Source organism: Alistipes sp. 56_sp_Nov_56_25 (assembly GCF_001915285.1).
In the GTDB taxonomy this organism is placed as follows: Bacteria; Bacteroidota; Bacteroidia; order Bacteroidales; family Rikenellaceae; genus Alistipes; species Alistipes shahii.
Window position 1 is genome coordinate 1 of sequence record NZ_MNQF01000011.1, and the last position, 57,671, is coordinate 57,671.

Sequence of the window (57,671 nt, forward strand, 5' to 3'; positions counted from 1 at the left end):
AGACTAATTTCAACGATGTCAAAGAACTCGATTATCCCCTCTTGGAGGGACTATTTGATTAATATTAACTTCGTCCCAATTTTAACGGGACACTAATGAAAATCGTGTAACACACGAATCGCATTTTGTTGCTTGCGTAATCCGTAAAGATTATGACAATCAACGTCGTATGTCGCAGAGACGCTATCAACAGAAACCGTTTAGCCCCTCTTGCTCTTGTCTTTACCCATGACCGCCGCCGTAAGTTCGTCGGTCTGGGCATTTCGGAAGCTTTGGTGCATTGGGATTTCGACAAGCAACAACCTACCGCCGACTGCCCCGATAGAGCAGAAATACAGTTTCAAATAACCTCCAAGATACGTGAATACGAGAAGAAAATCAAAAAGTTGGAGGTGCTGGAAATTCCCGTTACATTCGATACGCTGTTTGAACAGAACGGCAAACGAATCAACTGCACGGTCGGGGAGTACTTCAAACAGATTATCGAACGCTTGGAAAAAGTCGAAAAGTACAGTTCCGCCAGCAAACATAAGGTAACGTTGGTCCTTGTGTCGCAATTCCGCTCGGTCAATATGCGTTTTGATGAATTGGATTTGACGTATTTAAGGGAGTTTGAAATCTTCTTGAGTCAAAAGGGTAATGTAAACAACAGTTGCAATTATGCAGCATTCCAATACTGCCGGTTGTATCTTATTGAAATTCTACATCAAACCACAACACACTGCAAATGTATACAATTTACTTTATGTTGTATCTTATCGAAATTCTACATCAAACCACAACATGAGCCACTGGCGAGCCACATCCCAAGGTGTTGTATCTTATCGAAATTCTACATCAAACCACAACAATCCGCCGTTCTTTTTATTCGGTAGATAGTTGTATCTTATCGAAATTCTACATCAAACCACAACAACAGACGATCAAATTACAATCGAATTCTGTTGTATCTTATCGAAATTCTACATCAAACCACAACGATCTTGAAGGTCTTTCGAATCGTCCTCCGTTGTATCTTATCGAAATTCTACATCAAACCACAACAACTTTTCACCCTTGTCAAAATCAGAGGGCGTTGTATCTTATCGAAATTCTACATCAAACCACAACGACACGTTTCGCAACCAGATCGACTTCGGAGTTGTATCTTATCGAAATTCTACATCAAACCACAACTTCGTCTAGAACGCGAGCTCTCTCGTTGTAGTTGTATCTTATCGAAATTCTACATCAAACCACAACAGCATCAGAAAGCGACCGAGAGGGCTGCGTGTTGTATCTTATCGAAATTCTACATCAAACCACAACGATTCCGCCGTATCCCGTAGAGCGTCGTATGTTGTATCTTATCGAAATTCTACATCAAACCACAACGATGACTGGGAGATATTTTTTTGTTTTCAGTTGTATCTTATCGAAATTCTACATCAAACCACAACCAGTACTTCCCCATGGCTGTAGTTCCTTCAGTTGTATCTTATCGAAATTCTACATCAAACCACAACTTAGGCGAAGGTATCCAATTGAAGCTGACGGTTGTATCTTATCGAAATTCTACATCAAACCACAACAATCCTCGTTACCTGCCAAATCGGAAAAATGTTGTATCTTATCGAAATTCTACATCAAACCACAACACCCCCGCTGCTGTTTTAGGCTCTTCCGGGTTGTATCTTATCGAAATTCTACATCAAACCACAACGGCTTTGTTTGGCTATCAAAGGCTACTCACGTTGTATCTTATCGAAATTCTACATCAAACCACAACGGCTTTGTTTGGCTATCAAAGGCTACTCAGTTGTATCTTATCGAAATTCTACATCAAACCACAACTCCGAAGGCGTCTCTATGTCCGGTGTCTCGTTGTATCTTATCGAAATTCTACATCAAACCACAACGGGGTAGTTGTTGTAAGTGAATGCGTAAGAGTTGTATCTTATCGAAATTCTACATCAAACCACAACGGAGGTTCTCGCTACAGTGACTGGCTGGAAGTTGTATCTTATCGAAATTCTACATCAAACCACAACTTTCGATTTCAGACCTAGGTATTCTCCTGGTTGTATCTTATCGAAATTCTACATCAAACCACAACAGATACAACCTGCGAGTAACTATAATAGTTGTTGTATCTTATCGAAATTCTACATCAAACCACAACTACCCTCAGTACCGTGTTGGGATGTATGATGTTGTATCTTATCGAAATTCTACATCAAACCACAACTATTGCTTTTGAAAGTGTCGGCTATGTGGAGTTGTATCTTATCGAAATTCTACATCAAACCACAACAATAATAGTTACCATGATTGTAAAGTGATTGTTGTATCTTATCGAAATTCTACATCAAACCACAACTACCATATCGGTAAACGCTAATTTTCCCTGTTGTATCTTATCGAAATTCTACATCAAACCACAACCGGCCGTTAGCCAATATGGGACGGAAATAAGTTGTATCTTATCGAAATTCTACATCAAACCACAACATAAAGCCGTGCACCCTTTTCTAATGTGGGGTTGTATCTTATCGAAATTCTACATCAAACCACAACGAGTACCTGCTCGGAGTTCGTAATCGGGGTGTTGTATCTTATCGAAATTCTACATCAAACCACAACCCTGGACATGCTCATCATGCGAATGATATTGTTGTATCTTATCGAAATTCTACATCAAACCACAACGTTGCCCGAGTTATGAATCCGGGGGTCAAAGTTGTATCTTATCGAAATTCTACATCAAACCACAACGCTCAGTTCTCTTTGGTGGTTGGAGAGATGTTGTATCTTATCGAAATTCTACATCAAACCACAACTGCCCACAAAGACCTCTGGGATGACTTTACGTTGTATCTTATCGAAATTCTACATCAAACCACAACAATTTTTCATAAGTTGTATCTTATCGAAATTCTACATCAAACCACAACCCGCCACCGAGTTCGTTTATGGCTGACAGGGTTGTATCTTATCGAAATTCTACATCAAACCACAACTTGGCAGGGCTCAACCAAGACCTCTATGAGTTGTATCTTATCGAAATTCTACATCAAACCACAACGTATGTGCCATACATGAAGTTTCCTTGCCAGTTGTATCTTATCGAAATTCTACATCAAACCACAACGCGGGCATGTTCACTTTGGTAAGTGTCTGAGTTGTATCTTATCGAAATTCTACATCAAACCACAACATATGGCAAGGCTCCCCCGGGGTAATTCTCGTTGTATCTTATCGAAATTCTACATCAAACCACAACCGGTATCTGGGAGATCCTTCTGTCCCAGTGGTTGTATCTTATCGAAATTCTACATCAAACCACAACCCCGAATCGGGTGGAAGTGGTTGCGTTCAAGTTGTATCTTATCGAAATTCTACATCAAACCACAACGTCGGGCCTCATATTGATTGATAAAGTGTTACTTACGGGCTGTCTGCCACTATAAAAATACGAGGATGACTTTACGTTGTATCTTATCGAAATTCTACATCAAACCACAACATTTATGAACCTTGACCGTTTTAGTGTCCGGTTGTATCTTATCGAAATTCTACATCAAACCACAACTAGCGCGGATTCGCCCCTATTCTGCTATACGTTGTATCTTATCGAAATTCTACATCAAACCACAACACTCGCAATGTCATTTCGTAATACTTGGGGTTGTATCTTATCGAAATTCTACATCAAACCACAACTATCTCGGATTCGCTCCTATTCTGCTATAGTTGTATCTTATCGAAATTCTACATCAAACCACAACTGCACCACCGAAATACTCACTTTCGGGGCGGTTGTATCTTATCGAAATTCTACATCAAACCACAACGTCGGGCCTCATATTGATTGATAAAGTGTTACTTACGGGCTGTCTGCCACTATAAAAATACGATCGGGTGTTCCGACGAAGCCAGTTTGATGCATTTTCCGTATTTCAAAGAACGAAAATAACGATTTATCAGAAAAATTCCAATTGTTGCGGAATTTCCGGTTTTGCTCGTTCGCTTTTACCCCAAAAATTTAATATGTCTCCATACTGTTTGTCCGTTACAGCAAGAATACTTGTAAATCCTGTCGGAGGCATCGATCGTCGAACCCGCTTAATGTGAACCTGCATATTCTCCTTCGATGCACAATGGCGCACATAGACTGAATACTGCATCATTGTGAAACCATCTTTTTCCAACGCCTTGCGAAATTGCACCGCATGACGTCGTTCCGTTTTTGTATTGGTTGGCAAATCAAAAAAGACAAACAACCACATGATTCGATAAGCATTCAAGCGTACTTCTGACATTCGACTACTCCAATAAAGGATATGCAATCTTTTTTTGGGTTCCAGCAAAGCATTTAGCCAGGGAAGAGGCTGAAAACATAAGTCCTACTTCGAGAGGTCGCACAACCTTGTCGAAACGAGTATCGACAAACAGGAGCCGCAACAGTTCGCCTTTCACCTTTTTGGTCAGTTGTGTATTCCCGTTTCTGTAAAGTTGGCAGACCAATTCGTCGACATACGGTCGATAGGGTTCCATTACGTCATCGGCCAGCGGAAAGGAGTTGTAACGATTCCGATGGAAGATCCCGAATGCTGGGAACAGTCCGGAGCCCATGATCGCACGGGCCACGGCGGCTCGCAGGATCGTATAGCCGTAATTGAGCAGGTTGTTGGGCGGCGAACCTTCGCGGGAACGGTAAAATTCGGCACCGAACAGTTCTGACCAGTAGATTCTCGCTGCTATGCCCTCCCGGTTGTCGGCGTCGGCGCTCTTGACATTCATGTAGCAGGGTTTCAGTTTGTCTCCGTCATACCCCAGCTTCCGCAGCAAGGCAGCCTGGTTGCGGATTTTGGTCTCGACGATCTGTTTCCAAAGGCCCTTCTTCAGCGGTTCGGATGCAGCGATCTGCATCCGATAATGTTCACCTTGCGTTCTGTTTGAATCCAAATTCATCAACAAGGCGTTCGGCATTCGGTTCTCTCCGCACAGGATAACTGCCACGTTGTTGTCCGACAGCGCATTCAAGAGCGGCAGCGTGATGGAGGTCTGCTGGTCCTCCAGCACCACGAAGCCGATATCCTCGATCGGGATGCTTTTCCGTTGGTCGGGGGCCTCGCGCGTGTGGATGATCATCTGGCCGTTGCGCAGGCTCAAACAGTAGGGTGTCGAAAAAAACAAGGTTCGTTTCAGCATGGCCGGTCATCTTTGAATTTTATCTCGCCCGTTACGGTCAGTTCGAAATCATAACCTTCCACCAACATGTTAAAATTGGAAACGCTGAGGCGCAATTTCGGTGATGGATTGGATTGGCAGAATTGAGAGGTCCCAGCTCCATATAAGGAGGTAAGTGTTTTCTGATCTCGGGCCTCCTGATGAAAGAGGAACTGTACCCGTCCTTCTGCAGCCATTGCTGTTACCTTGTAGAGTCGTTTTACCAACTCCTTGCGGGTACATTCATAAAGTTCTGCCGGGGTATTTTCATAAAACAGGACCATGGTCCCCGTTTTTAAGATGTATTTCAAGGGGAAACCGTTCGTGTCGGTCTGCGGTACCAGATCGGGGCGGGCTTCCCGGTCAGCGCTGGCTTTGAAATATTGGGCAGCTTCGAGGTTGCTGACGAGTTCAAAGGTGCGTTTCGTTTTGCCCTTTTTGTCCTGGCCCTCATAGATGACCGTGCAATAGTTCCCCTCATTTACGACATGATAATCCCGCTTGTACTCTTTTGCAGATAGGTCGCGCTGTTTTTTTAGCGCGATCGGATGTTTGACACTCGGTGTGAAGATCCGCACCTTGCGGATGGGAATGCCCTTTTCCCGGTTCATCCAGATCGTGTATTCATCGGGATTCATCGCCGTCTTGAATCCGACCTCGTCGATTGCCTCCCGTACGCGATCCCGGACTGCATCGTCGATAATCTTGTCGATGTCCGTCGGCTGTAACTGCGCGAGCGATTTGCGGATGACATAGCGGATCTCTCCATCCTGCTTAATAGCGCCGTAGAAGGTATCCTGATGCAACCGGCAGCGAGCCGTGTCTCCTTGCTGGTAGATTGGTTCCCCGTCGGCATTCAACTTTATCCGGCCGCGAACCCGTAACTTCCTGCGCATCTGTTTGGTCATGTTGTCGGGCGTGTGGTGGGCAACGAGCAGTTCGTCGGCCGCCGCCTTGACATCTTCGGTAAAGGTCGGCCAGGGTTTCTCGAAGCGGGGTTTGCCGCTTTCGCCGTAGCCGTATCGCTCCTCGTCGGCGACATATTGCGCCCAGCGGTCGTACTCCCGGCGGCCGATACAGGCGATCGTGATGGCGTCGATGCAGTGGTGGACGTGGTTCGTGCGCTCCTTGCGGGCATACTCCTCCTGCAGTCCCCACATCTTGCGGAACGCGGCGGTCGTGGAACCTTTGACCGTATAGATTCGGTCAAAAACCGTCTTCAGATAGAGCCGTGCATATTTGCCGATGATGCCGATGTCGACTCCCTGCCGATTGCTGAATCCTTCGGGAATCTCGGCCATGGTGAAGCGTTCGTATTTCCCGCGCCAGTAGTCGAGTTGCATCTGCAAATAGTGACGGCGCTGAATGGCGTCGTCCTTTTCGGATTTAATCGCTGCGCTTTTGCTCCTGCGAACCTGGGCTTCAATCTGCTTTTGCAGACTCTCCATTTTTTCCCGCCAACCAAACGATTCGATCCGCTCCATGATCTCGACATGGTTGGACAACTCGGCCGGCAGTTTCGCCCGTTTTGTCTCCCGGTTGAACCGGTTTTCGCAGAGCGTCTTGTTCATCTGCGAGTCATCGCCGCCGCGAGCCTGCGGGAGCGTGTGCTCGATGTCGAAATCCGGAGCCGACCCGACGAAGTCCGAAATGCGGATTTGCCGCCCGGTATAGGGACAGACGTGCTGCTGTTCTTCCCACAGCCGGTATTTCAGCACTTCGTCGTCCGAGGGTTTTATCTCGCGGCCGGTTTCGGCGGCATACTGGCTGTGGATCTCTTCGGCATATTTCCGATTCTCAACCTCCCGTTCCCGCTGATACTGCTCGATGGCCTTCCGCCTGTTCGCATCATTGAGTCCGCGGGCGAATTCAATCCGGATCTTCGTGTCTCGGTCGATCCTGCCTTCGCGTAACAGCGTGTTTATCAGGTTGCGCAATCGGAACAGGGCCCGCATGGCCATCGGGTTGCGAATGGTCGCAGTACGTGGAGAGCCGAGTTGCAGAATGCCATTTGCCTTGGGTTGCGCATCCGGATAGGTCTCGATTTTCGAGGGATGATAAAGACGGATCAGACGAGAGGCATCCAATCCATGATCGCTGAAATAGTCGGCAATGCGGTGCTCCTTTGAATCGAACTTGTTATACGGATTTCGCTTGTAGTCAAGCAGCAGCGAGGCGATGTCCTGTTCGATTTCATGCCGACGGCTTTCGTCGGCATAGACCTCCTTCGGAAGTGCCGCCCGCAGGTTGGCCAGGAATACCGCCTCGTCGTACCGATAGCCACAGCGCAGATAGACCAGAATCTTGCCGATGGCATTTAGGCTCAACGCCGCGTAATCCTGCGGGAGTTTGATGGCTGCAAACGCTTTGGCTTGTTCATCCGTGAGTTGCAATTTTTCGCAGGCCCAGCTACGCAGCCGACCTTCGTCGTTGAACGAAAAGAGGGCGTGCCATACGTCATTCAACATCTGGTCCTCGTTTTTTCCTGCTCCAAGCAGGTAAAGGCTGCGAATCTCCGTAATCCAGTCGTCTCCGAAGATCGCTTGCAGCGATGCCGTGACGGGGCATCCCGATACGGTGGCCGTGCGGGCGAAATTGAAACGATAAGGAGCTTCTGTACGCTCCTCTTTGCAGGCATATTTCCCTTTGCCGGCGATTCTGCGGGCGATCTCTTCGAAATCGAAATAAGGCTTGCTTTTCCGGAAGAAGAGCGAACGAATCGTCTCGAACTCTTCCTGTGTCAAAGGTCGTGGAGCATTGTCGCCCGGTCCTGTAATCCGGATGTTGTTGACGAACGACAGCATCCGGAACTCCTCAAAACGGGGATGCGAAACGGGGCACCGACTCTTCGTCGGCTCGAAGGTGCATCGGCCGACTGACCCCTTCTGCGATTTGAGGTCGCGCTGGAAAAAGATTGCCCGATGCAGCGCCTTACGCCATTCGTCGGGCAATTGCTGCCGGTCGCAGATGGCATTGAACTCGGCCAGGTAGTGTTCGTTGCGCGAGGTGTATTTGTCGCGGATTCGTTCCTTGTGTTGGTACAGTCCGTAGAAATATTCTCCGAGGTACCGACACCCTGCCGCTGCTATTTCAGCCGACAGATTTTTGATACACTCCTTGACCGTGCCGTCTTCTTTCTCATTTCCTGCTTCCTTGCGATTGCTGAGGAATCCGCGTCGCTGTGCCAAATGATAAAGCGCCCGGCCAAGCAGCCAGCGCTGTGTGCGATTCCCGAGATCGAGCCGCTCGGACAGGGCTACATAACGATCGTGGTAAGGATTTCGATCCCCATTGTCGTCGGTTCGCTGCCAACGGAGGAATTCATTGTCCTGCGGGTAACGTTTCTCTTTTTGCCAGGCGGTCAACAGCTCCTCGGGCAACGGCGGGCAAAGGTCGTAACGGATGAGTATTTTGAGCAGTTCGATTTTTCGCAGACGCCGCCGGAAATAGTGGCGGCGCAGTGCCCGGGCGCTCGTCCGATCCTGAACGGCAGGTTTTTCATTGTTTTTGTCGCGGGCAACTCCCTCCTGGAAAATGTCTACACCTTTGTCAATCAGCGTATATTCGTTCTCCGATTCATCGACAAGGGCCCATCCCAGTGAGTTGGTGCCAAGGTCCAAACCCAATACTTTTGCCATATGAAGAAAGTGTTTTCTGTAAAATTAAATAAAAAATTGCAGAAATTCATCTTTTTTTACTATATTTGTGGTGTAAGAATTCTACATCTTATCACAATAAGGCTATATGCCGAAGGTTTTCAACCTATTGTCTCCGCGTACTCCGTGGAGACTTTTTTTATATTTCGTGAATAATTTAAAAACCGTCGGTTGCTATTGCGGAGTGTGCCGGCGCTGTGGCTTTTTGCCTTCGGGAGTTCATGGTGCCGAAAACAGAAGGTCGCATGTCGGACCGTCCGCCACTCGCCGTGCGACGCACCGACATGAAGCATCTCCAATTGCAGCGTTCATCAAGGGCATATCGTTGGAATATGCAGGAATACTTTATATCGAGACTCTGAAACCGGGAAAACACGCGAATAGAAATTCAGCGACGCCTTCTGTTTCCGGGCGCATTCGTGCACGAGGCTCTGCCGCGGGCGGACGATGACGAACCGGATAAAAAGCGCACCCCGAAATCCCTTTCCGGATTTTCGGGGTGCGCTTCATTCGGGCGGGCGGCTGTCCGGCGCGTTATCGGGCGGGATGTTCCGGGCGTTTGCTGAAAATGGCCTTGATCCGGTCCATGTCGAACTTGGCCGAGCGGTCGTAGCAATAGATGCCGTTCTGTTCCTGTTCCACGTCCGTGAGCTGGGTGTAGCAATAGCCCCACACCTGTCCGGAGAGCGAGAGCAGCGCGTCTACCTGGCCTTCGAGCCGCGTGTAGAACTCTTCGAGCGTACGGGGCGCCTGTCCGTAACCCCACGATTCGGTCTGGGAATCCGTGGCCTGCTTCTCCTGGTCCTTCACCCATTTGATGCCGCCGAATTCATCGACCAGGTAGGGGCACGAGCCATCGTACTGCGGCCAGGCGTAGTTTGCGGTCGCCTTCACCTCGTTGAATCCGATGTTGCGCGTCTGGTCGCGGGTCGTCCGCAGGCGGGGATGGAAGAACGTGCCGTCGCTGAAGATTTTCTCTTTCAGTTTGGCCGGGTTCTGCTCGTAATTGTGGACGGCCCAGATGTCGGTCCTGACGACGGCGCCGCCGCTGACGGTGTTGACGGGGCGCGTCGGGTCGAGGCGTCCCGTCAGGTCGTAGACGTCGGAGGCGAAGCGCGGGAACTGCGTGTTGTCGGGCCACCACTCCTCGTTCATCGGCGTCCACGTCAGCAGCGAGGGGTGGTTCCGGTCGCGGACCACGCATTCGGCCCATTCGGAGAGGAAGTTGCGGGCCGTCTCCACGTCGTTGGCATCCATTCCCCAGCTGGGGCTTTCGCCCCAGGTGATGTAGCCGAGTCTGTCGGCCCAGTAATAGTAGCGTTCCTCGAAAACCTTCTGATGCAGGCGTGCGCCGTTGAACCCGGCGGCCAGTCCCAGCTCGATGTCGCGGCGCAGGGCGTCGTCCGACGGGGCGGTCCAGATACCGTCGGGGTAGAAACCCTGGTCGAGCACCAGCCGCTGGTAATAGGGTTCGTTGTTGAGGTAGATTTTGTTGCCTTCGATGTGGACCTTGCGCATCCCGACATAGGATTTCACGGCGTCGAGCACCTGGCCGTCGGGGGCGACCACCTCGTAGGTCAGGTCGTAGAGGAACGGGTCTTCGGGACTCCAGAGCCGGGCCTTTTTGACCGGGATGACGACGACGCTGCTGTTCGACGCCCGGACCTGCCGCGTGCCGACGACCTTGCCGCCGTCCCGAAGGGTCACCCGGAGCGTGTTCGGGCTTTCCCGGAAGAACTGCGGGGCGACGATCAGCTGCTGCTGGTCGATGTCGGTCGTCATTTGGACGCGTGCGAGGGCCTCGGGAGCCACGGCCTCCATCCACACCGTCTGCCAGATGCCTGTCGTGCGGGTGTAGTCGCAACTGTGCGAGGCGTATTGCAGCGACTGTTTGCCGGCAGTCTGTTTGCCGCTGCGCAGGTCGCTCGTGGCGAAGACGACCAGACTGTGGCTGCCGCCCGGCTTCACGAATGCGGTGATGTCGTAGGAGAACGACGTGCTGCCTCCGAAGTGGCGGCCGACGAAGCGGCCGTCGACATACACCTCGGAGGTGTAGTACACGGCTCCGAAGTTGAGCATCACGTTGCGTCCCGACCAGTCTGCCGGAATGTCGATCGTACGCTGGTACCAGATGCGGCCGATGAAGTCCGTGTGGCCGACGCCCGAGAGCTTGCTCTCCGGGGCGAACGGCACGATGATTTTGCCGTCGAATCCCTTCGAGCCGGCGTAGCCGCGTTCCAGGCCGCTTGCGCCGAAATCGAACGTGTAGGTCCATTCGCCGTTCAGGTTGATCCAGTCCGTCCGCTCGAACTGCGGGCGGGGATATTCCGGGCGGGGGATCTGCGAAAACAGACACGCGGCCTGAAGCAGGAAAAAGAGGGTGATTGCGGTTTTCTTCATGGTTGTTTTTGGTTGGTTTGCTTGTTTTCGGGGTGGTTATTCCGGTGCGATGTCGAACCGGTCGGGCGGCTCCGTGCGCTGCGCCCCGGCGAGCGGCGGCAGCATGCCGCAAGGGAGCAGCAGCAGGATGTGCGCATGTTTCATGGCTTCGTCTATGGGTTTGCTGTGCCGAAGTTACGAAACTTTTTCGGAATACGGAGCGGGTCAGAGGTTAATTTTGCAGGGGGACAGGCTGAAGACCCGAAAAAAATAGACTATATTCGTACGATCAAAACTGCCCGACTGATAGGAAAAAGAGACTCTTGCACTGTTGGGGACCCTGCACCTTCGTCGGAGCGCAGGTCCCGTGGCCGACGCTTTTCAACGGCCGGAACCTGAAAGGCTGGAAGACGGTCGGCGGGACGGAATCGTTTTTGTGTTATATTTACGGATAAAACGAATGCGGTTATGGAACGGGAGAACGTCTTTCATATCAAAAACATGGTTTGCAACCGCTGCATTCTGGTCGTCACCCGGCTGCTCGAAAAAGCGGGGTTCACGCCCCTCGATGTCGGACTGGGAACGGTCGTCGTGCAGGAGAAGCCCGGCCGGGAGCAGCGGGAGGCGTTCCGCAAACTGCTCGAAGCCTACGGGTTCGAACTGATCGACGACAGCCGGATGCGCCTCATCGAGCAGATCCGGACGGCCGTGATCGAATTGGTGCATTACAGCGAAGATGCCTCGAAAGTCAACCTGTCGGATTACCTGCGCGAACGCTGCCACCGTGATTACAGTGCGTTGAGCAAGCTCTTTTCGGAGGTCAACGGCATCAGCATCGAGAAATACTTCCTCGCCCAGCGGATCGAGCGGGTCAAGGAACTGCTGGCCTACGGCGACCTGACCGTCAGCGAGATCGCCGACAAACTCCGTTATTCGAGCGTGGCGCACCTCAGCGCCCAGTTCCGCGCCCAGACCGGGATGTCGCCCACTGAATTCCGCCGGCTGAAAGGACGCGGCCTGAAACCGCTGGATGAAGTGTAGGTATAAATCATATCCATAATTCTGTAACACCCGGAGCGTGTCGGGACCTTACCTTTGTTCCCATGGAAAAGAGTAAGATCATCACGAATACGTTCCCGGTCGCAGGCATGAGCTGCGCTTCGTGCGCAGTCCGGGTCGATAAGGCGCTCAACGGCCTGCCGGGCGTCGAGTCTGCGCATGTGAACTACGCTTCCGCTACGGCGCGGGTGGACTACCGTCCGGGGGAGTGCTCTCCCGGGGTGCTGAAGCGGGCCGTGCAGGCGGCCGGTTACGACCTGCTGACCGACGCGGAAGGCCCGGCGGAGGACGAGGCGGCGCACGTCCGTGCGGCGCATTACCGGGCGCTCAAACGGCGGACTCTTTGGGCGGCGGGGCTTTGTCTTCCGATTGTGGCCGGAGGCATGCTGTTCATGGACGCTCCGGCCGTGAAATACGCCGTGTGGGCGCTCTCCACCCCGGTCGTTTTCGGACTGGGACGGGAGTTCTTCGTCAACGCCTGGAAACAGCTCCGCCACGGGGCGGCCAACATGGATACGCTGGTTGCCGTCAGTACCGGAATCGCCTATCTGTTCAGCCTTTTCAACCTGTTTTTCCCGGAATTCTGGCTGTCGAGGGGCATCGAGCCGCACGTCTATTTCGAGTCGGCGGCCGTCATCGTCGCCTTCATCCTGCTGGGGCGGCTGCTTGAGGAGCGGGCGAAACGCGGCACGACGACGGCCATCGCGAAACTGATGGGCCTGCAACCGAAAACCGTCACGGTGATCACCCCTTCGGGCGAACGCTCCGTGCCCGTTGCGGAGCTTCGCGCCGGGGATCTGGTCGCCGTGCATCCCGGCGAACGCATCGCCGTGGACGGCACGGTGGCCGAAGGCGCGTCGTATGTCGACGAGAGCATGCTCAGCGGGGAACCGCTCCCCGTCTGCAAACAGGAGGGTGCGGCGGTGTTCGCCGGAACGATGAATGGCAACGGTGCGTTCCGTTTCCGGGCCGACAGGGTGGGGCAGGACACGGTGCTGGCCCGGATCATCCGCATGGTGCGGGATGCGCAGGGCAGCAAGGCCCCCGTGCAGCGGACCGTCGACCGGATCGCCGGCGTTTTCGTTCCCGCCATCATCGTCCTCGCCGTGCTGACCTTCGCGGCGTGGATGCTTTTCGCGCCGGAGGAGGGCTTCACCCGCGGGCTGCTGGCGCTGGTGACCGTGCTGATCATCGCGTGCCCCTGTGCGCTGGGTCTGGCGACGCCCACGGCCCTCATGGTCGGGATCGGCAAGGGCGCCGGACAGGGCATCCTCGTCAAGGACGCTGCGAGCCTGGAGGTGGCCCGGAAGGTCGACACCGTGGTGCTGGACAAGACCGGAACGCTCACCGAAGGCCGTCCGTCGGTCGTGGACGCTGCGTGGACCGAAGGGCCGGAGACGGCGCGGCGGATTCTGTTCAGCCTCGAAAAACGCTCGGGGCATCCGCTTTCGCAGGCCGTCGTCGAATCGCTCGGCGGGGAGCGGGACGTTCCCGTGACCGGGTTCGAAAGCATTCCCGGACAGGGTGTCCGGGGCGTCGCGGAGGGGCGGACCTGGTATGCCGGGAACGACGCGCTGCTGTCCCGCCACGGCATCGTGCCCGACGCCCGTCTGCAACGGCTGGCCGAAGGGTGGATGCAGGAGGCGAAGACCGTGGTTTGGTTCGCCGATGAGGAGCGGACGCTCGCCGTGCTCGCCCTTGCCGATGCGCTGAAACCCTCGTCGGCCGGGGCCGTCGCCCGGCTGCACGCGCTGGGCATCACGGTCTGGATGCTGACGGGCGACAACGCCGGTTCGGCGCGCGAAACGGCCCGGAAAGCCGGGATCACCCGTTTCCGGGCGGGCGTCCTGCCGCACGAAAAGGCCGGATTCGTCCGGCAGTTGCAGTCCGAAGGCCGGACGGTGGCCATGGCCGGCGACGGGATCAACGACAGCGCGGCTCTCGCGCAGGCCGATTTGAGCGTCGCCATGGGGCGGGGGAGCGACATTGCGATGGATACCGCGATGGTGACGATCCTCTCGTCGGACCTCCGGAAAATCCCGGAGATGATCCGGCTGTCGCAGCTCACCGTGCGGACGATTCGCCAGAACCTCTTCTGGGCCTTCATTTACAACCTCGTCGCCATTCCCGTAGCGGCCGGGGCGCTCTATCCCCTCTGGGGGTTTCTGCTCGACCCGATGATCGGCGGGGCGGCCATGGCCTTGAGCAGCGTGAGCGTCGTGGCCAACAGCTTGCGGCTGAAACGCCGGCGGATCGGCGATGAGTGTGAACATGACGAACCGGTTGAAACCGAAGAAAAGATGAAAAAGGAATTTATCGTGGACGGCATGACGTGCAATCATTGCCGGATGCATGTGGAACATGCGCTGAACGCCCTCGACGGCGTGAAGGCGGTCGTGACGCTGGACCCTCCGGTGGCCGCCGTGGAGTTCTCCGGGCCGGAAATCGGCCTCGGGGAGTTGCAGAAGGCCGTTACGGAGCGGGCCGGGGAGTATACCCTGCGGGCGCGGTGACGACGGACGCCCCTGCGCAGGCGGGGCGTTTTTTTTCGTGCCGGGCCGCATCTTTTCGGCGAATATCCGGCGGAAAATGCGTTTTAGCATTAACTTTGCTGTCGGATTGTGTAAAGTATGCTGATGGAGACTCTTTCCCGTTGGATCGGCGGCGTGAACGACGTGCTGTGGACCTATGTGCTGGTCGCGGCGCTCTTGGGGTGTGCCGTGTGGTTCACCCTGCGCACGCGGGGCGTGCAGTTCCGCCTGCTGGGCGAGATGATGCGCGTGCTGGGCGAGTCGGCCGGAAGCGGCCCGAAGGGCGAGCGGCACGTCTCGTCGTTCCAGGCTTTCGCCGTGTCGCTGGCCAGCCGCGTCGGCACGGGGAATCTCGCGGGCGTCGCCACGGCCATCGTCGTCGGGGGACCCGGCGCGGTCTTCTGGATGTGGGTCATCGCCCTTGTGGGCGCCGCGAGCGCTTTCGTCGAGTCGACCCTCGCACAGCTTTACAAACGCCGCGGCAGGGACTCTTTCATCGGCGGTCCGGCCTACTACATGGAACGCGGCCTCGGGCGGAGGTGGATGGGCGTGCTGTTCGCCGTGCTGATCTCCGTGACCTTCGGATTCGCCTTCAACTCGGTGCAGAGCAACACGATCTGCGCCGCGTGGGAGGGAGCTTTCGGCGCCGATCATGTGTGGGTGGGCGTCGTGCTCACGGCGCTGACGCTGCTCATCATCTTCGGCGGCATACGGCGCATTGCGCGTGTCAGCGGCGTGATCGTCCCGATTATGGCGCTGGGGTACATCGTGCTGGCGCTGGGCGTCGTGCTGTTCAACCTCGGGTGGCTGCCCGAAGTGCTGGAGCTGATCGTCGCCGACGCTTTCGGCTGGGAGCAGACGCTGGGAGGCGCGGTCGGCGCGGCGTTGATGCAGGGCATCAAGCGGGGACTTTTCAGCAACGAGGCCGGTATGGGTTCGGCCCCGAACGTCGCCGCCACGGCTCACGTTTCGCATCCCGTGAAGCAGGGGCTTATCCAGACCCTCGGGGTCTTCACCGATACGCTCGTCATCTGCACCTGCACGGCCTTCATCATCCTGTTCGGGGGCGTTCCCGACGCTTCGCTCAACGGCATTCAGCTGACGCAGGCGGCTCTGGAGAGCGAGATCGGTCCTGCGGGCGGGGTGTTCGTCGCCGTGGCGATCTTCCTGTTCGCCTTTTCGTCGATCATCGGCAATTATTACTACGGCGAAGCCAACATCCGCTTCATCACTCCGCGGCCGTGGGCGCTGACGCTCTACCGGCTGCTGGTCGGCGCGATGGTGCTGTTCGGAGCCTTGGCGACGCTCGATCTGGCATGGAGCCTGGCCGATGTGACGATGGCGCTGATGACGCTGTGCAATCTGGCGGCGATCGTGCTGCTGGGCCGTCAGGCCTTCCTGCTGCTGGCCGACTACACGGCCCAGAAGCGGCAGGGCATCAAAAATCCGGTCTTCACGAAAGACCGGATTCCCGAATTGAAAGACAAGGCCGAGTGCTGGTAGCGCATTACTCCACCAGCCGGCGCGTTACGCTCCACCGCTGCATCAGCCGCACCACCGCCCAGCTCACGGCGAAGGCCCCGCAGGCGATCAGCGCGATGCGCGCCAGCGCGGGAAGTCCCGGAATCCGCTGCACGAGGTCGTAGCCGGCCTGAACGAAGATGAAGTGGCAGAGGTAGATGCCGAACGTCGCGCCCGCCAGCCGCGAGAGCCATGCGCGGGGCCGTGCGGCGGCCTTCTGCACGAGGATGAAGACCGGGGCGGTCATCATAAAGACGTTGATGCCGGCGAAATACCAGACGATTTCGAGGTAGGCGTAGTTGCCCGGGAAATGTTTCTGCATCACCACGTAGCCCAGCCCCGTGGCGAGGTATCCGGCGAGGAAGGTCGGGATGCAGATGCCCAATGTCCTGCGCCAGTTCCATGCGGGCGGGAATTTCACGAGGTAGAAGGCCAGCACGAGGTAACCGGCGAAGCCCGAGACGTAGTGGAACGTGCCGAACTCGTTCCAGTCGCAGACGCCGTAAAGCCCCGTGTTGCCGTAATTGCCCGTGTAGCCCAGCGCCGGGGCCAGCATCTTCACGTAGGGCAGCAGCAGCGTCAGGCCCCAGATCGCGAGGACGCTCTGCAACTCGCGCCGCGAGGCCCGTTCGAGCCACGGGCTGATCAGCGGCATGATCAGATAAAGTCCTATCAGCATATAGAGATACCAGAGCGGCGTGGTGTCGTAGCAGAAGTTGAAGACGAAGGTCCACATCTTGTGCAGCGTCGCTTCGCCGGTGAACAGCGCGGGGTCGATCGACGGGCTGGAGGTCCCGACGTAGCGCATATACAGGTAGTAGAGCACGGGCAGCGTCAGCGACCAGAAGACCAGCGCCAGGAGGACGCGGCCGATGCGCTTGCGGTAGAAAGCCCCCGTTCCGGTCCGCACGGGCAGCAGCAGCACGCCCGACATCATCACGAACAGCGGCACGCAGGCCCGGACGAAACTGCCTGCCAACGCTCCTTGCAGGAAGGTGGCGCGGTCGCTGTCGAACACGGCGACGAAGGCGTCGCAGCTGTGGGAGAAGACCACCAGGAAGCAGGCGATCACGCGCAGGAGGTCCACCCAGCCGATGCGTTCGCGGGCCGGGACGTTCAGGTCGGGAAGTCGGTTCTTCATTGTCGCAGAAATGGATTTCCGGCGAAGGTACGAAAAAAATCCGGGACCGCCGTGCGTTTTCGCCGCGGCGTCCCGGATTTTTGGTTGTCCGCACTCCCTCCGGCGGACGTCCCCTTCGGGTCAGTTGACCACCACCGTCGGGAAGTATTCGCGCAGCAGGGCCGCGGCGCGGTCGAGCTGTTCGGGGGTGTTCTCCCGCACGTCGCGGAGTTTGTACTCCAGCCCCATCGCCTCGTACTTATGCACTCCGAGGGTGTGGTAGGGGAGCAGTTCGACCCGCTCGACCGACTTGTAGCCGCCGAGGCGTTCGCCCAGCGCACGGATGTCGGCTTCGGCGTCGCTGATGCCCGGAACCAGCACGTAGCGTAGCCAGAAGGGTTTTCCGTGGGCTTCGAGCCAGGCGGCCGTGCGGAGCGTCTGCGCGTTTTCGCGTCCGGTGAGGGCGCGGTGGCGTTCGGGATCGGCCTGCTTCACGTCCAGCAGCACCAGGTCGACCAGCCCCAGCAGCTCCTCGACGGCCGGGTTCCACACCCCGCCGTTCGAGTCGATGCAGACGTGGATGCCGGCCTCCTTCAACGACTTTACGAGCGGAACAAGTTCCGCGGCCTGGAAGGTGGGTTCCCCGCCCGAGAAGGTCACGCCGCCGCGCCGCCCGAAGAAGGGCTTCTGGTCGACGGCCATGCGCAGGATCTCCGCAGGGTCGGTCAATGTGCCCGCTCCGGCCTCGATCGTGTCGGGGTTGGCGCAGTAGAGACAGCGGAAATTGCAGCCTTGGAGGAAAACGACGAGCCGGAGTCCCGGCCCGTCGAATGTTCCCATGGATTCGTAAGAATGTACACGAAGCATGATTGTTCCTTGTTTTTGAATAAGGGGGTTCGGGCGCAAACCGGGTTCCGGTATGCAAATCCTGCGCCCGCCCCTAAAAGCGGCTTTTCAAGCCGTTACATCCTTTCGTGGAAGCTGCGGCTGATGACTTCGAGCTGGTGTTCGCGGCTCAACTTGGTGAAGTTCACGGCGTAGCCCGAGACGCGGATCGTCAGCTGCGGATATTTCTCGGGGTGCTCCATGGCGTCTTCGAGCATCTCGCGGTTCAGCACGTTGACGTTCAGGTGGTGTGCGCCCTTGGTGAAATAGCCGTCGAGCATCGTCACGAGGTTCTCGATACGCTCTCCGGCCGTCGGGCCGAGCGATTTGGGCACGATCGAGAAGGTGTTCGAAATACCGTCCTGCGAGTCGCGGTAACGCATCTTGGCCACCGAGGCGAGCGAAGCGATGGCGCCGCTCTTGTCGCGGCCGTGCATCGGGTTGGCTCCCGGGGCGAAGGCCACGCCCTTGAGGCGTCCGTCGGGCGTTGCGCCGGTCTTCTTGCCGTACATCACGTTCGAGGTGATCGTCAGCAGCGACAGCGTCGGGCGGGCGTTCTTGTAGACGGGCAGCTTCTTCAGCTCCTCGCTGAAGTAGTAGACGAGGTCCACGCCCAGGTGGTCGACACGGTCGTCGTTGTTGCCGTAGCAGGGGAATTCACCCTCGATGTCGAAGGCTTCGGTGAGACCCTCGGCGTTGCGGCGGGGCGTCACGCGGGCGTATTTGATGGCCGAGAGCGAGTCGAGGGCGATCGAGAGACCGGCCACGCCGTAGGCGAGATTGATGCGGGGATCGGTGTCGACGAATGCCATCTGGGCCTTCTCGTAGTAGTACTTGTCGTGCATGTAGTGGATGATGTTCATGGCCTCGTTGTAGACGCGGGCGATCTCCTTGAGCACCATCTTGTAGTTGCGCATCACCTCCTCGAAGCGCAGCGGACCCTCCGACAGCGCCGGAATGCCCTTGACCATCAGCGTGCCGGTGTTCTCGCAGCGACCTTCGTTAATGGCCAGCAGCAGGGCCTTGGCCAGGTTGGTGCGGGCGCCGAAGAACTGGATCTGGCGGCCGATGTCCTGGAACGAGACGCAGCAGGCGATGCCGTAGTCGTCCGAGTGGCGCACTTCGCGCATCAGGTCGTCGTTCTCGTACTGGATCGAGCTGGTGTCGGCCGAAACCTTGGCGCAGAAGTCCTTGAATCCCTGCGGCAGCTCGGGGCTCCAGAGAATCGTGAGGTTCGGTTCGGGCGAAGGACCGAGGTTGTAGAGCGTTTGCAGGAAGCGGAACGAGGTCTTCGTCACCTTCGTGCGGCCGTCGTTGAAGCGTCCGCCGATGGCCTCGGTCACCCACGTCGGGTCGCCGGCGAAGATGTCGTTGTAGGACTGCATGCGCAGGTGGCGCACCATGCGCAGCTTGATGACGAACTGGTCGATCAGCTCCTGGGCGAACGACTCGTCGATCGTCCCGTGCGCGAGGTCGTATTCGATGAAGATGTCGAGGAACGACGATACGTTGCCCAGCGACATGGCGGCTCCGTCCTGCTCCTTGACGGCGGCCAGGTAGGCCATGTAGACCCACTGCACGGCCTCCTGCGCCGAATGCGCCGGACGGCTGAGGTCCAGTCCGTAGTATTCGCCCATCGTGCGGATGTCCTTCAGGGCCTTGATCTGCTCGGCGACCTCTTCGCGCAGGCGGATGCGGGCGTCGGTCATCGGGCCGGTGAGGTTGCGGAGGTCCTCCTGCTTGGCCTCGATCAGGCGGTCGGTTCCGTAGAGGGCCAGACGGCGGTAGTCGCCGATGATGCGGCCGCGGGCGTAGTTGTCGGGAAGACCCGTCAGGAAGCCCAGCGAGCGGAACGAGCGGATCTCCTCGGTGTAGACGTCGAACACGCCGTCGTTGTGCGTCTTGCGGTAGTGGGTGAAGATGTCCTTCACCTTCTCGTCGACCTCCACGCCGTTCTCCTTGCAGGCGCGCGATACGACATTGATGCCGCCGAAAGGTTTGATGGCGCGCTTGAGCAGTTCGTCGGTTTGAAGGCCCACGATCAGCTCGTTTTCGCGGTCGATGTAGCCGGCCTTGTGCGAGGTGACGGTCGAAACGGTCTTGTTGTCCAGCGCGCGGACGCCGTTATGCTGACGCTCCTCTTCGAGGGCCTTGAGGCAGAGGTTCCAGATGTGCTTCGTTCGCTCGGTAGGTCCTGCGAGGAACGAGGCGTCGCCCAGGTAGGGGGTGATGTTTGTCTGTACGAAGCTCGTCACGTTGATCTCTTTGCTCCAAAGCCCGTCGATAAAGGTTTTGTTCAGTTCCATAGATGATATTGTTCGTTTTGAGATGATAATTGTCCTATTTCGGTCGGCAAAGATACGTTATTTTTTTCACACCGGCCAAAGAGCGGTTACAATTTTTTATAAAAATTTAAAAAATGCCTACGATCAGGTATTGACGGCGCCTTCCGGGACATGCAATAGTTACAGGAAGGCGTTGCGGCGTTTGTGGCCCTGCTTTTGCAGGGGCGGGAGTGTATAAATACGAAAAACGATGAAAAGATTCTGGATTGCCCTGCTGGGTGCGGGGCTTTTTGCGACGGCGGCGTTCGCCGGCGGTGACGAAGTTCCGGTCAGGATGCACGAACTGCCCGATGCGGCGAAGACGTTGGTGAAAAAGTATTTTCACGACATCGAGGTGGTTTCCGCCACGATGGAGAAGGGCGTGGCCCCGAGCTATGAGGTGAAGTTGGCCGACGGTACGGAGATCGACTTCGACGCCCGCGGCGAGTGGACCGATGTCGAGCGGCCGGGGGGTGTCGTGCCGGACGGGCTGATTCCGCAGCCGATCCTGAAATTCGTGGCTGCGAACTATCCGGGGCGGCACGTCCGGGGTGTCGAACGCGACGGCCGCAACCATGAGGTCTCCCTCGACAACGGACTGGAACTGAAATTCAACCGCCGTTTCCGGCTGGTGGAGACCGATCACTGACGGCCGACGATTGGTGCGGCGGATTACGGCCCGGGGGTTTGAGTTGCGCATCCGGCCCCCGGGTCCCGCCGCTTTGTAAGGTGAAAGGTGTAAGATGAAAGGTGAATTTTTCATTTACAACCTTTCACCTTCGGCTTTGATAAAAAGCGTATCTTTGCAGCGTAAATCCCGATAACGATGGAAGAACTCTCGCTTACGACCCCCGCCCTGCTGTTTTCGGCCGTGTCGCTGATTCTGCTGGCCTACACCAACCGGTTTCTGTCCTATGCGCAATTGGTGCGCACGCTCAAGGAGCAGCATTTGCAGCACCCTTCGAAGGTGACGCGCGCGCAGATCGACAACCTCCGCCGGCGGCTCCACCTCACGCGCACGATGCAGTTGCTGGGCGTCACGAGCCTGTTCCTGTGCGTGGTGACGATGTTTCTGATCTACGTGGGGCTGATGCTGCTTTCGGCTTATGTCTTCGGTGCGGCGTTGCTGCTGCTGGTCGGTTCGCTGGGCGTTTCGATCTGGGAGATTCAGATCTCGGTCCGGGCGCTGGAGATTCACCTCAAGGATATGGAGAACCCGCTTGACAAGCGGGATTCGGAATAATTGTCCGGTCGTGTTCAAGCCGCCCTTTTTTAAGTTTAAGGGTGATTTAGCGAAGCGGCATCTTTTGACAAAAACGAAGATGCCGCGACGTCGCGTCACTGCATCTCCCACTAACCTACTTATGTAACCTAAAACCAACTTGTGAATCCGGTTCTCCGGTTTTCACAGTGCAAAGATACGGGTCCGTCGTTTCGCTGAAATGACGGACCCGTTGCATTTTCGTTACACGGCGCTTTTTGAAGCTCTCCTTTTCAAAGGAGGGTTTGGGTGGATTGTCTGCACGATGGCGTATCGGCATTATTTTTTGGCCTCCAGAAAATATTGCTGCGATTTGAGCAGGTTGCGCGACTGGAGCATCATCGTCTTCGTCTCGTTGAGGATCGTGAGGTAGAGCACCCCGGCGCGGGTGCTGCCCGACGGGACGTCGTTGATGCGCCGCAGCTGGCTCTTGATCGCCTCGACGATCGTGTCGAAGAGCTTGTCGCGCATTTCGAGCACCAGATCGAGGTCCGAGAAATCCTTCGTCGCCAGCATGTCGTTGATCTTGTCGAAAATCGCCTCCACCTGGTCGTTCACGCGCATCAGGTCGACGATCTGCTCCTTCGACATGCCCTCGTGGTTGTTGTCGATGTGTTCGAATGCCGGGCGCGTGATGTGGATCAGGGCCTTGGTCACCTCCGAAAGGTAGTCCGTGACCTGCACGTAGAAGTGCCCCGTGTCGATGTCGCACCGTTGCAGGCGGCGCAGCGTCGGCATGACGTTGTATTTGCGGATGCGGGCCTCCTCGAAAAGACGGTTCGAGTCGCGCACCATCTCCTTGAGCACCTTGCGGTTCTCCTTGAAGACGGCTACCAGCGTGCGGTTGTAGATGCGCGTGACCTCCTGCATCGTCGTGCAGACCTCGCCGATGCAGGCGCACAGCACCTCGTCGGGGGTCTCGGCCGTTTCGAGCGGCAGCAGGGCCTTTTCGGCCTCCTCTTTCAGTCCGGGCGTCTTGAGGTGGCTGCGGACGAGCAGCCAGGCGCAGAGCGCCGTGAGGGCTGCCACGGCGATCCAGCCGCCCCACAGCAGCAGGGCTGTCACGGCCAGCGCGATGAGGAATCCTCCGAGCGCCGTGATGAACCACCCCGAGATGACGGCCATCACGCCCGTGATGCGGTAGACGGCGCTTTCGCGGCCCCACGAGCGGTCGGCGAGCGACGATCCCATGGCCACCATGAAGACCACGTAGGTCGTCGACAGCGGCAGTTTGTAGGAGGTGGCGATGGCGATCAGGATCGACGCGGCGGTGAGGTTGACCACGGCGCGGACCATGTCGTAGGGGGCCGACGAACGCTCCTCGGCAGGGAGCGGCTCGAAACGCCGGTCGATGGCCTTCTGAACCCGCGCCGGAATCAGCCCGGTCCACATCGTGTTCATCACCAGCGTCGCGCGCACCAGACTGCGCGAAATGAGGGTCGAACCGAAGCGTTCGTCGCCCTCGTGCTGCGAGGCGAGCGACAGTTCGGTCTCGGTGACGTGCTGCGACTTTTTCGAGAAGAACAACGTCAGCACCATGATCAGTCCCGAGACGCCCAGCAGCAGGAAGTTGGCCCGGGCGGGAGCTTCGAGCGCCCCCATCATCATCGTTTCGCTGCCCGCCTCGCCGGCGATGCGCCAGGCGTCGTAGCCGGCCAGCGGCACGCCGATGAAGTTCACCAGGTCGTTGCCCGCGAAGGCAAGGGCCAGCGAGAAGGTTCCCGACAGGATCGTGATGCGCATGATGTTGAGCCGCATGCGCTGGAAAATGTAGAGGAGGAGCGACGCCGCGGCCCAGAAGGCGAGGAGCGTCACGAGGACGTGGTCGCCGACGTAGGCCGAAACGGAGGTCGGGATCAGTCCCGAGCTTTTCAACCCCTTGAACAGCGCGAAATAGAGGATTCCGGCCAGCGAGATGCCGCACCAGACGGCTCCCCAGCGGCGGAAGACGGCGGCGTAGCGGAACGAGAAGATGAGGCGCGAAATGTACATGAAAAGCGTTCCGGCCACGAAGGCCAGCGCCACCGACAACAGGATCGCCGCGATGATGACCATGGCTTTGCCCGTGTTGATGAACTGCGAGAGGTCCTGCAAGGAGGTCCCCGGGTCGCCGGCGATGCGGAACAGGGCGGCGGCGACGGCGGCGCCCAGCAGACCGAAGACCATCGACACGGTGGTCGAGGTGGGCAGTCCCAGCGTGTTGTAGAGGTCCAGTAGCAGCACGTTGCCCAGCATCATGCCCAGAAACAGCATCATAATCTCCTGAAAGGAGAACTGTCCGGGGTAGAAGACGCCGCTGCGGGCGACCTCCATCATGCCGCTCGAGGTGAGCGTGCCGACCAGAATGCCGGCGGCTGCGACCCAGAGGATCACGCGGCGCGGTGCGACTTTCGAGCCGAGGGCCGAGTTGAGGAAGTTGACGGCGTCGTTGGCGACGCCCACGACGATGCCCATCACGGCCAGCAGGGCCAGGATGACGACGATTGCGGTGAATAGCGGGGACATGGATTATCCGTTTTCGTAATTGTTATGGTTCTTTACCGTTGCAAAGGTCCGAAACCGATGTTACAAAGGCGTTACAGGGGCGTTGCGGGGGAGTGAAAAAATATCGGGGAGCGGTAAAAAACCGATCCGGCCGCCTGTCCGGCCGCGTGCGACAACTGCAGGCGACAGGCGAGCGCAATCGCTTGCGAATTGCCGGGCCGCCACAGCAGTCAAGGCGTGTGTTTTTGCGCCTTAACTCCCCGCCGAGGCGGGGAGTCAGGGGTGGCTCCGATTCGTAATCGCAGCCAAAGGCTGCGAATGCGGCCGGGCGGGTTGTCGTGTAGCTGGAATTTGTTAACTGTGTTTCTTCAATGTGAAGACGAACTCCAGCCCGCCGCGTTCGCGTTCGCGGGCCGTGATCGTGCCGCCGTGGATCGCAACGGCGTTTTTGACGATCGCCAGCCCCAGTCCCGTGCCGCCCTGTTTGCGCGATCGGCCCTTGTCGATGCGGTAGAAGCGTTCGAAGATGTGCGGCAGGTGCTCCTCGCCGATGCCGATGCCGTTGTCGGCGAACGAGACCGTGCACTCTTCGGGGGTGTCGGAAAGCAGCCGGATGAAGATGTCGCGTCCGCCGGAATAGGCCGCGGCGTTGTCCGCGAGGTTGCGGAATATTGATGTCAGCAGCGACGGGCTGCCGACGATCTCGACCTGCTGCGGGAAGTCGATGTTCACCCGCAGCCGCTGGTCGGCGGGTTTCAGTTCCATGTCGGCCGTGACTTCGGCGATCAGGTCGTTCAGCACGACGCGCTCCTTCTGGATCAGCTGGCTCGCCTCGTCCATGCGCGTGATGGTCGAGATGTCGGCCAGCAGACGCCGCAGACGCTCGGTCTGTGCGGCGCTTTTTTCCAGGAAGTCCGTGCGTCTTTGCGCGTCGAGCGACGGGTTGGCCAGCAGTGTTTCCAGATAGCCCTGAATCGCCGCCACGGGGGTCTTCAGCTCGTGGTTGATGTTGTTGGTGAGCTGTTTCTTGATGCGTATTTTCTCCTGTTCCTCGTGCAGCGCGAGGGCGTGCTCGCGGTCGCGGTCGGCAGTGGTTTTTTGCAGACGGGCGTAGAGGCGGATGATGTGGCTCGATATTTCGCCCAGTTCGTCGTGAGGAAATGCCGGGAGGTCGTCGATCCGCTCGCTCCGCTCGGCCCGTTCGGCGAATTCGTTCAGCCGGGTGATGTTCTGGCCCAGGCGGCGCGTGGCGAAATAGCCCGCCACGCTCATCAGCAGCGTCACGCCCAGCATGAACCAGAGGAATTCGCGGTCGGCGGCCAGGATTTCACCCAGCGGCACGGAGTAGGGTACGGCCGAGCGGACGATGTAGCGGTCGCCCCGCATGGCCGAGTAGAAATAGTTGCGGTCGGTGCTTTCGGAGTGGCGGCGGATGGTGTACCCCGTCCCGCGGGCCAGCGCCTCGGCGACCTCGGGGCGGTCAAGGTGGTTCGCGCCGGGCAGTGTGTCGAGCGAATTGTCGAAAACGACGTGTCCCGCCGGGTCGATCAGCGTCACGCGCACTCCTTCGCAGGGTGCGCCGGAGCGGGCGATGAAGGCGTCGGGGGGCGCGCCCGCATTCACGGCGTCGAGCATCCGCAGGTTGAAAAGCTGCAACTGCGCGTCGAGCCGCTCGGCCTTGAAGTGCTTTTCGCGCCCGTACTGGAAGAGGATAAAACACCCCACCAGCGTCCACGAAAAGACGAGCAGCAGCAGGAACAGCCGCCGGTGGTAGGAAAGTTTATGCTTCAAAGCCGTAGCCATAGCCCAGGCGCGTTACGATGTGTTCCCCGTAAGGTCCGACTTTACGGCGCAGGCGTGTGATGTTCACGTCGACCGTGCGGTCGAGGACGATCACCTCGTCGCTCCAGATGCGGCGCAGGATCTCCTCGCGTGAAAAGATCACGCCCCGGTTCGAGAGCAGCAGAGCCAGGATTTCGAACTCCTTCTTGGTGAGTTGCAGCTCCTTGCCGTCGAGCGTGCAGACTTTGCGCCGGAGGTCGATCTCCAGGCCTTCGAAGCGGATGCTTTCGGATTCGACGCGTGCGGCGGACGTGCGGCGCAGTACGCTGCGCACGCGGGCCAGCACTTCGCGGACCGAAAAGGGTTTGGTGATGTAGTCGTCGGCTCCGATGTTCAGCCCGGCCACCGTGTCGTCCTCGGAGTCCTTCGCGGTGCAGAAGATCACGGGGACCCGGGCCGTTTCGGGATCGGCTTTCAGGAGCTGCGCCATCCGAAAGCCGCTCATCTCGCCCATCATAACGTCCAGCAGGATCAGCGAATAGCGTTCGGGATGCATCCGGAGGGCCTGCTCGGCGCTGTATGCCACGTCGGCTTCGTAGCCTTCGACTTCGAGGTTGAATTGCAGAATTTCGCACAGCGACTCTTCATCGTCGACCACCAGGATTTTGTGTTTTGCCATAAATGCGGGTTTGAGTCCGCAGCAAATTTACGCATCATTCACCGATGTTGCATGCCCCCGGCATGACATTTAACCGAAATGTAATGTTGTCTCATGCGCTTTTGCGGTCAAGAAGCGCAGGGGGCCTTTGCCGGATGCCTGCAAAAACCCGAAAAGGCCCCCGGAGGCCGGGAGCCTTTCGTGTCGGGCGACGCGGGAGAACCTATTTCCCCAGCACCTCCATCTGCTGGCGGATCGACTCCTCGTGGATGGCCTGCAGGACGGTGCGCATGAACTCGCGGTCCATGCCCATCTGCCCGGCCTGCCCGGCGCGGCGGGCCAGCAGCTCCTCGTAACGCTGCGTTTGCAGGACGGGCATGTTGTGCTCCTTTTTGTACTGTCCGATGTCGCGCGAGACGCGCATGCGGCGCGAGAGCAGCTCCAGCAGCTGGTCGTCGAGCTTGTCGATCTGCGAACGCAGTTCGGTGAGGCTCTCGGTGGTGATCGACTCGTCGCGGATCACCAGGTTGCGGATGATATAGGCCAGCGCCTCGGGGGTCACCTGCTGGGCCTTGTCGCTCCAGGCGCAGTCGGGCGAGCAGTGGGCTTCGATGATCAGTCCGTCGAACCCGAGGTCCATGGCCTGCTGCGACAGCGGGGCGATCAGCTCGCGCTTGCCTCCGATGTGGCTCGGGTCGCAGAAGATCGGCAGGCGGGGGAGACGGCGGTGCAGCTCGATGGGAATGGCCCACATCGGGTGGTTGCGGTAGAGGCTCTTGTCGATCGACGTGAACCCGCGGTGGATGGCTCCGATGCGGCGGATGCCGGCGTTGTAGATGCGCTCGATGGCGCCGATCCACAGCTCGAGGTCGGGGCTGACGGGGTTTTTCACCAGCACCGGGACGTCCGTTCCGCGCAGGGCGTCGGCGATCTCCTGCATGGCGAAGGGGTTGGCCGCCGTGCGTGCGCCGATCCACAGCAGGTCGACGCCGCCTTTCAGCGCCGTGGCGACGTGCTCGCGGGTGGCCACTTCGGTCGAGGTGTACATGCCCGTTTCGCGTTTCACGCGCTGGAGCCAGGCGATGCCCGCCTCTCCGACGCCTTCGAAGCCGCCGGGTTTGGTGCGAGGTTTCCAGAGTCCGGCGCGGCAGATGCGGATGCCTTCGGCTGCCAGCGAGCGGGCCGTGCCGAGGACCTGCTCTTCGGTTTCGGCGCTGCACGGGCCTGCGATTACCAGGGGGCGCCGGGGGTCGATTCCCGGGAGTGTGATGGGTTGAATGTCGTTCATGGTTGCGTTATTTTTGTTTGTTTTTTTAGTGTCTTTCCTTTTTCCCGGCTGTTTGCGGTACGCGGCGTTCCGGGGCGTCAGATCGCGGGGTTGGGGCATTCGGCGTATTCGCCGAGAATGCGGAAGTCGCTGGTGAGAGGCCGTGCGGCGTCGATGGCCTGCCGGTAACGCATCGGGTCGTCGAACGTCACGTCGACGTAGAAGCGGTATTCCCACTCGCGCCCGATGATGGGCAGCGACTGTATTTTGGTGAGGTTGATGTCGTAGAACGAGAGGACGGTGAGCACCTTGGAGAGGCTCCCCCGGGTGTGCGGAAGGGTGAAGAGCAGCGAGGCTTTGTCGGTGTGGGCGGGATCGGCGAATTCCGCGGCGCGGCGCTCGTCGGCGAGCAGGAGGAAGCGTGTGAAGTTGTGTTTGTTGGTCTCGATGCCCCGTCGGAGGATTTCGAGTCCGTAGAGACGGGCTGCGTCGGCGCCGCAGATGGCCGCCGTGCCTGCGAGGCGTCCCTCGGCGATTTCGCGCGCGCTGCCTGCGGTGTCGTCCCTTTCGACGATCTTCATGCCGGGGAGGGTTTTCAGGAAATCGCCGCACTGCATCAGGGCGATCGGGTGCGAGCGGACTTCGGCGATGTCGTCGGGCGTCTGCCCGGGGAGGGCCGCCAGGACGTGCGAGATGCGGAGTTTCTGTTCGCCGATGATCCGGGCGCGGCTCTGTTGCAGGAGCTCGTGGTTGGGCAGCAGGCTGCCGGCGATGGTGTTTTCGATGGCCGCGATGCCCAGCAGCGCCGGATCGGCGGCCATCCGGGCGAACAACTCGTCGAAACTCAAGCAGGGCAGCACCTCTATTTCCCGGTCTGCGAAATAGCCGCGCGCCGCCGTTTCGTGATAGCATCCTGCGATGCCCTGTATTGCGATTTGTTCCATAATGGTTTGAAAAAGAAAATCCCGCTCAACCGAGCGGGATTTTCGTGTCATATTAATCTATACTATCTGTATACAGTTAATTGCATGCGATCCCGCTTTTTCCCTTGCTATAAAAGAAAAAGTAATAAAAATAGTATGCAAAACCGTATGCTCTCATCATTCGATGGCTTTTATCGTTGGCAAATGTAGCGAAATAATCCGTAAAACCAAACGTCCGCCGTATTTTTTTGCGAAAAAATCAGCCCTCGCGGTGCCGGAACCGCTTGCGCAACTGCTTGCGGCGGCCGAACGCCAGCCGGAAGAAGGTCCCGCGCAGCAGCGTGTCGTCGACATCCCATCCGCGCGTTTCGGCGTAGCGGTCGAGGATGTAGAGGAATGCCACGGCGGGGCAGGACAACCGCCGGAGGTTGATCATGCAGGCCCGGGAGGAGAGGGGCCGGTCGTCGAAATGCATGCGGTTGATGTCGATCAGCTGGAATCGGTAGGCGCCCGCGGGGGTGCGGTCCCAGAGGATGTTGCCGTGGTTGAAGTCCCGGTGCTCGATGCCTTTCTCGTGGAGTTGCACGGCAAAGCGGGCGAAGGCCTCCAGCACGGGCAGGGTCCCCGCTGCGGGGAAGCGTGCGGTGGTCTGCGACAGCGGGGTGTAGTCGGAGCGCCGCGAGACGTAGTAGCTGTCGCAGAGCAGTCCGCGGCGGCGGTATTCGCTCCATGCGACGGGTTCGGGCGAATCGACGCCCAGCGCCCGGAGCCGCACGGCGTGTTCGTACGAGCGGCGGGCCTTGCTCCGGCGGAAGAAGGTGTAGATGACGGCCCGCAGCAGGTTCGGGCGCTTGAACCGTTTGACGACCAGCCGTTCTCCCTCCGCCTCGAAGGCTTTGATCGTGTTGCGTCCCGCGTGCAGGACCTCGCCTTCCCGGTCGAAGAGTTCGGGCAGGCGTTCCGCGAAGTCCCGCAGGTGTTCCGAGGCCGTATTGACGTGAATGTGCATTGCGGTGTTTTTTCTGTAGCAAAGGTACGCACCCGCGGCGTAAGGCGTTAGTCCTGTTTGATTGTTAAGTTGTTCTGAAACGGAAAAGAAAGGCGGATTTCATCGGGTGGCGTGCGGAGAACGCGCTCCTTTTCCCCGAAGGCCGGGTGCGGTTCCGGACGGGCATGAAACGAGCGGAAAAAGTTCCGCTCGTTTTCAGGATTTATCTCATCCGGATGTGGAACGCTTTGGGGCGTGTCATCGTCTTCGTGGAGGTGCGGTCGAACGAGTCGGCGACCTCGATGCGGACGGTCGTCGCAGGTCCCGAGGCGCGGTAACGCCACATGTGGAGGGGCAGGCCGTCTGGAACGGTCTGGTGCCGCGCGTGTAGGTGATCTTGTGCAGCCGAAATCGTTGGGCGTGACCGGTCCCCGGGCGAAGCCCTCGGCCGCGGCGGCCGTCGCCAGCGACAGCGCGCAGCACCGGTTTTTCGGAAACGGGTTTCCGTGGGGCGCGTTATTTCGAAGAGGGGTCGAATACGAAGATGTTCTGGTAGTGTTTCGTATTGTCGGCGGTGATTCCGCGGGCCGTGTATCCCAGATAGAGCTTGTCCTTGCAGACCTTGATGCCTTCGGCTTCGAGCGTCCCGAACACCGAAACGCCGATCTGGGTCAGTTTGTCCTTGTCCGACACGACGGCCACCTGCGTCCGCTCCTCGACGATGTTGCCCTCGAAGTCGAACACCGTGACGTAGGCGAACGAGCTGCCCGAGTAGAACGAGCCGAAGAGGTTGTAGTTCGACTGCCCCTCGGTGTAGTAGAGCCGGTTTTTGTGGACGTCGTAGCCCTGCCAGTCGTAGTAGGTGGCGCCGCTCGCGCTGTATCCCGTCTTGAGGAAGCGCGGCCGGGCGACGGGCGTCAGCGTCGTGAGGTCGTGGCAGCGCACCACCACGCTGACCGGGTTGGTCGAAGCGGGCCTGTCGGTCTGGAAGCCGTCGGTGCAGGTGATCGTTACGTTGGTCATCGGGGCCTTTTTCGCCTCGCTCAGCTTGTAGATGACGAAACACCGGTAGGACGAATTTTTGCTGTCGCCGTAGTTGATCGTCAGCAGGTCGTTCTCCGCGTCGATCGAGGGGTGCAGGTCGGTGTAGTCGCCGATGTAATAGTAGTCGTTGCACTCGTTGGTCTTGACGGTGGCTCCCTTCACGTATTTGACGCGCCCCACCAGTTTTTCGTTCCAGTACTGGCCTTTGGCGTTGCAGACGCCGTAGGCTCCGGCCCACAGGTAACGGTCGGCGCCGTCCTCTTCGAGGGCGGTGTTCGTCCCGTGGCCGAAGTAGGTGAGTTTCATATAGTCCTTGTTCTCGGTCTGCACGTCCGGGGTCTTGTTGGGCTGCGCGCGGACCCAGTTCAGCTGCGCCTGGTTCGTGTTGGAGAGCTGCGTGTACCAGACCGAGCCGTCCGAGTCGAGGTTGAAGCCCTGCATCGCCGTGTTGTCCGGCAGGTAGGTGTTCCGGCTGAAGATGTTCGAGGCATCGAACCGGTCGATGCCCGTGGTCGACGATTTGTCGGGACCTTCGGGTTTGCCGGGACCGGGCGTTTCGCCGCCGTCTCCGTCGCCGCCGCAGGCGGTGCAGAGCGAGAGGCCCAGAATCGAAATAAGCGTGAATTTCAACAGTTTCATAGCATGTCGTTTTAGTTGCGGTAAATTCGGTATTGCCGCCCGAGGCGGCAATACCGAATAAAACCTGTTGTTTCTAATTTGTGATTATCGGTCTTTCGTTACCTGGATGTCGTCGATCCACAGGCGGTAGTGCTTGGTTCCGTAAGGATGCGCCGCGATTACGATACGGGTCTCCTTGGTGGCTCCGGCGATCTTGACCACATGCTCCGTGGGGTTTACGTAGTCGGTCGTGGGAATTTTGTCGCTGTCCACGTGCGTCGAGCACTGTACGGTCACCTGCTTGTCCGTGTTGGCCGTGGCGGCCCCTGTCGGTTCGGCCTTGGTCGGGCCTCCGTCGGTGATGGTTCCGGGACCTTCGACCTGGATGTAGTGCTGTTCGTGGTCCTGTCCCCACGAGTGGTACGGCTCGAAGTAGGGCGCCGTGTGGCACGTTACGGTGATGTCGGCCGTCCCTTCGCCGATTCCGGTCAGCTTGGGCGTCTTGATGTAGCCCGAAACGGATGCGGTCGAGAGCAGTGCGGCTCCGGTCTGGGTGCGTACCCAGAAGCCCTGCCAGCCGGGATAGTCGGCGTCGGCGTAGTTCGTGCCGTAGGTGTCGCCTTCCCACCATGCTTCCCACAGTTTGGCCGCTTTCACCGGACCGCGGTTGTCGGTCGCGCTCCCGACGTAGTTGAAGAACGAGTCGGTGGAGTTGACGGGGTTTACGATTTTTCCGGTGGCCGCCGGGCAGTTCGGGTCGTCGGGGTCGATGTTCGCACCGATCTGGGCGTTGGTGACTTCGACGCCGAATGCCTGGTAGATCGGACAGCCTCTGAACCAGAAATCGTCGAAATCCTTGTAGAGGATGACGTTCGGCGCCAGATTCTCCTCGGGAGTGGTGAACGACAGCCACGTTTTGTCCGAATCCTCCTTATTGGGACCCAGCTCGTGGGCGACGATCCAGAACCAGTAGGTCGTGCCGGGTTGCAGGTTGCCGAAGGCGAAACGGTTGTGCGCGAAGAACATGCTGCTGGCGGTGAGCCAATCGGCCGTCTTCGAGGTGTAGTTGCGCAGGTTGTCGCCCTCCTCTTCCAGCGCGAGGCCGAAGCTGAACGAGCGGGGCGTGCCGTTGTTGAAGTTCGTGCCGGTACCCTTCTCGTAGTCGCCCCAGTCGAGGACTGCCAGGCGGGGCAGCAGTTTGAACATCGTGACGGTTACTTCGCCGGCCAGTTTGGCGCGGCTCTCGGCGGTGAGGTCGTAGGGGGTCGCGACGGACGAGATCTCCACGTGCAGTTTGACCGTGATCGGGCCTTTCTTGGTCGGCGTTCCGCTCAAGGCGAGGGGAATCGCTCCGTCGCCCGCCTCCATTTCGTATCCCGAGAGCGATTCGATGGCGATGCCTTCGGCTCCCGCGCCTTCGAGCGTTGCCGTGACGTCGGCCTTATAGCCGGGCTTCGATTTCTGGTAGGGGATCGTCACCCGCTTGTCCACGAGCTCCTCGTAGAGGTCGAAACTGGGGGCGATCTCGGGCGAGCCGACGGTGAAGAATCCGTCCTCCTGCGTAACCCGGATGACCAGTTCTTTCAGTCCGTCGGAGAGCGTGACGCTGCCGGTACGCTCCGCGCCGTCGTTCTGCGCGACGGTGATGTTCACCGCCTGTTCTTTCGGCGCGCCGTTCCCCTCCCCGGGCGAACAGCTGATCCACGTGTCGTCGGGCGTGATTTTCCAGGACCCGTTGGTCAGGACGAGCAGCTCCTTCGTCGAATTGAGGTACGGGAACGAGAGCGCGTCGTGGCTCCGCTGCAGGAAGTGGGTTTCGTCGTCCTTGCAGGATGTGCCGAGGGCGACCGACGCCAGGCACAAAAACGAAATTATAGCGTGTATTTTCATAAAATCGGATTTTTGATCGTTTCGGGTAAGCGGGTTAGTCGTCCCAGCCGGGATTCTGCGGCCGCAGGTTGGGGTTGATGTCGAGCGCATTCTTCGGAACGGGGTAGAGGTACTTGTAGTCTGCCCATTCCCGGTCGAGAATGTAAACCAGGCAGTTGTCCTTGTTGACACTGTATGTCGTGACGTTGTCGCCCTCTTCGGCGGTCACCTCCACGTACGAAACCCCGGTCTGGTTGCTGCCCGATTTGGGATGGCTCTTCGAGTAGAAGCAGAGGTCGTTCTTTCCGTCGCCGTTCATGTCGAACGGCTTGCCCAGTTCGGGAATGTGGATGCCAGCGAATTCGACCGTCAGTTTGTGGCCCATGCGCCAGCGCATCAGGTCGTCGCGCCGGGTGTTCTCCATGTACAGCTCGATGCTCCGCTCGCGGCGGCATTCGAGTATCCACTTGTCGGTCACCCCGTCGTAGTAGCTGGCCAGATAGGGGTCGGCCGTGGCGGGCATCGCGCCGATTACGCCCGAACGCTCGCGCAGCGGACGGATCGTCTTGTTCCACACCGTCTGGTCCATCTCGCCCAGTTCGGCCTTGGCTTCGGCCTCGTTCAGCAGAATTTCGGCGTAGCGGAACACAGGGAGCGAGTTGGCGCTGGAGGTGTTGCTCTCGTTCGCATCGTCGTCGGTATTCCACTTGATGATGCGGTAGTAGGTCAGCTGCGTGGTCAGGCCGGGGAAGACCTTTGCGAATTCGTTGGTCTCCTTGCCGCCGACCTTCTTGACGTAGTAGGGCGTGATGAAGGTCTGGCGCAGGCGGTAGTCGCGGCCGGCGAACTCGTCCTTGAACTGCGTTTTGTTGTATCCGTCCTTGTCCGTGAAGCGCGTCCCGTCGAGGTTCAGGTACATGTTGACGAACGCTTTGGGACCCGAGTTGCGTTGTCCGTAGCTGCCCGAGGCGTAGTACCACGAGGCGTCGTGAAACCGGTTGAGCGTGGCGTTGAACTCGTTGGCCAGGATCACTTCGGTGTACTGCGGCTCCTCGCTCTTGAAGACCTTGCTGTAATTGGTCGTCTCCTCGCCGGCCGTCGAGACCAGCGAATAGGGGCTGTCGCCCATCAGCTCCTCCGAGGCGGCGACGCACGCGCGGAGCCATTCCTCGCTGCCGTCCAGCCCGTGGTACTTCCGCCAGGTTCCCTCGTAGAGGCAGATGCGCGATTTCAGGGCCAGCGCCACATAGCGGTTGATGACGTTGGTGTTGACGTATTTGCTGGCCTTGGAGCACCAGGTGGCGGCGAAGTCGAGGTCTTCGAGGACCTTCTGCATGACGTAGTCGCGCGGGTCGCGGCCCTTGTAGAGCTGTTCGTCGTCGTCGGGGTCGATCGGCTCGTCGTACCAGGGCACGTCGCCGAAGGTCTTGACCTTGTCCCAGTAGAACCACGCGCGCCAGAAGCGGCCGACGCCCTCGTAATGCTTCATCGTCGCGTCGTCCACATAGGGGGCCGCGTCCTTCATGTGCTTGAGGTAATAGTTGACGTTGTAGAGCGGACGCCAGTTGCCCCGCGCCCAGTTGTTGGCCTGCTGGGCGCTGTAACCGCCCGTCTTGAGGAATCCTTCGGTCTGGGTCGTGACGCAGATGTCGCTGTACTGGTCGCCGCGCGTGAGCGTCGCGGCCGAGGGCAGGTGGCTTTCGAGAAAGCCGATCGCATAGGTTTCCAGCGCCGTTTCCGAATTGAAAAAGGTGTCGGTGGTCGTCGAATAGACGGGGTCTTCGTCGAAGAAGCTCTGGCACGAGGCCAGGAGGGACAATCCGGCGATTATCGCTATCTTGTTCAGTATGGGTTTCATGGGATTGCGTGTTAGAAGTTGATGTTCAGTCCGATGGTTACGCTTCGGGTCATCGGGTATCCGTAACCCTGGCCGTCGGTGCCGGTCTTCGATGCGAAGTCGGCGTCGCCCGCCGTGATCATTTCGGGGTCGTAGTTCTTGGCGTACTTCTTCAGCGGCGACCAGAAGAACAGGTTTTCGCCCGAGACGTAGATGCGCAGTTTTTCGATGTGGGCCTTGCGGGTGATCTGCTGGGGCAGGGTGTAGCCCAGCGAGATGTTTTTCAGGCGGCAGTAGCGCGCTTTCTGCAGGTAGCGGTCGTTGGCGGCGCGCAGCGTGCCGCGTCCGCTGACGGCCAGCGAGCCGCGCAGTCGGGGCCAGTATGCGTTGGGGTTGTCCTCCGACCAGCGGTCGGCGTTCTGCCACGGCAGGCTGTATCCGTAGGGGCGGTCGTATTGTCCCCAGAAGAGTCCCGACTCGCCGGCGGGATACCAGTCGCGTTTGCCGACGCCCTGGAAGAAGACCGCGAAGTCGATGCCGTTCCAGTTTGCGCTGAAGTTGATGCCGTAGTGGTAGCGCGGCGAGGAGTTGCCGATCTTGCGCAGGTCGCCGTGGTCGTCGAGGCGGTTGCTGCCGTTGTCCACGACGCCGCTCTCGTCCAGGTCGGCGAATTTCAGGTCGCCGGCGTTCCACGACTTGTTGTCGCCGCTCCAGAAGGTCTTCTCCTGTGCCTTGAGACCCCACTCCTGCGCCTCCTCGTCGGTGGCGAAAAGCCCTACGACGTGGTAACCCCAGATTTCACCCAGCTCCATGCCTTCGTAGTAGGCGTTGGCGTAGAGCGTGGGCAGGGTGTTCGACTTGCTGGTGTATTTGGTGATGATCGACTTGCTGTCCCAGAGCGAGAGGCGCACGCTGTAGTTGAAGGGTTTGTTCGCCACACGGAAACTGTCGGTCCAGCCCAGCGAAACCTCGAAACCGCGGGTGCGCATGTCGGCGTTGTTGCCGTAGGGCGCCGAATAGCCCGTCACGGCCGGCAGCTCGGCTCCGGTGACGAACATGTCGGTCGTCTCCTTCTGGTAGATGTCGCCCACGAAGCTCAGGCGGTTGTTCAGCAGGTTGACGTCCAGTCCGAGGTTGATCGTCGAGGAGGTCTCCCACGTGAGGTTTGCCGGCAGCACGGACGAGGGCGCCGAGGTGTAGGTGCGCTGGCTGCCGTCGACGATCACGCCGGCCTTGTTGAAGTCCAACAGCTCCATGTACTTGTAGGGCGAGACGTTGCCGTTGCCGGCCTTGCCGATCGAGAAGCGCCATTTGATGTTGTTGATCCAGGAGATGTCCTTCATGAAGTTCTCCTCCGACATCCGCCAGCCCACGGAGGCCGACGGGAAGAAGCCCCAGCGTTCGTTGCTCGGGAACTTCGAGCTGCCGTCGTAGCGGCCGCTCAATTCCGCGAGGTATTTGCCCTTGTAGGCGTAGCTGGCGCGGTAGAAGATGCCGACGAACCCCCAGTCGTAGCTGTTGGCGTCCTCCAGGACGTAGTCGATGCCGTTCATCAGCGAGTAGTTGGGTTTGCCGTCGACGATGAATCCGTCGCGGCCCATGCGGGTGTTGCGCGCCCGCTTGTGTTCGATGTTCCATCCGGCCATGACGTTCAGCGAGTGGTCTTCGGGCAGCCGCGGGGTGAACGAGAGGTTGGCGTTGCCGCTGTGGTACTCGATCTGCGTCTCGGTGGTGCGCATCGAGCTGCTCGCCGGATAGGAGATCTGGATACCCGGACCGTTGGAGTAGGTGACCTGCGAGATCACGTCGTTCTGGCGCGAGTGGTTGAACAGGTAGGAGTAGTCGGCTTTGGCCACCAGCACGTCCTTGATCAGGTCGATGGTCACGACGGTCGTGTTCTTCATGTCGAACTTGAGGTTGTCGCGGTAGGAGTTGCCCTCGGCCATGTTGGCGTAACCCGTGTAGACGGCCGCCGCGGTCCACGTCCCGTCGGGGTTGGTGACGCGGGTGATCGGGAATCCCTGGTGTTCGAGGTTGCGGCGCACCAGCAGGTTCTGCGCATAGGTCGTCGGCTGGTGGTAGCTGCGGCGCACGAAGTCGGTGTTGTTCTCCACGGTCAGCCATTTGGTGATGTTGACCGTACCTTTGGCCCGGGCGTTCAGCTGGCGGAATTTCTCGTCGCCGACGCGGTAGATGCCGTCCTGCTCGTAATAGCGGGCCGAAGCGATGAAACTGGAGGTTTTGCCGCCGCCCGAAATCCGGATGTTGTGCTGGTGGGCCGTGGTCGATTTCTTGTAGAAGAGGTCGTACCAGTCGGTGTTGCGTCCGTAATACTGGTATTTGCCGCTGGCGTCGAGTTCCCATTCCAGATAGCTCCGGTCGGGGTCGTTCATGCGTTTTTTGTACTCGTCCTCCCAGCTCTGCGTCCAGGGGAAGAAGTTGTTGATGCCCGTCGGCAGATGGTGCGAGTAGCCCACGTAGGCGGTCATGTAGTTGTCGTACCAGGTCTGACTGTCGGTCTCGTATTTCGGGCGTACGGTCTCGCTGATGATCGAAACGCTGCCGCTGTAATCGACCGAAATCTTATCCTTGCGGGCGCTTTTCGTCGTCACCAGCACCACGCCGAACGCACCCCGGGCGCCGTATACGGCCGTCGAGGAGGCGTCCTTGAGCACCGAGATGCTCTCCACGTCCTCGGGATTCATCGCCGTCAGGTCGCCCTCCACGCCGTCGATCAGGCAGAGCGCCGATCCGCCTGCGCCGATCGACTGCGTGTTCGCACGGATGTTGATCGACGCCGAACGGCTCGGCTTGCCGTCGGCCATCGTGATGTTCAAGCCCGGAATCTGGCCCTGGATCGACCGGAGCAGATAGGCGTTGGGGCGGTTTTCGAGCACCTCGCCCGAAATGTTCTCCACGGCCCCGACGATGTTGCGCCGCCGCTGGGTTCCGTATCCCACGACGACGACCTCGTCCATCAGGTTCTGGTCCTCGGTCAGGACGACCTCCAGTTTGGTGCGGGTTCCGACCTTGACGCGCTGGCTCTTGTAGCCCAGATAGGAGACGGCCAGCATGTCGTCGGGTTTTGCCTGAAGCGTAAAGGCTCCCTGCGCATCGGTCGAAGTGCCCTGCGTGGTGCCTTCGATGAGGATGGTGACGCCTGTGAGCGGCTCACCCTGTTGGGATTTCACGGTTCCGGACACGGCCTTGCTTTGGGCGAGGACCTGTCCCGTCGCCAGCATCAGGAGGATGAAAATTCCCCCCCCCCGAGATTTTCCGGCGGATTGCGGATCGGTAGTTAAAAAGATTCATATACGAGGTTCTTTGAAGTGTTTGGGTCAGAGTTCGGTGTGTTTCGGGGCGCGGGTCGTCGTCCGGACGATGCAGTCGCGCAGCCGGGTCAGCTGTTCGGGCGTGGCGGTCAGCCATCTGTGCCGTCCGTCGGGACCGGGGGTGAAATTCGTGAATCCTTTGTCGTCGACGGCGACGGTTCCCGGCTCGCTTTCGGTGAAGTATTCGGGATGGAGCAGGTAAACCACCGACAGCAGGTCCCACGACGCGCGGTCATAGGGCATCTTGTGGTAATTCTTGTAGCCCTCGACGACGGGATGGAGTTTCGCCCAGCCGAAATCGTTCTCGATGGCCGCACCGGGATACATGACCTGCTTTCCCAGCTCGAAGGGGTTCTGCACGATCGGCGTGTCCCATTCGGCGAAGAGTTTCCGCATGGCGGGGATGTCGTTGACGACGTTGAACTCCGCGCGCTGCTTCTCGCCGTAGCTGCCCGCCATGATCGAGAGCGTCTTCACCTTGCGGGCCACCAGTTCGCGGCCCGTGAGGGGCGAGATGTCGTCGGCCGGGCTGTCGAGGAGTTTTGCCAGTTCGGTCGCGAATCCTAAAGAAAGTACGGTTACCGAGCGGTCGGGCTGCGCGGCCAGCGTGCGGCGGTAGAGCGTGACGGGGTCTTCGATCTGTTCCGGGGTCTTGCTCCGGGCGAAGGCCGGGGAGCCGTCTTCGCGGGTCATCGCGCACACCGCCGCCGTGTAGTCGGGAGCGTGGTCGTTGAGCACCGGGGTCGGCGACTGCGCCAGCGGAATGTCGGGGTAGCCGTACCACGTGTTGAGGATGTCGATGTAGTCGGTGGCCGTCGGGCTGAGTTTGTGGTTGCCGATGGCGAGCAGGTCTACGCGGCCGTCGTCCATCGCCTTGTAGATCAGATCGAAGGCCAGTGCGTCGTCGATGTCGTTGCCCATGTCGGTTTCGACGATCAGCCGGATCGGTTCCGGCGCCGGCGCTGCGGACCGGGAGCCGCAGCCCGTGCCCGCGAGCAGCAGGGCGGCCGCTGCGGGGAGCAGTGAGGTTTTCATTTCGGATTCGGGTTTTTAGTTGCCGCCGGAGGCGATGATCGAAGCCAGTCCGGCGATGAAGAAGAGGAACATCACGGCCAGCAGCGTGTTGGTTTTGCGGTCGGCGCCCTTGAACTCCTTCCAGATGAAGACGCCCCACACGGCGGCGATCATCGGCGCGCCCTGTCCGAGCGCGTAGGAGATGGCGGCCCCGGCCTTGCCGGCGGCGATGTAGCTAAAGGCCGTTCCGAGACACCAGACGGCGCCGCCCAGCATGCCCACGAGGTGCGTGGGCAGCGAGCCGCGGAAGTACTCGCGGTAGCTGACGGGCGCTCCGACGAAGGGACGGCGCATGGCGTAGGTGTTGAAGGCGAAGTTGCTCAGCAGCACGCCGACCGAGAAGACGAAGATCGCCGAATAGGGCGTCAGCATGCCGGGCGTCGGGGCCGCGAAGTTGTCGAGGTCCATCGCCGCCGCGACGAACCGGTAGAAGAACGACATCAGCACGCCCGCCACGACGGCCAGTATGATGCCTTTGCGGTTCTGGGCCGCCGAGTCGCCGCTCTTGCGCATGCGCCCCGAGGCGATGCCGTTGCAGATGATTGCGACAACGATGAGCGCAACGCCCAGGAAAAGCACGACGGGATCGCCTTTCGGCGCTCCGACGTAGTTGACGATGACGCCCAGCACCAGCGCGAGTCCCACGCCCAGCGGGAAGGCCACCGAAAGCCCGGCCAGCGATACCGAGGCCGAGAGCAGGATGTTCGAGGCGTTGAAGATCACGCCGCCCAGCACGACGCTGCCGATGCCTCCCCATTCGGCCTGCGCGAGGTCTTCGAGGAAGGGACGGCCCTCGGTCCCGATGCTTCCCATCGTGAAGCCCAGGAGAATGGCGAAGAGCACCATGCCGATCACGTAATCCCAGTAGAAAAGCTCGTAACGCCAGGTCTTGCCGGCGAGTTTCTGGGTGTTTCCCCACGAGCCCCAGCAGAGCATCGTGATGAAGCAGAAGATGACTGCCAAAGAGTAGCTGTTAACAACGAACATAGTATTTGAGTTTTAAGGTTTTCGTTCGGTTCAGGCGAGGGTCTCCAGCTCCCCGCGCCACGGTATCGAGGCCTGTGCGCCCATGCGGGTCACCGAGACCGAGGCGCTGTGTGCGGCGAACCGCACGGCGTCGGCCAGACTGCGGCCTTCGGAGAGCGCCACCAGCAGGGCGCCGTTGAAGACGTCGCCGGCGGCGGTCGTGTCTACGGGCGTGACCGTGCGCGCCGGGATCAGCAACTCCTCCGCGGGGGTCCGGATCAGCGCGCCTTCGCTGCCCAGCGTGACGATGACGTTGCCGACGCCTTTCGCCAGCAGCGCCCCGGCCGCTTTCGAGGCGTCCTGCACGGTGTGCACGGGGATTCCCGTCAGCGTTTCGCTTTCCGTGCGGTTGGGGGTGATCAGGTAGACCTTGCGCAGCAGTTCGTCGGCGAGCGGCATGGCCGGGGCCGGGTTGAGCACTACGCGGGTTCCTGCCGCATATGCCTTTTCGATGGCGCAGGCCACCGTTTCCATCGGGATTTCGAGCTGTACGAGCAGGTATTCGGCTCCGGCGATGCGGTCCGCCACGGCGTCGATCGCCTCGCACGTGAGGCTGTGGTTGGCGCCGGGAGCCACGGCGATGCAGTTCTCACCGTCCTGCGAGACGAAGATCAGCGCCGTACCGGTCGGGGTGTCCTTGGCCGTGAAGAGGGCTTCGGTGTTGATGCCGTCGGCGGCGAACTGCTGCCGGAGGGCTGCGGCGCCGGCGTCGTCGCCCAGACACGAGACGAAGGCCACGTCGCCGCCCAGGCGTGCGGCCGCGACGGCCTGGTTGGCCCCTTTGCCGCCGTTGGACTGCATGAAGCGCGCCTCGCCGACGGTCTCGCCCGGGCGGGGCAGGTGTTTGACGCGGGCAATCATGTCGATGTTGGTACTGCCTATTACCAGAATCTTGTTCATGTTCGGTTATCGTTGGTTAATTTCTGTCGTTTTTTCGCCCTGCGGGGTCCGGATGCGGCTCAACCCCGCGGAGATGCGGTTTTTCGGTTTTCAGGTCGTCCGCCGATTGTCCCCGATGCCGTTTCTTGCCGTTTTGCGCCCGTTGTTTTCATAAGGTGTCTTTGCAGAATACGGTTCTTATGGGGCCTGTAGCAGATGTTCGGTTTTCGGATGCTATCTTTTTAGCTCTGTTTGCGCTTATCGTTTGCGCAAATATAATTACTTTTTGGAAACCTCCAAAATTATTTTACCGTTTTTCTTTTCTTTTTCGATATTTTTCATATATTTGTCATGGGTGAACTGAAAATAAAGCAATGAAAAAAGAAACTCTCGTTAGCATCGCCGAACGTTCCGGATGTTCGATTTCCACTGTTTCGCGCGTTTTGAGCGGCAATGCGGCCAAATACCGCATCAGTCAGCGTACCGTGGCGCGCGTGACAGAGGAGGTCAAACGCTGCAACTATACGCCCAGCCTGCTGGCAAAGGGTTTACGCACAAATCGTACCGATACGATCGGGCTGCTGATTCCGAACATCGAGAATTCGTTTTTCGCCGGCGTTGCGGGCGTGGTGATCCGCGAGTCGCGCAATTATAATTATAAGGTGGTGGTGGTCGACACGCAGGAGGACGAGCGCAACGAGCAGGACGGACTGTCGGCGCTGCTGGCGCGGCGGGTGGACGGCATCGTCGCCGCGCCGTGCGGCAGCAATTCGGAGCTGTTCGCCAGTGTGCAGGAGGGCGGCATGCCGCTGGTGCTGATCGACCGCTATCTGCCCGACGCCGGGATGCTCTCCTATGTCACGACGGACAATTACCGCGGTGCGGTGATGGCGACCGAGTACCTGCTCGAAAACGGACACCGCCGCATCGCCTGCATCCAGGGCACGCCCCATTCGATGCCTGTGCGGGACCGCGTGCGGGGATTCGGCGACACGCTGCGGGCGCACGGCCTCGGGGACCGGATCGTGGTGACGGGCGAGGATTTCTCGGTGCAGAACGGTTATCTGGAGACCAAGCTGGCGCTGGCCCGGGAGGAGCGGCCCACGGCGATCTTCGCCTTGAGCAACCTAATTCTGCTCGGGGTGGTGAAGGCGGTGCACGAGTCGGGCCTGCGGATTCCCGACGACATTTCGGTCGTTTCGTTCGACGACAACATGCTTTTCAACTACCTCGATCCGGCGATCACCTGCATCGGCCAGCCGACGGACGAGATCGGCACGCTGGCCGTGAAGCTGCTCATTCGCGCCGTCCGCGAGCCCGGCGCGGCGCCTTCGCACCTGCACCTGCCGCCGTCGCTGATCATCCGCCGCTCGGTGCGCAACCTGCTGCTGTGAGAAAACGAAAAGCGCACCGTATTTATCCGGGTTATTGTTTGATAAGGGTATGCCTTATGCCAGAACCGGCATGCCGCATTTTTCAGGATCAATTCATTTTCGGTCAATTCAATATAAAATAAAGCGCTGGCCGATGCCGCTAACAGTATGATCAGCGGGATAAACGGGATGAGCAATAAGGAGCTTTTTTCCGGAACATAAAGGATTGTTAATGGAATTATGCATACAAACATCAAAATAGGCATAAAACAAGCCCAGATCGTTACCGAACTCCAAATCGAACGCTTATAAGTTTTCATGTTTATTGAGGATATGATGCAATCCGGGAGTTTCCACCGTGAAGCCCTTCTCGCGTAATGTTTGAATTAAATCCGGATAATCTCGTTCATCGACCAAATCGGTCACATAACGCCATGATTTCTTCGCCGGCGTCATCACCTGAATATAAGGCCGCGATAATCCGCCCTTATAGCCGATTTCAATTTTTTCAATAGTATTGAATTGAAATTCAGCATACCAGAAGCGATATGCCGGATTTTGGACAATCAATGAATTCTCCGTTAAAACAACATAAAATAATTGAGTTGCAGTACACGCTACAATAAAAGACAGGACACAAAGTTCAATAACAAGAAAAACAAGAAAGCCTTTCAGATTTCCAATCGTCATCAATAAAAACAGGGCCAATATAACAACGATCGGTTTCAAAGTGTACATTGAAGTAGACTTTTTGATGGAACGGCGGTAAATTTTCATAACTGTCATTATCTAACTCTATGTCTTTTTTATTGAGATTTACGGATTGATAGAATTTGTTCGGAGCTTAATTTCCCGTCAAGGAAAAGACGCTGCTCTTCAGTCAAATTCGCTCCCGGGAATTTTTTAGGTTTCAATGTCTTTAAGAATTCATACCTATATCGCAATTCCAATTGGGAATAAATCTCTATATCGGAATTCCCTTTGCGATAGTCGGCTGTGAAATTCCCGCCGGCCGTCGAAAATACCCCATAGGAATTCGAATAAAGTCCGCTTGCAAACTTTCCGTCAACAAACAGTCCTTCCATAAAATAATATTTACGTCCTGAAGCCTTGTGGATATATAATATGCCGTCTCCGTTCGGTTTGCCTTTTACACAGACACCGACATAGATAGACTTTTTGTACCAGATCGTATCCGTTCCAAAACAGTGTCCGTTTTTGAAATCACCGACGCATACCGCTCCCGATTTCCAGAACTGTATACCCCGCCCGGAATACTCGCCATCCTTGAATTCGCCGTAATAGCGGTGCCCGTTCTTTTTGTAATGCGTGCATACTCCGTTGGGGATGCCCCGCTCGAAATGGCCGATATAAATGCCCAGCGAATCGGAATAGAGCACCCCTTCGCCGCAAGGGTATTGACCCTCGTAGCGGATTCCGTTTCCAACGATGACCGTGTCACACACGGCGCCGAAGGAAAAATTCGCATACAGCGAAACGAGACTGAAGATAAATAATTTATACATATCCGTATATTTTTAGGATTCGTATTATTGAGATGCTATTATTATTCCCGCTTCCCCCCCCCCCCCCCCCTGTTCCCATGCAAGTCCTGCCACAAAAAGGAAAGGCGGGATTATTACATTGGCAAGGGGGGCTATGACACCAATGATAAATGTTGCTATCTGCAATATATGGTCAAAAAATGTAAATTGAAAAATGATCTGATTTGTTTGTAATCAGTGCTGAATCAGTATCCGTCAGTCTCGTTTGGTAAATTGGGCAATACGATATTGCAATGCTCGTTTGCTGATGAAAGAGCGGAGCCGGACCCTGAAAAGCAGTATCCCGGAGATATGGGATGACTCTTTGCCGCCTTTGCGATTGATTGTTCCGCTCCTATTTATAGCATGACGGACATCAGATGACGAGGCGCAACGTAAATGCGGATAGACCTGGATTTGCGTTGTTTGCGGCGCGCGTCCCGATCTGTCAGGATTCGGGCGAAAAATCGTCCCGAATCGGGCCTTTTTGCCCTATGTGCATGAAAAAAGCGGCTGCCCTGTTCGGTAACCGCTTGATTCCTCGAGCTGACACCGGGACTTGAACCCGGGACCTCTTCCTTACCAAGGAAGTGCTCTACCACTGAGCTATGTCAGCAACATTTCTCTTTCGAGTGGTGCAAAAGTACATAAGAAAAATGAAAAGACCAAAAATTTGTACACTTTTCATAATTATTTTCTACCTTTACTACCAAATCATAATAAAAACCAGATGAAACGCATCTTAATAGTAGGCGCAGGCGGTCAGATCGGTTCCGAACTGACCGTTTACCTGCGCAGTATCTACGGCGGCTCGAACGTCGTCGCTACCGACATGCGCGAGTGCCGGTCGCTGGCCGGGGACGGTCCTTTCGAGGTGCTCAACGCCCTCGACGCAACGGCCATGGCCTCGGTCGTGGCCCGTCACCGCATCGACACGATCTTCAACCTCGTGGCCCTGCTGTCGGCCGTCGGCGAACGCAATCCCCAGATGGCCTGGAACGTCAACATGGGGGCGCTCAACAATTCGCTCGAAGTGGCCCGGCAGCACCATTGCGCGCTGTTCACCCCCTCGTCGATCGGCGCCTTCGGGCCGTCGTCGCCCAAGGACAAAACCCCGCAGGACACGATCATGCAGCCGACGACGATCTACGGCATCTGCAAGGTCACGGGCGAACTGCTCGGGAACTACTACCACCACAAATACGGCGTCGACACCCGTTCGGTGCGTTTCCCGGGCATCATATCGAGCGTCACGCTGCCCGGCGGCGGTACGACCGACTACGCCGTGGAGATTTATTACGAGGCGATCCGGAGCGGCAAATTCACCTGTCCCGTTCCGTCGGACGTCTACATGGATATGATCTACATGCCCGACGCCCTGCGCGCCTGCGTCGAACTGATGGAGGCCGACCCTGCGAAATTGATCCACCGCAACAGCTTCAACCTCGCGTCGATGAGCTTCACGCCCGAGATCATCTGCGCCGAGATCAAAAAGCGTCTGCCTGCCTTCACGATGGACTACAACGTCGATCCCGTGAAGAAGGAGATCGCCGAGAGCTGGCCCAATTCGCTGGACGACACCTGCGCCCGCGAGGAGTGGGGCTGGCGGCCCGAGTGGGACCTCTCGCGCATGACCGACGACATGCTGGCGCACATCCGCGCGAAGCTGGGTGCGGAATAAGTGAAAAGAGGCGGCGATTTCGGCCGCTTCGGCAACTGAACAGCCTATGAAACGAATTGTCCGGATCGTCGTTGTCTCTGTGCTGTTGCTTGCGGCAATTGTCGCGGGCGGCAGTCTCTACATGCTCTCCTATTCGCTCCGGCCCGATGCGACGATGCGGGCCAAGAACGCTTCGTCGTATGAATATATGTACGGCGAATATCCTTTCCTGCGGCCGTGGGTCGACAGTCTGGAGCGCACCGGGGCCTTGCGCGACACGGTGATTCTCGGATCGGAAGGCGAACGACTGCACGCGATCTATGCGGCGGCTCCCCGTCCGACGGACCGGACGGCGGTGATCGTCCACGGCTATACGGACAACGCCGTGCGGATGCTGATGATCGGCTATCTCTACAACCGCGACCTGGGCTGCAACATCCTGCTGCCGGACCTTTATTACCACGGGCAGAGCGAAGGCCGTGCCATCCGGATGGGGTGGAAGGACCGCTTCGACGTGCTGCGGTGGATGGACATTGCCAACGACATCTTCGGCGGCGACACCCGGATGGTGGTCCACGGGATTTCGATGGGCGCGGCGACGACCATGATGGTCTCGGGCGAGGAGCAGCAGCCCTATGTGAAATGTTTCGTCGAGGATTGCGGCTATACGAGCGTCCGGGACCAGTTTTCGAAAGAGCTTAAAGAGCAGTTCGGGCTTCCGGCCTTTCCGCTGCTCGACGCGGCGAGCTGGCTGTGCGGCCTGAAATACGGCTGGACTTTCGGCGAGGCTTCGTCGCTGGAGCAGGTGAAGAAGAGCCGGCTGCCGATGCTGTTCATCCACGGCGACGCCGACGATTACGTGCCGACGCGGATGGTCTATCCGCTTTACGGGGCCAAGCCCGGCGACAAGGAGCTGTGGGTGGTTCCGGGAGCGTCGCATGCCAATTCGTACCGCGACAACCGGGAGGAGTACACGCGCCGCGTCGGGGCGTTCGTGGGGCGGTATATCGGCGGCCGGCCGGAGTGAATTGAGCCGCCCTCGATGTGGAAGCGTGTGATTTGCAGCAGGCGCAGGCCTTCTGCCGGATTCTGGCGGAGACCGTCGGGAAACTCCCGGCCGAAGTGCGCGGGCGGCTTTACCGCCCGGCCGCCGAGAACTGCGTGAAAGGGACGGTCCTGACGGGAGCCGTTGGACGAACGAAAAAACCGGAGGTCTGAACCTCCGGTTTTTTCGTTTGTCGGAAGGAACGCTCCTTCCGGCGGGAATCTCTTATTCGGCTTTGCCGTCCGAACCGAGAACCTCCTTGATCTTGTGGATGTAGAGCTTCTTCATGTTGTCGCGGGCGGGACCCAGGTACTTGCGGGGGTCGAACTCGGCGGGTTTGGTGGCGAAGACCTCGCGGATGGCGGCGGTCATGGCCAGACGCGAGTCGGAGTCGATGTTGATCTTGCAGACGGCGCTCTTGGCGGCCTGGCGAAGCTCCTCCTCGGGAATGCCCACGGCAGCCTTCAGCGCACCGCCGTACTTGTTGATCGTCTCGACTTCCTCCTGGGGAACCGACGACGAACCGTGCAGCACGATGGGGAAGCCCGGAAGCTCCTTCTCGATGGCGGCCAGTACGTCGAAAGCCAGGGGAGGCGGAACCAGACGGCCCGTCTTGGGATCTACGGTGCACTGCTCGGGGGTGAACTTGTAGGCTCCGTGCGAGGTGCCGATCGAGATGGCCAGCGAATCGACGCCCGTCTTGGTCACGAAGTCAACGACCTCTTCGGGCTTGGTGTAGTGGCTGACTTCGGAAGCTACCTCGTCCTCGACGCCGGCCAGCACGCCCAGTTCGCCTTCGACCGTCACGTCGTGCTGGTGAGCGTACTCCACGACCCGCTTCGTCAGGGCGACGTTCTCGTCGTAGGGGAGCGCCGAGCCGTCGATCATCACCGACGAGAATCCCATGTCCACGCAGCTCTTGCACAGTTCGAACGAATCTCCGTGGTCGAGGTGCAGTACGATCTGGGGTTTGGCCCAGCCCAGTTCCTTGGCGTACTCCACGGCTCCTTCGGCCATGTAGCGCAGCAGGGTCTGGTTGGCGTAGTTGCGCGCACCCTTCGATACCTGGAGGATGACGGGCGACTTGGTCTCGGCGGCAGCCATGACGATAGCCTGGAGCTGCTCCATGTTGTTGAAGTTGAATGCCGGAACGGCGTAACCTCCTTTGATGGCCTTGGCGAACATCTCGCGCGTGTTCACAAGACCCAGATCTTTGTACGATACCATAGTATTTGAAATATTAGTGAATTTGTTGCACTCAAAAAACCGCACAAATTTACTAAAAATTCTAAATAACAGGCCTTTTTTGTGAAAAAAATAACAGACGAACCGGGAAATCGTTGTACAATCCGGATTGTTTTTCGTAAATTTGCAGGGATTTTCGGATGGGCGGGACATGCGACCGCATTTTCCGGCCGCATGCGGCAAGTCCTTCCCGGGAACGGGTTTCGGGCGGGCCGGATTTGCAGGCGCGGCTGAAGGCCGCGAATGGACGGCGGTCCGCGGCGGGCAGACAGGAAGCAACATACAAACATTATAAATACTATGGCAGATTTCATCTATCAGGAGCCGTTCCCCGTGGGGGAAGACAAAACCAAGTACCGTCTTTTGACGAAGGAGTACGTGAAGGTCGTGGAGTGCGACGGACGCAAGATCCTCAAGGTCGATCCCAAGGGCCTCGAACTGCTTTCGAAGGAGGCTTATGCCGACGTGTCGTTCTACCTGCGCGCCGCGCATCTCCAGAAACTGCGCAACATTCTCGAAGACCCCGAAGCCACCGACAACGACAAGTTCGTGGCCTACACGATGCTGCTGAACCAGACCGTCTCGGCCGAAGGCGAACTGCCCACCTGCCAGGACACCGGCACGGCCATCTGCATCGGCCACAAGGGCGAGGATGTCTGGACGGGGGCCGACGACGCCGAGTGCATCGCCCGGGGCGTTTACGAGACCTACAAGGACCGTAACCTGCGCTATTCGCAGGTGGTTCCCTTTACGATGACCGACGAGAAGAACTCGGGCACGAACCTTCCCGCGCAGATCGACATCTACGGCGGCAAGCCCGGCATGGAGTACGAGTTCCTCTTCATCACCAAGGGCGGCGGCTCGGCCAACAAGACCTTCCTCTACCAGCAGACCAAAGCGTTGCTGAACGAGGAGTCGCTCACGAAATTCATCCAACAGCATATCTTCGACCTCGGCACGTCGGCCTGCCCGCCCTACCACCTGGCCATCTGCATCGGCGGCACGTCGGCCGAGATGTGCCTTTCGACGGTGAAGAAGGCTTCGGCCGGCTACCTCGACGAGCTGCCCACCTCGGGCAACGAGGGCGGCCGCTGCTTCCGCGACCTGGAATGGGAGGAGAAGGTGCTGAAAATCTGCCGCGAGAGCGGCGTCGGCGCCCAGTTCGGCGGCAAGTACCTCGTGCACGACGTGCGGGTGATCCGCGCTCCGCGCCATGCGGCTTCGTGCCCCGTGGCCATCGGCGTGAGCTGCTCGGCCGATCGCAACATCAAGGCCAAGATCACGCCCGAGGGCATCTTCCTCGAAGAGCTGGAGAAGAATCCCGCGCGCTTCCTGCCGACCGAGGCTCCCTCGATGTCCCCGGCCGTGGACATCGACCTCGACGAGGGCATGGACAAGGTGCGTGCGATTCTCACGAAATACCCGATCAAGACGCGCCTGAATCTGCGCGGCACGCTGATCGTCGCCCGCGACATCGCCCACGCCCGCATCAAGCAGATGCTCGACGAGGGCAAGCCGATGCCCGAATACTTCAAGAAGCATCCGGTTTACTACGCCGGTCCGGCCAAGACGCCGCAGGGCATGGCTTCGGGTTCGTTCGGCCCCACGACGGCCGGGCGCATGGATCCCTACGTCGACCTGTTCCAGTCGCAGGGCGGTTCGCTGGTGATGGTGGCCAAGGGCAACCGCTCGCAGCAGGTGACCGACGCCTGCCGCAAACACGGCGGTTTCTACCTCGGTTCGATCGGCGGCCCGGCAGCGATCCTGGCGAAGAACTCCATCAAGTCGGTCGAGGTCGTGGACTTCCCCGAACTGGGCATGGAGGCCGTGCGCAAGATCTATGTCGAGAACTTCCCGGCGTTCATCATCGTCGATGACAAGGGGAACGACTTTTTCGCCGATTTCAAGCATTAAGAACGGTCGTTTATACCATGCACTGTTTCCCGCTCCCGATTGGTGTTGTCGCCGCCTGCGGCGCCGTTTGCCAATCCGACCTCACCCCAAACCCCTCCTTCAGGGAGGGGCTTGGTGGCGCAAGCGGCAAAATTGGCGTTTCGGACGGCAGGTGTAAATTAGTTGCATGAAAAAATACTAACGCGCAAAACTTTGCGTTGTAAAATTGTAAAAAAGACCGTCGTAAGGTATGAAATCCGGCAGATAATCCGGGCGAAATTCCGGTCGCGCCGCGACAAGCCCCTCCCTGTGGCCGTTTGAGAGACGGCTTTCGGAAGAGGGTGCGTGGAGCCGGGTCCGTATCCCGGCGGACCGGGCGCCGCCCCTTGGTTCCGGCTTTTGGCCGTGCGGAGCCGGATCGGCAAACGCCGGCGGCGACAGCGGCCGGCCGGTACGGGGTGCGGTGCGAATTGACAGACATATCGTTTTGTGATGAGAGACTTTGTTGCAAAAATATCCCTGACAGCACTCTTCGTGCTGGCGATCTTCTCGGCATCCGCTGCCGAGAAGGTCACTTTTGAAGCCAACTCGCCGCTGACGGTCGCCGTCGGCGAGGCGTTCCGCGTGGAATTCGCCCTGAACGCCAAACCCGACGGGGATACTTTCAAGGCGCCTTCGTTCGAGGGATTCGACGTGCTGGCGGGACCTGCCATCTCGCAGGGGTCGTCGGTCCAGATCGTCAACGGCTCGATGACCAAGAGCGTCAGCTATACCTACACTTTCGTGCTGCTGCCGCAGGCCGCGGGCAACGTGACCATCGGCGCCGCGGAGGTCAAGGTCGACGGCTCGTCCTACCGGACCCGGCCGCTGCCCATCGAGATCGTGAACGAGGGCGAAGGCTCCCGGGCGCAACAGCAGCAGGGCGGTTCGAACCGTGCGGACGATACGCAGGCCGATGCCCAGAGCCGGATCGGCAAGGACGATATTCTGCTCCGGGCCGTCGTGTCGCGCTCGTCGGTCTACAAGAACGAACCCCTGCACGTGGCTTTCAAGCTCTATACGCGGGTTCCTTATGTCAACATCGTTCCCGAGTCGGCTCCGTCGTTCAACGGTTTCTGGTCGCAGGACCTCTCCGATCCCAATTCGGCCCGCGTGGGGCGCGAGACCTATGCCGGGAAGGTGTACGAAACGCGTGTGCTGTACGACTACCTGCTCTATCCGCAGCAGGTCGGCTCGCTCACGATCGACCCTGTGGACATGACCGTCGTGGCGCAGGTCGTGGTGCAGAGCCGCCATGCCGATCCCTTCTTCGGGGGCGGCCGCGAGGTGTTCAACGTTCCGCGCAAGGTGCAGAGCCAGCGGGCCACGGTCCAAGTGAAAGCGCTTCCGGCAGGTGCTCCGGCCAGCTTCAGCGGCGCTGTGGGCAATTTCACGATGGACACCCAGTTCCCTTCGGAACGGATCGCGGCCAATTCGGGCGCGACGGTCACGGTGAAGATTTCCGGCACGGGCAACCTCACCTTCGTGCAGGCCCCGAAACTGCCGCTGCCGACCTCGTTCGAGCAGTATAACGTCAAGACCACCGAGTCGATCAACACGTCGGCCTCGGGCATCTCCGGCTACCGCCAGTTCGAATATCCCTTCATCGCACGGGCCGAGGGCGCTTACGACCTCGAACCCATCGAGTTCACCTACTTCGACCCCCAGCGGGTGCAGTACGTGACGCTGAAATCGAAGCCGCTGACGCTCGAAATCACGCCCGATGCCCGCGGCGGAGGCGATGCGGTGGTGATGCAGGGGCGCGGCATGTCGAAGGAGGAGGTGAAGATGCTGGGCCAGGACATCCGCTTCATCAAGCTGGGCGGGGCGCAGCTGCGCTCCGAGCGCGTGCCGTTCATCTTCAGCGCCGCCTACTGGATTCTTCTGTTAGGTGTGCTGGCGCTTTTCACGATGATCTACGTGGCGCTGCGCAAGCAGATCCGCGAATCGCAGAACGTCGCCCTCGTGCGGGGCAAGCGGGCCAACAAGGTCGCCGTGCAGCGGTTCCGCGCCGCGAAGCGGTATATGGAGGAGCAGAACCGGCATGCCTTCTACGAGGAGATGCTCCGCGCGCTGTGGGGGTACATGAGCGACAAGTTCAACATCCCGGTGGCCAACCTCACCAAGGAGAATGTCCGCGAGGAGCTGCACAAACGGGGCGTTTCGTCCGAGGACTCGCAGCGTTTCACGGACATCATCACCCGGTGCGACGAGGCGCAGTATTCGCCCGTCGAGTCGGCCCGCATGAACGACGTCTATTCCGAGGGCGTGAACCTGATCTCTCGCATCGAATCGGTGATAAAACGATAGTGTTATGAAACGATTGACCCTATTCCTGATCCTGCTGTCCGGCATGCTCTGCGCGCATGCGCAGGAGGGAGCCGACACGCTGGCGCAGCCTGCCGTGACGGCGGCTCCGGAACCCGCTGCCGAGGCGTCGCCCGAGCAGTTGTGGGACCGCGCCAACACGGCCTATATCAATGGCGACTTCCACGCCGCCGCGGAGTTCTACGAGCAGATTCTCGCCCGCGGATTGAGTTCCATGAAACTCTATTACAACCTGGCCAACGCCTGTTTCAAGGAGGGGCGGCTGGGCAAGTCGATCCTTTTCTACCACCGGGCCTTGCGGCTGGCTCCCGGCAACGACGACATCCGCTATAATTTGAGCGTCGCCGAGGCCCGCACGAAGGACAACATCGAGCAGATACCCGAATTTTTCTTCACCGAATGGATGCGCGGCGTGCGCCGTCTGATGAGCTGCACGGCGTGGAGCGTCTTCTCGCTCGCGGCGTTGGTCTGCGCCCTGGCGCTGTTCCTCGCCTACCTGTTGGCACAGCGTTTGCCGTTGCGCAAGGCGGGGTTCTACGGAACTCTCGTCGCTGCGGCGGTCTTCATGCTCACGAGCTGGTTCGCCATGGGCGAGCGGCGCGAGATGCTCGACGACACGCAGGCCGTCGTGATGTCGCTCTCGACGGCCGTGAAGAGTTCGCCCGACAAGTCGGCGACCGACCTCTTCGTGCTGCACGAGGGGACGCTCGTCGAGATCACCGACCGCCTCGACAACTGGTGCGAGATCACCATTGCCGACGGCAAGAAGGGGTGGCTCGAATGTAAAACCGTCGAAACGATTTAAATGTCGAAACTTTTACAGGACGTCGTCGGCGAACTTTCGAAGCTTCCGGGCGTGGGACGCCGCACGGCGTTGCGCCTGGCCATCCACATCCTGCGCATGGAGCGGGATTCGGTGGCCGAGATGACGGAGAGCATCGACCGGTTCCGCAACGAGATCCGCTACTGTTCGCAGTGCAACAACCTCTCCGACGAGGAGGTGTGTCCGATCTGCGCCGACCGGGAACGGGACCATGCGACGATCTGCGTCGTGGAGCAGGTGGCCGATGTGCTGTCGGTCGAGAACACGCGCCAGTACCGGGGGATGTACCACGTGCTGGGCGGCGTCATCTCGCCCATGCAGGGCATCTCGCCCTCGGACCTGAAGATCGACCTGCTGTGCGAACGGATCGCCCGCGGCGGGGGGAAGGAGGTGATCCTCGCCATCTCGACTTCGGTCGAAGGGGAGACGACGCTTTTCTACCTGATGAACCGCCTGCGGCAGTTCCCGGGGCTGAAAGTTACGTCGATCGCGCGCGGTATCGGTTTCGGCGACGAACTGGAGTATGTCGACGAACTGACGATCACCCACGCGCTGATGAACCGCCGGGAGATCGAGTAGCCGGCCCGCTCGGGAGGCGGGTTTTAGGGGACGAATTTGTGGTTTCAATAAAATAACAACACTATGGACTTTGTAACGAACGAGAAACTCACCATCGTGGGTGCGGCCGGCATGATCGGCTCGAACATGGCGCAGACGGCGCTGATGATGCGCCTGACGCCGAACATTTGCCTCTACGATCCGTATGGACCGGCGCTGGAGGGCGTGGCCGAGGAGCTTTACCACTGCGCCTTCGAGGGGGCGAACATCACGTGGACGACCGACATCCGCGAGGCGCTGACCGATGCGGCTTACGTCGTGTCGTCGGGCGGCGCGGCCCGCAAGGCGGGCATGACGCGCGAGGATCTGCTGAAAGGCAACGCCCAGATCGCCGAACAGTTCGGCAAGGACATCAAGTCCTATTGTCCGGACGTGAAGCACGTCGTGGTGGTCTTCAATCCGGCCGACATCACGGGACTGATCACGCTGATCTATGCGGGGCTGAAGCCTTCGCAGGTTTCGACCCTCGCGGCGCTGGACTCCACGCGCCTGCGTTCGGAACTGGCCAAATATTTCAAAATCTCGCCCGACGAAATCCGCAACTGCCGCACCTACGGCGGCCACGGCGAGCAGATGGCGGTCTTCGCCTCGACGACGCTCGTCGCCGGACGGCCCCTTTCGGAGCTGATCGGCAAAGAAATGCCCGAGGGCGACTGGGCCGACCTGCAACAGCGGGTGATCCAGGGCGGCAAGCACATCATCGACCTGCGCGGCCGTTCGTCGTTCCAGAGTCCGGCCTATATCTCGATCTCGATGATCGCGGCGGCGATGGGCGGCAAGCCGTTCACCTATCCCGCCGGCGTATTCGTCCACAACGACGAGTTCAAGCACATCCTCATGGCGATGGAGACCGTCATCACGAAGGAGGGCGTGTCGTATAAGAACGTGCAGGGCACGGCCGGGGAGCGCCAAAAACTGACGGAGAGTTACGAACACCTCTGCAAACTGCGCGACGAGGTGATCGCGATGGGCATTCTGCCTCCCGTCGGCGAGTGGGGCCGCCTGAATCCGCACCTGAAATAGCGGGCAATGCAAAACTGAAAAAGGACCGGATGCATCCGGTCCTTTTTTAATTGGACGAGCGGAAGTCCACGGGAATTGTGATTTCCACGGGGACCTTTCGTCCGTACAGCTCTCCCGGCTTCCAGTGCGGGGAGCTTTCAAGCGCCCGGACCGCTTCGGCGGATAACTTGCTGTCGGGCGATTGCAGGACACGAATGCCGGTCAGCCGCCCCGTCGTGCCGATCACGAACGAAACCACCACGCGGGGTGGAAAGGGTGGGCAGCCGATGACGATCCGGACATTCCGGACCTGTTCGTTCACCCACTCGCGGAATGTTCGGATGTCGCCTTCCCGGAACAGGGGCGGCGTGTCGCAATGTATGAGAACGAGCGAATCGCGAAATACGACGATCCGGGCCGCCGGCTGTTTTTCCGCCGGCTGTGCCGCTGCCGAATCTGCCGCCACCGGCTGCTTTGCCGCGGTAGGTTTTTGTCCGAAAGCCGCCGCCGGGGCGGTGAGCAGGACGCAGGCGCCGATCAGACCCCGGAACGTCATGGCCTGGCCTGGAACACGGCGCGCAGTTCGCCGTCGCTCAACAGCAGCAGCATCGGGCCGTCCATGTCGTAATGGGTCACCGATTCGAGCATTTTGGTGAAGGCGTCCTCCTCGTCCATGCCCGGGCAGGCCATCATCGTCGCGGCCAGAGGCCCGATCTTCAGCGTGCGTTTCCCGTCGGTCTTGTAGGCGCCCGTCAGGCGGTTGCAGGCCCCGACGCCCGTCAGGCGGTTGCCTTCGGCGAGCAGCGTGACGGTGAATTTGCCCTCCTCGGGTTTGACCGCCTTGCCGCCGAGCTGGATCAGCTGCCACTCGGTGCCCGCCAGCGGGCGGCGGGTCTTTTTCTGGTAGGAGCGGCAGTTGCAGCATCCGGCCATAAAGGCCGCAGCGACAGCGACTATCGCAATTTTCAGTAAAATCTTCATCGTTTTTCCATTTGGATCATATGGCAAATATAGGGAATTAATTATACCTTTGTACAACTTCCGGACCCGATATTTCCGCCGCAGGCGGATATAAGTCCCCGCTTCGGCGTGGATTCAAGGGAGGGTCGGGCCTGTACATGCGGCCAGAGGCTGCGAGTACGGCGGTTGAAAGCACGAAGGCTTAAATAATTTCAAGATAATTTTTTATGAAAACCATCATCGCTTCTCCCCATGCGCCCAAGGCCGTGGGTCCCTATTCGCAGGCCGTCGAGGCCGGCGGCGCGCTCTATGTTTCGGGACAGCTCCCGATCGACGCCGCGTCCGGAAAGATGGACGAAGGCATCGAGGCCCAGACGCGCCGGTCGCTCACGAACCTCGGCCATATTCTGCGCGAAGCCGGATACGATTATTCCGACGTGGTGAAAACCACGGTCCTGTTGCAGTCGATCGGCGATTTCGCCGCCATGAATGCCGTCTATGCGGAGTTCTTCACCTCGGAGATGCCGGCGCGCATGTGCTACCAGGTCGCGGCGCTGCCGATGGGCGCGCTGGTCGAAATCGACGCCGTGGCGGTGAAATAATCCCGCCTTCGGACCGAAGGCGCGCTCCGGGTATCTGGGGCGTGCCTTTTGCTCTTTTGTAGATATTTTGTGAATAAGTTTGGCTCTTCATGCTGGCTTTTTATCCGGAAAAGCCGCAATTTTGTAGAACCGGGTTTTGCCCGCCGTGACGCCTGAAATCTGAAAATATAGAAATAATAGTCTGAAAATAGTTATGTCAAAAGCCACCAAAGCCGACACGCCGCAGAAGGTCAATTACAACGATGCGGTTGCCGAGTCGAAGAAGTATTTCGACGGGGACGACCTCGCCGCCACGGTGTGGGTCAGCAAGTACGCCCTCAAGGACTCTTTCGGAAACATCTACGAGAAATCGCCGCGCGAGATGCACGAGCGCATCGCTTCCGAAATCGAACGCATCGAGCAAAAATACCCGAACCCGCTCCCGAAGGAGGAGGTTTTCGCGTTGCTCGACCATTTCCGTTACGTCATTCCGCAGGGCGGCCCGATGACCGGCATCGGCAACAATTTCCAGGTGGCGTCGCTGTCGAACTGCTTCGTCATCGGCCATAAGAACCCCGCCGACTCCTACGGCGGCATCTTCCGCATGGACGAGGAGCAGGTCCAGCTGATGAAACGCCGCGGCGGCGTGGGCCACGACCTTTCGCACATCCGCCCCACGGGTAGCCCGGTGCTCAACTCGGCACTCACGTCGACGGGCATCGTGCCCTTCATGGAGCGTTACTCGAACTCGACGCGCGAGGTGGCGCAGGACGGGCGGCGCGGCGCGCTGATGCTGTCGCTGTCGATCAAGCATCCCGACGCCGAGCGGTTC

At 58.9% G+C, this 57,671-nt stretch carries 42 protein-coding genes, 1 tRNA gene, 1 pseudogene and 1 CRISPR repeat array (1 of these 45 running past the window's edge); of the genes and pseudogenes, 18 read left to right on the forward strand and 26 right to left on the reverse strand.

Annotation, left to right across the window (positions count from 1 at the left end; genetic code table 11):
* Positions 1 to 152: 152 nt before the first annotated feature.
* Positions 153 to 599, forward strand: a pseudogene (locus BHV64_RS04990) (Arm DNA-binding domain-containing protein); the annotation flags it as partial.
* An 83-nt stretch (positions 600 to 682) separates the two neighbouring features.
* Positions 683 to 3,833: direct repeats of the CRISPR family, unit length 36 nt; unit sequence GTTGTATCTTATCGAAATTCTACATCAAACCACAAC.
* A gap of 129 nt (positions 3,834 to 3,962) precedes the next feature.
* Here the strand turns inward: BHV64_RS04990 and cas2 are convergent.
* From cas2 to BHV64_RS05010, 4 genes are all read right to left on the reverse strand, one after another.
* Positions 3,963 to 4,301 carry a CRISPR-associated endonuclease Cas2 gene (gene cas2 / locus BHV64_RS04995; protein ID WP_138266306.1) on the reverse strand — a complete coding sequence of 113 codons (339 nt, stop codon included), beginning with the start codon at positions 4,299 to 4,301 and terminating at the stop codon, positions 3,963 to 3,965.
* A gap of 4 nt (positions 4,302 to 4,305) precedes the next feature.
* On the reverse strand, positions 4,306 to 5,193 hold the full coding sequence (gene cas1 / locus BHV64_RS05000; RefSeq protein ID WP_217727483.1) for a type II CRISPR-associated endonuclease Cas1: 888 nt from the start codon (positions 5,191 to 5,193) through the stop codon (positions 4,306 to 4,308).
* Positions 5,187 to 8,849 carry a type II CRISPR RNA-guided endonuclease Cas9 gene (cas9, locus tag BHV64_RS05005; protein ID WP_288115619.1) on the reverse strand — a complete coding sequence of 1,221 codons (3,663 nt, stop codon included), beginning with the start codon at positions 8,847 to 8,849 and terminating at the stop codon, positions 5,187 to 5,189. The genes cas1 and cas9 overlap by 7 nt, the downstream gene beginning before the upstream one ends.
* 552 nt (positions 8,850 to 9,401) lie before the next feature.
* Positions 9,402 to 11,267: a glycoside hydrolase family 2 protein gene (locus BHV64_RS05010; RefSeq protein WP_022062598.1), complete on the reverse strand. Its 1,866-nt coding sequence runs from the start codon at positions 11,265 to 11,267 to the stop codon at positions 9,402 to 9,404.
* 447 nt (positions 11,268 to 11,714) lie between these two features.
* Here BHV64_RS05010 and BHV64_RS05015 point away from each other — a divergent pair, with 447 nt between their 5' ends.
* The 3 genes from BHV64_RS05015 to BHV64_RS05025 all read left to right on the forward strand — a co-directional run bounded on the left by BHV64_RS05015 (position 11,715) and on the right by BHV64_RS05025 (position 16,339).
* Positions 11,715 to 12,287 (forward strand): helix-turn-helix domain-containing protein, encoded by a 573-nt coding sequence (locus BHV64_RS05015; protein WP_171024734.1) that lies wholly within the window; start codon positions 11,715 to 11,717, stop codon positions 12,285 to 12,287.
* A 62-nt stretch (positions 12,288 to 12,349) separates the two neighbouring features.
* Positions 12,350 to 14,818, forward strand: a complete 2,469-nt coding sequence (locus BHV64_RS05020; RefSeq protein ID WP_217727482.1) for a heavy metal translocating P-type ATPase — start codon at positions 12,350 to 12,352, stop codon at positions 14,816 to 14,818.
* Positions 14,819 to 14,941: 123 nt separating this feature from the next.
* Positions 14,942 to 16,339 carry an alanine/glycine:cation symporter family protein gene (locus BHV64_RS05025; RefSeq protein ID WP_288115620.1) on the forward strand — a complete coding sequence of 466 codons (1,398 nt, stop codon included), beginning with the start codon at positions 14,942 to 14,944 and terminating at the stop codon, positions 16,337 to 16,339.
* Between the two features lie 4 nt (positions 16,340 to 16,343).
* Here BHV64_RS05025 and BHV64_RS05030 read toward each other — a convergent pair whose 3' ends face one another.
* The 3 genes from BHV64_RS05030 to pflB all read right to left on the reverse strand — a co-directional run bounded on the left by BHV64_RS05030 (position 16,344) and on the right by pflB (position 20,668).
* The gene (locus BHV64_RS05030; protein ID WP_217727480.1) at positions 16,344 to 17,498 is read right to left on the reverse strand and encodes an acyltransferase; all 1,155 of its coding nucleotides are present in this window, start codon (positions 17,496 to 17,498) and stop codon (positions 16,344 to 16,346) included.
* A gap of 120 nt (positions 17,499 to 17,618) precedes the next feature.
* Entirely contained in the window at positions 17,619 to 18,344 is a 726-nt protein-coding gene (gene pflA, locus BHV64_RS05035) for a pyruvate formate-lyase-activating protein (RefSeq protein WP_022062602.1), read from the reverse strand.
* Positions 18,345 to 18,439: 95 nt separating this feature from the next.
* Entirely contained in the window at positions 18,440 to 20,668 is a 2,229-nt protein-coding gene (pflB, locus tag BHV64_RS05040; RefSeq protein WP_015546473.1) for a formate C-acetyltransferase, read from the reverse strand.
* A 229-nt stretch (positions 20,669 to 20,897) separates the two neighbouring features.
* Between pflB and BHV64_RS05045 the strand changes: the two genes are divergently transcribed.
* Together BHV64_RS05045 and BHV64_RS05050 are read left to right on the forward strand one after the other, a co-directional pair.
* The gene (locus BHV64_RS05045) at positions 20,898 to 21,335 is read left to right on the forward strand and encodes a PepSY-like domain-containing protein (RefSeq protein ID WP_217727479.1); all 438 of its coding nucleotides are present in this window, start codon (positions 20,898 to 20,900) and stop codon (positions 21,333 to 21,335) included.
* A 177-nt stretch (positions 21,336 to 21,512) separates the two neighbouring features.
* Positions 21,513 to 21,929, forward strand: coding sequence for a DUF2721 domain-containing protein (locus tag BHV64_RS05050; protein ID WP_015546471.1), 417 nt, complete (start codon positions 21,513 to 21,515; stop codon positions 21,927 to 21,929).
* Positions 21,930 to 22,226: 297 nt separating this feature from the next.
* Here the strand turns inward: BHV64_RS05050 and BHV64_RS05055 are convergent, their stop codons facing one another.
* From BHV64_RS05055 to BHV64_RS05080, 6 genes are all read right to left on the reverse strand, one after another.
* The gene (locus tag BHV64_RS05055; protein WP_022062604.1) at positions 22,227 to 24,452 is read right to left on the reverse strand and encodes an inorganic phosphate transporter; all 2,226 of its coding nucleotides are present in this window, start codon (positions 24,450 to 24,452) and stop codon (positions 22,227 to 22,229) included.
* Positions 24,453 to 24,785: 333 nt separating this feature from the next.
* A complete protein-coding gene (locus tag BHV64_RS05060) occupies positions 24,786 to 26,234 on the reverse strand; it encodes a sensor histidine kinase (RefSeq protein ID WP_217727478.1) in 1,449 nt (482 codons plus the stop codon).
* Positions 26,212 to 26,892, reverse strand: coding sequence for a response regulator transcription factor (locus BHV64_RS05065; RefSeq protein WP_195580312.1), 681 nt, complete (start codon positions 26,890 to 26,892; stop codon positions 26,212 to 26,214). Before BHV64_RS05065 ends, BHV64_RS05060 begins: the two co-directional genes overlap by 23 nt.
* Positions 26,893 to 27,094: 202 nt before the next feature.
* A complete protein-coding gene (locus tag BHV64_RS05070; RefSeq protein ID WP_015546468.1) occupies positions 27,095 to 28,159 on the reverse strand; it encodes a bifunctional 3-deoxy-7-phosphoheptulonate synthase/chorismate mutase type II in 1,065 nt (354 codons plus the stop codon).
* A 77-nt stretch (positions 28,160 to 28,236) separates the two neighbouring features.
* Positions 28,237 to 29,082 carry a prephenate dehydratase gene (locus BHV64_RS05075; protein ID WP_015546467.1) on the reverse strand — a complete coding sequence of 282 codons (846 nt, stop codon included), beginning with the start codon at positions 29,080 to 29,082 and terminating at the stop codon, positions 28,237 to 28,239.
* Between the two features lie 238 nt (positions 29,083 to 29,320).
* Entirely contained in the window at positions 29,321 to 30,070 is a 750-nt protein-coding gene (locus tag BHV64_RS05080; protein WP_217727477.1) for a lipopolysaccharide kinase InaA family protein, read from the reverse strand.
* A 164-nt stretch (positions 30,071 to 30,234) separates the two neighbouring features.
* Between BHV64_RS05080 and BHV64_RS05085 the strand changes: the two genes are divergently transcribed.
* Positions 30,235 to 30,387 (forward strand): hypothetical protein, encoded by a 153-nt coding sequence (locus BHV64_RS05085; RefSeq protein ID WP_217727476.1) that lies wholly within the window; start codon positions 30,235 to 30,237, stop codon positions 30,385 to 30,387.
* A 178-nt stretch (positions 30,388 to 30,565) separates the two neighbouring features.
* Here the strand turns inward: BHV64_RS05085 and BHV64_RS05090 are convergent, their stop codons facing one another.
* From BHV64_RS05090 to rbsK, 7 genes are all read right to left on the reverse strand, one after another.
* On the reverse strand, positions 30,566 to 31,732 hold the full coding sequence (locus BHV64_RS05090) for a hypothetical protein (protein ID WP_217727475.1): 1,167 nt from the start codon (positions 31,730 to 31,732) through the stop codon (positions 30,566 to 30,568).
* 84 nt (positions 31,733 to 31,816) lie between these two features.
* Complete coding sequence (locus BHV64_RS05095) at positions 31,817 to 33,601, reverse strand: BACON domain-containing protein (RefSeq protein WP_217727474.1); 1,785 nt, start codon at positions 33,599 to 33,601, stop codon at positions 31,817 to 31,819.
* A 34-nt stretch (positions 33,602 to 33,635) separates the two neighbouring features.
* Positions 33,636 to 35,438 (reverse strand): RagB/SusD family nutrient uptake outer membrane protein, encoded by a 1,803-nt coding sequence (locus BHV64_RS05100; protein ID WP_288115621.1) that lies wholly within the window; start codon positions 35,436 to 35,438, stop codon positions 33,636 to 33,638.
* Between the two features lie 11 nt (positions 35,439 to 35,449).
* Positions 35,450 to 38,659: a SusC/RagA family TonB-linked outer membrane protein gene (locus BHV64_RS05105; RefSeq protein WP_147619824.1), complete on the reverse strand. Its 3,210-nt coding sequence runs from the start codon at positions 38,657 to 38,659 to the stop codon at positions 35,450 to 35,452.
* Positions 38,660 to 38,755: 96 nt separating this feature from the next.
* Positions 38,756 to 39,784: a nucleoside hydrolase gene (locus tag BHV64_RS05110; RefSeq protein ID WP_138266316.1), complete on the reverse strand. Its 1,029-nt coding sequence runs from the start codon at positions 39,782 to 39,784 to the stop codon at positions 38,756 to 38,758.
* A gap of 15 nt (positions 39,785 to 39,799) precedes the next feature.
* Positions 39,800 to 40,810, reverse strand: coding sequence for a GRP family sugar transporter (locus tag BHV64_RS05115; protein WP_044054098.1), 1,011 nt, complete (start codon positions 40,808 to 40,810; stop codon positions 39,800 to 39,802).
* Between the two features lie 30 nt (positions 40,811 to 40,840).
* On the reverse strand, positions 40,841 to 41,749 hold the full coding sequence (gene rbsK / locus BHV64_RS05120) for a ribokinase (protein WP_217727471.1): 909 nt from the start codon (positions 41,747 to 41,749) through the stop codon (positions 40,841 to 40,843).
* A 353-nt stretch (positions 41,750 to 42,102) separates the two neighbouring features.
* Here rbsK and BHV64_RS05125 point away from each other — a divergent pair, with 353 nt between their 5' ends.
* Positions 42,103 to 43,122: a LacI family DNA-binding transcriptional regulator gene (locus BHV64_RS05125; RefSeq protein WP_022062616.1), complete on the forward strand. Its 1,020-nt coding sequence runs from the start codon at positions 42,103 to 42,105 to the stop codon at positions 43,120 to 43,122.
* Positions 43,123 to 43,407: 285 nt separating this feature from the next.
* On the opposite strand, the gene BHV64_RS05130 is transcribed toward BHV64_RS05125, so the two are convergent.
* The 3 genes from BHV64_RS05130 to BHV64_RS05140 all read right to left on the reverse strand — a co-directional run bounded on the left by BHV64_RS05130 (position 43,408) and on the right by BHV64_RS05140 (position 45,261).
* On the reverse strand, positions 43,408 to 43,878 hold the full coding sequence (locus tag BHV64_RS05130; RefSeq protein WP_138266318.1) for a hypothetical protein: 471 nt from the start codon (positions 43,876 to 43,878) through the stop codon (positions 43,408 to 43,410).
* A gap of 29 nt (positions 43,879 to 43,907) precedes the next feature.
* A complete protein-coding gene (locus BHV64_RS05135; protein ID WP_022062617.1) occupies positions 43,908 to 44,627 on the reverse strand; it encodes a hypothetical protein in 720 nt (239 codons plus the stop codon).
* A gap of 562 nt (positions 44,628 to 45,189) precedes the next feature.
* Positions 45,190 to 45,261, reverse strand: a tRNA-Thr gene (locus BHV64_RS05140).
* Between the two features lie 114 nt (positions 45,262 to 45,375).
* On the opposite strand from BHV64_RS05140, the gene BHV64_RS05145 reads away from it, so the two are divergent.
* From BHV64_RS05145 to BHV64_RS05155, 3 genes are read left to right on the forward strand one after another with little or no spacing between them, the layout of a single operon-like run.
* Positions 45,376 to 46,326: an NAD-dependent epimerase/dehydratase family protein gene (locus tag BHV64_RS05145; protein WP_022062618.1), complete on the forward strand. Its 951-nt coding sequence runs from the start codon at positions 45,376 to 45,378 to the stop codon at positions 46,324 to 46,326.
* A 46-nt stretch (positions 46,327 to 46,372) separates the two neighbouring features.
* On the forward strand, positions 46,373 to 47,332 hold the full coding sequence (locus tag BHV64_RS05150) for an alpha/beta hydrolase (protein WP_217727470.1): 960 nt from the start codon (positions 46,373 to 46,375) through the stop codon (positions 47,330 to 47,332).
* 17 nt (positions 47,333 to 47,349) lie between these two features.
* Complete coding sequence (locus BHV64_RS05155) at positions 47,350 to 47,523, forward strand: hypothetical protein (protein WP_153811585.1); 174 nt, start codon at positions 47,350 to 47,352, stop codon at positions 47,521 to 47,523.
* Positions 47,524 to 47,575: 52 nt separating this feature from the next.
* On the opposite strand, the gene BHV64_RS05160 is transcribed toward BHV64_RS05155, so the two are convergent.
* A complete protein-coding gene (locus tag BHV64_RS05160) occupies positions 47,576 to 48,577 on the reverse strand; it encodes a class II fructose-bisphosphate aldolase (RefSeq protein WP_015547304.1) in 1,002 nt (333 codons plus the stop codon).
* 318 nt (positions 48,578 to 48,895) lie between these two features.
* Here BHV64_RS05160 and BHV64_RS05165 point away from each other — a divergent pair, with 318 nt between their 5' ends.
* The 5 genes from BHV64_RS05165 (at position 48,896) to BHV64_RS05185 (ending at position 55,319) form a co-directional block, all read left to right on the forward strand.
* A complete protein-coding gene (locus BHV64_RS05165) occupies positions 48,896 to 50,509 on the forward strand; it encodes a fumarate hydratase (RefSeq protein WP_118406828.1) in 1,614 nt (537 codons plus the stop codon).
* A 471-nt stretch (positions 50,510 to 50,980) separates the two neighbouring features.
* A complete protein-coding gene (locus BHV64_RS05170) occupies positions 50,981 to 52,837 on the forward strand; it encodes a BatD family protein (protein WP_217727469.1) in 1,857 nt (618 codons plus the stop codon).
* A 4-nt stretch (positions 52,838 to 52,841) separates the two neighbouring features.
* Positions 52,842 to 53,660: a tetratricopeptide repeat protein gene (locus BHV64_RS05175; RefSeq protein ID WP_044054453.1), complete on the forward strand. Its 819-nt coding sequence runs from the start codon at positions 52,842 to 52,844 to the stop codon at positions 53,658 to 53,660.
* Positions 53,661 to 54,257, forward strand: a complete 597-nt coding sequence (gene recR, locus BHV64_RS05180) for a recombination mediator RecR (protein ID WP_288115622.1) — start codon at positions 53,661 to 53,663, stop codon at positions 54,255 to 54,257.
* Positions 54,258 to 54,320: 63 nt separating this feature from the next.
* A complete protein-coding gene (locus BHV64_RS05185) occupies positions 54,321 to 55,319 on the forward strand; it encodes a malate dehydrogenase (RefSeq protein ID WP_015547307.1) in 999 nt (332 codons plus the stop codon).
* Between the two features lie 46 nt (positions 55,320 to 55,365).
* On the opposite strand, the gene BHV64_RS05190 is transcribed toward BHV64_RS05185, so the two are convergent.
* Together BHV64_RS05190 and BHV64_RS05195 are read right to left on the reverse strand one after the other, a co-directional pair.
* On the reverse strand, positions 55,366 to 55,854 hold the full coding sequence (locus tag BHV64_RS05190) for an energy transducer TonB (RefSeq protein ID WP_022061666.1): 489 nt from the start codon (positions 55,852 to 55,854) through the stop codon (positions 55,366 to 55,368).
* Positions 55,851 to 56,279: an META domain-containing protein gene (locus BHV64_RS05195; RefSeq protein WP_044054454.1), complete on the reverse strand. Its 429-nt coding sequence runs from the start codon at positions 56,277 to 56,279 to the stop codon at positions 55,851 to 55,853. The genes BHV64_RS05190 and BHV64_RS05195 overlap by 4 nt, the downstream gene beginning before the upstream one ends.
* Before the next feature lie 206 nt (positions 56,280 to 56,485).
* Between BHV64_RS05195 and BHV64_RS05200 the strand changes: the two genes are divergently transcribed.
* Positions 56,486 to 56,860: a RidA family protein gene (locus tag BHV64_RS05200; RefSeq protein ID WP_015547309.1), complete on the forward strand. Its 375-nt coding sequence runs from the start codon at positions 56,486 to 56,488 to the stop codon at positions 56,858 to 56,860.
* Positions 56,861 to 57,053: 193 nt separating this feature from the next.
* Positions 57,054 to 57,671: the beginning of an adenosylcobalamin-dependent ribonucleoside-diphosphate reductase gene (locus tag BHV64_RS05205; RefSeq protein ID WP_149886001.1), read on the forward strand. Its footprint extends 1,935 nt past the window's final position; 618 of the gene's 2,553 nt are visible here — the first part of the coding sequence; its start codon is at positions 57,054 to 57,056; the stop codon falls past the right edge of the window.

Bases quoted from the DNA above. Each gene is read 5' to 3' on its own strand.
- cas2 (WP_138266306.1), bottom strand. From the start codon at position 4,301: ATGTCAGAAGTACGCTTGAATGCTTATCGAATCATGTGGTTGTTTGTC.
- cas1 (WP_217727483.1), bottom strand. From the start codon at position 5,193: ATGCTGAAACGAACCTTGTTTTTTTCGACACCCTACTGTTTGAGCCTG.
- cas9 (WP_288115619.1), bottom strand. From the start codon at position 8,849: ATGGCAAAAGTATTGGGTTTGGACCTTGGCACCAACTCACTGGGATGG.
- BHV64_RS05010 (WP_022062598.1), bottom strand. From the start codon at position 11,267: ATGAAGAAAACCGCAATCACCCTCTTTTTCCTGCTTCAGGCCGCGTGT.
- BHV64_RS05015 (WP_171024734.1), top strand. From the start codon at position 11,715: ATGGAACGGGAGAACGTCTTTCATATCAAAAACATGGTTTGCAACCGC.
- BHV64_RS05020 (WP_217727482.1), top strand. From the start codon at position 12,350: ATGGAAAAGAGTAAGATCATCACGAATACGTTCCCGGTCGCAGGCATG.
- BHV64_RS05025 (WP_288115620.1), top strand. From the start codon at position 14,942: ATGGAGACTCTTTCCCGTTGGATCGGCGGCGTGAACGACGTGCTGTGG.
- BHV64_RS05030 (WP_217727480.1), bottom strand. From the start codon at position 17,498: ATGAAGAACCGACTTCCCGACCTGAACGTCCCGGCCCGCGAACGCATC.
- pflA (WP_022062602.1), bottom strand. From the start codon at position 18,344: ATGCTTCGTGTACATTCTTACGAATCCATGGGAACATTCGACGGGCCG.
- pflB (WP_015546473.1), bottom strand. From the start codon at position 20,668: ATGGAACTGAACAAAACCTTTATCGACGGGCTTTGGAGCAAAGAGATC.
- BHV64_RS05045 (WP_217727479.1), top strand. From the start codon at position 20,898: ATGAAAAGATTCTGGATTGCCCTGCTGGGTGCGGGGCTTTTTGCGACG.
- BHV64_RS05050 (WP_015546471.1), top strand. From the start codon at position 21,513: ATGGAAGAACTCTCGCTTACGACCCCCGCCCTGCTGTTTTCGGCCGTG.
- BHV64_RS05055 (WP_022062604.1), bottom strand. From the start codon at position 24,452: ATGTCCCCGCTATTCACCGCAATCGTCGTCATCCTGGCCCTGCTGGCC.
- BHV64_RS05060 (WP_217727478.1), bottom strand. From the start codon at position 26,234: ATGGCTACGGCTTTGAAGCATAAACTTTCCTACCACCGGCGGCTGTTC.
- BHV64_RS05065 (WP_195580312.1), bottom strand. From the start codon at position 26,892: ATGGCAAAACACAAAATCCTGGTGGTCGACGATGAAGAGTCGCTGTGC.
- BHV64_RS05070 (WP_015546468.1), bottom strand. From the start codon at position 28,159: ATGAACGACATTCAACCCATCACACTCCCGGGAATCGACCCCCGGCGC.
- BHV64_RS05075 (WP_015546467.1), bottom strand. From the start codon at position 29,082: ATGGAACAAATCGCAATACAGGGCATCGCAGGATGCTATCACGAAACG.
- BHV64_RS05080 (WP_217727477.1), bottom strand. From the start codon at position 30,070: ATGCACATTCACGTCAATACGGCCTCGGAACACCTGCGGGACTTCGCG.
- BHV64_RS05085 (WP_217727476.1), top strand. From the start codon at position 30,235: ATGAAACGAGCGGAAAAAGTTCCGCTCGTTTTCAGGATTTATCTCATC.
- BHV64_RS05090 (WP_217727475.1), bottom strand. From the start codon at position 31,732: ATGAAACTGTTGAAATTCACGCTTATTTCGATTCTGGGCCTCTCGCTC.
- BHV64_RS05095 (WP_217727474.1), bottom strand. From the start codon at position 33,601: ATGAAAATACACGCTATAATTTCGTTTTTGTGCCTGGCGTCGGTCGCC.
- BHV64_RS05100 (WP_288115621.1), bottom strand. From the start codon at position 35,438: ATGAAACCCATACTGAACAAGATAGCGATAATCGCCGGATTGTCCCTC.
- BHV64_RS05105 (WP_147619824.1), bottom strand. From the start codon at position 38,659: ATGCTGGCGACGGGACAGGTCCTCGCCCAAAGCAAGGCCGTGTCCGGA.
- BHV64_RS05110 (WP_138266316.1), bottom strand. From the start codon at position 39,784: ATGAAAACCTCACTGCTCCCCGCAGCGGCCGCCCTGCTGCTCGCGGGC.
- BHV64_RS05115 (WP_044054098.1), bottom strand. From the start codon at position 40,810: ATGTTCGTTGTTAACAGCTACTCTTTGGCAGTCATCTTCTGCTTCATC.
- rbsK (WP_217727471.1), bottom strand. From the start codon at position 41,749: ATGAACAAGATTCTGGTAATAGGCAGTACCAACATCGACATGATTGCC.
- BHV64_RS05125 (WP_022062616.1), top strand. From the start codon at position 42,103: ATGAAAAAAGAAACTCTCGTTAGCATCGCCGAACGTTCCGGATGTTCG.
- BHV64_RS05130 (WP_138266318.1), bottom strand. From the start codon at position 43,878: ATGAAAATTTACCGCCGTTCCATCAAAAAGTCTACTTCAATGTACACT.
- BHV64_RS05135 (WP_022062617.1), bottom strand. From the start codon at position 44,627: ATGTATAAATTATTTATCTTCAGTCTCGTTTCGCTGTATGCGAATTTT.
- BHV64_RS05145 (WP_022062618.1), top strand. From the start codon at position 45,376: ATGAAACGCATCTTAATAGTAGGCGCAGGCGGTCAGATCGGTTCCGAA.
- BHV64_RS05150 (WP_217727470.1), top strand. From the start codon at position 46,373: ATGAAACGAATTGTCCGGATCGTCGTTGTCTCTGTGCTGTTGCTTGCG.
- BHV64_RS05160 (WP_015547304.1), bottom strand. From the start codon at position 48,577: ATGGTATCGTACAAAGATCTGGGTCTTGTGAACACGCGCGAGATGTTC.
- BHV64_RS05165 (WP_118406828.1), top strand. From the start codon at position 48,896: ATGGCAGATTTCATCTATCAGGAGCCGTTCCCCGTGGGGGAAGACAAA.
- BHV64_RS05170 (WP_217727469.1), top strand. From the start codon at position 50,981: ATGAGAGACTTTGTTGCAAAAATATCCCTGACAGCACTCTTCGTGCTG.
- BHV64_RS05175 (WP_044054453.1), top strand. From the start codon at position 52,842: ATGAAACGATTGACCCTATTCCTGATCCTGCTGTCCGGCATGCTCTGC.
- recR (WP_288115622.1), top strand. From the start codon at position 53,661: ATGTCGAAACTTTTACAGGACGTCGTCGGCGAACTTTCGAAGCTTCCG.
- BHV64_RS05185 (WP_015547307.1), top strand. From the start codon at position 54,321: ATGGACTTTGTAACGAACGAGAAACTCACCATCGTGGGTGCGGCCGGC.
- BHV64_RS05190 (WP_022061666.1), bottom strand. From the start codon at position 55,854: ATGACGTTCCGGGGTCTGATCGGCGCCTGCGTCCTGCTCACCGCCCCG.
- BHV64_RS05195 (WP_044054454.1), bottom strand. From the start codon at position 56,279: ATGAAGATTTTACTGAAAATTGCGATAGTCGCTGTCGCTGCGGCCTTT.
- BHV64_RS05200 (WP_015547309.1), top strand. From the start codon at position 56,486: ATGAAAACCATCATCGCTTCTCCCCATGCGCCCAAGGCCGTGGGTCCC.